Genomic DNA, 54,155 nt, shown 5'->3' with positions numbered 1-54,155 from the left:
GGCGCCGTGGTCACCGCGCCGTCCGTCAGGGTCGCGCCATGCCGGTCGCCGGCGCGGTTGAGCGGCGCGATGACGCCGTTCGCCAGCTTGCCCGCCTCATCGAGGATCGCGCCGACATCCTCGGGCGCCATCTCGTGGCCGCCCTGCGCCAGCACGGCGTCGAGGCCGGCGACGTGGCGCAGGGTGAACGCCATCTCCTCGACCGGCGCGCGATAGCTCATGGGGCTCCTCCGGCGCCGTATGGTTGGCGCTGATTTGACGTCTCGGACCGCAGGCGGCTACGGCCGGCTGCCTCTTACGACCGAAGCCGCGCTGCTGCCACAGCCGCCTTCATTGCGCACAGACAGTTTGGATATGGACGATCCCGGGTCAATCGCCGACAGGCCGACGCTGCGCCTCGCGCCCGACGCCGACGGCATCGGCGAGGCCGCCCGGCTGCTCGGCGCGGGCCGGCTCGTCGCGATCCCGACCGAGACCGTCTACGGGCTTGCCGCCGACGCCTCGGAGCCGAGTGCCGTCGCCGCGATCTACGCGGCCAAGGAGCGCCCGCGCTTCAACCCCCTGATCGCCCATCTGCCCGACGAGGCCGCTGCCCGCCACGAGGGCATTTTCGATGAGACCGCGGCGGCGCTGGCAAAGGCCTTTTGGCCGGGACCGCTGACACTGGTGGTGCCGGCCGCGCCCGGCGGATCGGTCTGCGATCTCGCCCGCGCCGGCCTGCCGAGCGTGGCCTTGCGGGTGCCGGGCCATGCGCTGGCGCGAGAGATCCTGGCCCGCGTCGGCCGGCCGATCGCGGCGCCGTCGGCCAATCGCTCCGGCCGGGTCAGCCCGACCTCGGTCGCGCATGTGCTGGCCGATCTCGACGGGCGTATCGCGGCGGTGCTCGACGGTGGCACTTGCTCTGTCGGTATCGAATCGACGGTGGTGGCCTGCCTCGGTGGCCCGCCGCGCCTGCTCCGGCCGGGTGGGATCACCCGCGCCGAACTGCGGCGGGTTCTCGGTATCGATCCGGCGGTGGGCTCAGGCGACGACAGCCGCCCGATCGGTCCGGGCCTGCTCGCGTCGCATTACGCGCCGCGGGCCGCCGTCCGCCTCGACGTCGAGCGGATTGCGCCCGGCGAGGCCGTTCTGCTGTTCGGGTCGTTCCGGCCGGCCGGACTCGACGAGGCCGGCGTCGTCGAAACCCTGAGCGAGCGCGGCGATGCGACCGAGGCGGCCTCCCGCCTGTTCGAAGCACTGCGCCGACTCGACGCGTCCGGCGCCGGCACGATCGCCGTCGTCGCGATCCCGGCGGACGGGCTCGGCGAGGCGATCAACGACCGCCTGAACCGGGCCGCCGCGCCCCGCTGAACTTTTTCCAACTTTCTTCGGAACCGAGTGTCGGTAAGGCCGTTGTCCAATCACGAAGGCCAGTTCAGCCCCCAATGGCCTTTTTCCTTCCCAGGCTCGCAGCAATGCGAGCCTTTTTTCTTGTCCGAAGCGATTTCAAGCGAAGTGTTTGCGGTTCGCGTGAAGAACTCGCGTTACGACAAGGGTTTAACATAAGCCGCGATCGGCAGGATCGCGGCTTATGTCTAGCTACGCTACGAGCTTCGCGGCGATGCTGGCGACATGCTTGCCCTGGAAGCGGGCGCCGTCGAGTTCGGCCGGGCTCGGCTGGCGGCTTCCGTCGCCGTCCGCGATCGTCGTGGCGCCATAGGGCGAGCCGCCCTTCACCGCGTCGACGCCCATCTGACCCTGGAAGGCGTAGGGCAGGCCGACGATGACCATGCCGTGGTGGAGCAGGACGGTGTGAAAGCTCGTCAGCGTCGTCTCCTGGCCGCCATGCTGCGAGGCCGTGGAGGTGAAGGCTGACCCGACCTTGCCGACGAGAGCGCCCTTGGCCCACAGCCCGCCGGTCTGGTCGATGAAGTTCTTCATCTGGGCGGCCATGTTGCCGTAGCGGGTCGGCGTGCCGAAGATGATCGCGTCGTAATCGGCGAGTTCGTCCGGCTGCGCGATCTGAGCAGGCTGGTCGCGCTTGTAGTGGAACTGCTCGGCGACGGCGTCGGGCACCAGTTCGGGCACGCGTTTGACCGTGACCTCGGCACCGGCCTCGCGGGCACCTTCGGCGGCGGCGTTCGCCAGCTGCTCCACGTGGCCCCAGGACGAATAATAGAGCACCAGCACCTTCGCCATCGCGCGATCTCCTGTCGTGTTTCGAACCGACTCGAGCGCCCGCGATGTGCGGTGCGCCTCCAGTGCCGGACACATCGGCCTTCGCGGCGATTGCGAAAATGCCCTGATCTGCAAGAACGTCTTTGCATGGATGCAAATCAAGTAGTGCTGCTCGCCGCATGACCCTCGCCTGGGACGACTTTCGGCTCGTCAAAGCCATCGCCGACCGCGGCGGCCTGACCCATGCCGCATCGCATCTCGGCATCAACCACTCGACGGCCTTTCGCCGGCTGTCCGGCATCGAGACATCGCTCGACGCGCGCCTGTTCGAGCGCTCGCGCTCCGGCTACGTGCCGACCCCGGCCGGCCTCGCCATGGTCGAGGCGGCCGGTCGGATGGAGACGGATGTCGCGCGCTTCGGCCGGGAAGTCCTGGGCCGGACGCTGACGCCGTCGGGCGAACTCCGCATCACCGCGCCGGTCGGCTTCGTGACCGATCTGCTGATGCCGCTCCTCGCACGGTTTCGGGACTCCTACCCGGACGTCCAGCTCGACGTCGTCATGTCCGAGGAGCCGCTCAACCTGTCGCAACGGGATGCCGACGTGGCGATACGGGCGAGCAACAACCCGCCGGCCAATCTCTTTGGCCGACGCCTGTCGGGTATCGCCTGGGCGATCTACGGGCGGCACGACCGCCTCGATGACGAATCGTACGCGAGGCGTTGGGTGACGCCCGGACCGCACGTCGCGGATGGGCGGTTCGCGCGTTTCCTGCGGATGCGCGCCGGCTCCAACAGGATCGCGTTGCAGGTGAACGCTGTGACCGGCCTTCGAGAGGCGATTCAGGCCGGAATCGGGATCGGACTGCTTCCCTGCTACATCGGCGATGCCGCCCCGGATCTCCGGCGACTCGGCGAACTCGAGCCCGATATCGCCTCGGACCTGTGGCTCCTGACCCATCCGGACCTGCGCCACGCCGTCCGTGTCCGCGCCTTCATGGACTTCATGGCCGACGCGATTGCGCCGCTGCGTCCCGCTTTCGAGGGACGCGCGGCGCATCAGAAAACGTGATCGATTCCAAAGTTGAGAGCAGGCTTCGCGCGAAAAACCGTTGCCACTTTTTCGCAGCCTGCTCTACGCCGAGACCTTGGTGATCTCGACTTCCTGCCCGTTCACCTCGACGGTATCGCCGACATTCTTGCCGGTGATCGCTCGGGCGAGCGGGGCGACGTAGGAGATCGAGCCCTTGGCCGGATCGGCCTCGTCCTCGCCGACGATGTGGAAGGTCTGCGTCTCGTCGTCTTCGCGCACCACCGTCACGGTCGAGCCGAAATGCACGGTGTCGCCCTCGACCCGCTCGATGACCTGCGCCGAGTTCTTACGCGACGACCAGTAGCGCAGGTCGCGCGAGACGCGGGCCGTCTCGGCCTTGTCGTTGTGGTCGAGGCCGGCGTTCTCCGCCTCCAGCCGTGCGACTTCGGCCTCGATCAGGGCGAGGCCTTCCTTGGTGACGAAGTTGGTGTGCGGGGAGATCGGGCGATCGGGAAGATCCTCGAACGCTTCGCCACCTTCTTTTTCGCGAACGAATGCTATGCTCATGCGACGTGCAATGCGCGGACAGGCTGTGCAGTTCCGCTTGGCCGAGCGATGCTCAGCCGATCTCCACCACGGTGCGCCCGCGCGTCTGCCCGGCGAGGATGGTTTCGGCGAGGCCGCCGACGTCCTTCAGGCCGACCGTCGTGGTCATCGACGACAAGGCTTCGAGGTCGAGTTCCTTCGCGAGCCGCGCCCAGGCCTCCCTGCGGGGACCTTGCGGCGTGGTCACGCTGTTGATGCCGAGAAGCGACACGCCGCGCAGGATGAACGGCGCGACCGACGACGGCAGGTCCATGCCGCCGGCATTGCCGCAGGCCGCAATGGCGCCGCCGCCCTTGGTCATCGCGAGCAGGTTGGCGAGCGTCTTCGAGCCGACGGCGTCGATGCCTGCCGCCCAACGTTCCTTGGCGAGGGGCTTCGGATCGCCGGCGAGGTCCGCGCGGTCGACGATCTCCGTGGCGCCGAGCGCCTTCAGGTACTCCGCCTCGCCGTCACGCCCGGTCGAGGCGATGACGTGCCAGCCCCCGCGCTTCAACAGCGAGACGGCGACCGAGCCGACCCCGCCCGAAGCGCCGGTGACGACGGCCGGGCCGGATTCCGGCGTCAGCCCGTGCTTCTCCAGCGCGATCACCGACAGCATGGCGGTATAGCCGGCGGTGCCGATCGCCATGGCCTGGGCCGGCGACAGCCCGTCGGGCAGCGGAACCAGCCAGTCGCCCTTCACGCGCGCGCGCTCGGCAAAGCCGCCGAGATGCGTCTCGCCGACACCCCAGCCGGTGAGTACCACGGTGTCGCCGGCCTTGTAGGCGGCGTTGTCCGAAGTCTCGACGACGCCGCAGAAATCGATGCCGGGGATCATCGGGAAGCGGCGGACCACCGGCATCCGGCCGGTCATGGCGAGCCCGTCCTTGTAGTTCAGGCCCGAATGGGTGACCCGCACGGTGACGTCGCCGTCCATCAGGCCGGACTCGTCGAAATCCTCGAGAGCGAGGCTTTGGCCGCCCTCGCCCTTCTCGACCACCCAGGCCTTGAACGTCGCCATGCCGGTCTCCTCCATCTTCGACGCGATGGGAGGTACGGCGCGCCGGGCCTGAATCAAGTCGGCCCCGGAGGCGCGAGACCTCCGAGGCCGACTTCAGATCATCGTCAAAAGCTCAGTAGCCGTCGTAGACGCTGCCCGAGGAGAAGCCGAGGCCGACGCCGACATCCGCCGAGGACGCGCCGGTGATGCCGACGGCATCCGGGATCGAGCCGATGCCGAAACCGGCCTGCCGGTAACCGCCGCCATAACCGCCGCCGGTCGGCACCCACTGGGAACTCGCCGGCTGCACCAGGACGCGGCGCGAATAGCTCGCATAGACCGGCGGCAGCGTCTCCGGGATCACCTCGGCCGGACGCACCAGGACGCGGCGGCTGCTCACGGCGTAGCGCGGCGGCGTGGTGATCCAGCAGCCGACGAGTTGGCCGTAGGCGTCGTAGCTCGTCTGCCAGTGGCGGCCGCCCGGCGAGACCAGCACGCGCTCCGACACCGTGTCGTAGACCGGCGGCGTGGTGCGGTAGACGGTGCGCGGGGCACGCACGAGGCGCTGCTCGGAGACGGTGTCGAAGATCGGCGGGGTGACGACCCGGCGGTAGCATTCGGCGCCGTAGCAGCCGCCGGCTGCGGCCGGTGTTGCCAGGAGGGTGGCGCCGACGAGAGCACCGGCGAGAGTCGTGACAAGTGTGGCTGTGTGGGTGACCGGCGCGGTCATGACGGCATCCTCGATCTGATACGCTACGCGATACGGGCGCGGCTGGCGTTCAGCGCGCGTTCTCCGACGCGCAGGAAGCGGTCAAGTTGCAGTCACGGCAAGGTCTATCGCCGAAGACGGTAAAATTAACCTATGCACAGGACTACGCAGGTGCCGAGCTGTTGCGTATTCCTTACTGGGTCTTTTGCAATTTTACGGTCGTGGCATCGTTAAGTACCGATCAGTGAGCCATCGGCGGCCCTCGGCCTCAGGTCTGCCCGCGCTTGAGCTGATAAAAAATGTGACGGCCGATGACGTCCATCTTCTTGAGCCGGCGCGACCAGCCCGGCCGGACGTAGTTGGCGTGGTAGTGCGTCGCGCCGCCGACCTCGCTGAGATAGGTCCGGCCCGCGATGACCGCGCTGGCGATGCGGGTGGCGGATTCCCAGGAGCCGGCATCGGTGATGCGCAGGGACTTGCCCTCGCAGGCGAAGGAGAACTGGCAGCCCATGTAGCGGTGCCGGTTCTGGTAGACGACGCCGCAGACGTTGGCCGGGTAGAGGCCGCTCTTCACCCGGTTGAGGATGACCTGCGCCACGGCGGCCTGCCCGTCCTCCGGTTCGCTGCGGGCCTCGAAATACACGGCTTCGGCGAGGCAGCGCTGCTCGCGATCCATGGCGTCCGGCTGGATCAGGTCGGCATAGCGGTGGTCGGCGCCCTCGACCGGAGCCTGCGCGTCCGGTGCGGGCGCGATGTCGCGGTCGAGACGCGGCGAGAAGCCCGGCAGCGCGAGGCTGGCGGCGGCGACCTCGATCGGCACCGCGTCGGCCGGGGCCGGCGTCACCGACGACAGGGCCACCGCTTTCGGCACGGCGGGTGTGGCGCCGTCGGAATTCTCCAGCGCAGAGGCCTCGGCGTCGCGGCTGCCGGGGGTGTCGCCCTCGGCTGCGATGCCGAGCCCGAGATCGGGGACGGGTACGAAGCCGTCCGGCTCCTGGTCCGGGGTCCAGGTCGTGGCGCCGGGGCTGAGCACGCCCGTGACGGAATCTCCGGCATGGGCGAGGAGGCTGGCAGCACCGCGGGGCAGGCGCGCCATGCGTTCGATGAGTTGGCTCTGCCGGACACCGAAACTGTGGTCGGTGCCGGCCGTCGCGGTGAAGGAGATCAGGAGGCCGACGCCCGCAGCCCAGGGGACCACGGCCGTGCCGAGCCAGCCCAGTCCCGATTGGCGTCTACGCCCGCCTCGAACCCGCCTCGTCGCCACGCAACTCTACCCGCGTCAGGATCCAGAGCCCGAGCGCAGGGTCTCAGCAGACCGGGCGATCATTTGGGCCGTGACCCAGATATCGCCGGTTATGGTTGAGGTGAGGTTAAGGCCGAAGGCTGGCCGTCAGAAGCTGCCCGGCCGACCGTGCAGCGTCGCGTATTGCGAGGCCACCACCGGCAGGTAGCCCGTGGTCTTCTGCGCCCCGACGATCATGCGGCCGGCCTCGCGCTCGTTCTGAGCCCAGACCAGCAGGGTGATCACGAAGATCGCAACGGCCGTGACGAGGCTCGCGAGCACCCAGAGAAAGGCGCTCTGCATGGCCCTCCCGATGTCGGGAACGCGCGTATCGATGAGGACGGTGTTGGACGTCGGATCAGACATGGCCAGAGATCCCGCGAGTCCTAGCCGAACCACCGGCAAGCGTGCACGCGTACGGAGGTCCGATAGCAGTTAACGTGCCTGCCAGACAGGGGTTCAACGGCCCCGCACAAAATTTATTGCAACGCTTCCACGGCGGGAATCGTGCCGTCGCCAGCGCGGGCATAACAGCCTCGGAGCGTTGCACAATTCCACGCCGTGCACTGCCTGATGGTCAAGCTTCCTGCGTCCGAAATCGGCAGACGTCAGTCCTGTCGGCCGCCGTCTCCGAGCGCCGCCTGAGCCGCGGCGAGACGGGCGATCGGAACCCGGAACGGCGAGCACGACACGTAGTCGAGGCCGACCTCCTGGCAGAAGGCGATCGAGGCCGGGTCGCCGCCATGTTCGCCGCAGATCCCGAGCTTGATGCCCTTGCGCGTCGCGCGCCCGCGCTCCGCCGAGATCCGCACCAGTTCGCCGACGCCCTCCCGGTCGATCGTCACGAACGGGTCGGCCGGGATGATGCCGGCCTTGGTGTAGGCGCCGAGGAAGGTGCCGGCATCGTCGCGGGAGATGCCGAGCGCCGTCTGGGTCAGGTCGTTGGTGCCGTAGGAGAAGAACTCCGCCGATTCCGCGATCTCGCCGGAGCGGAGGGCGGCGCGCGGCAGCTCGATCATGGTGCCGACCTGATATTCCACGGTCTCGCCGAGCTTCTTCGCTTCGCGGTCGATGGCGGCCTTCACGATGTCGAACTCGGCTTTCGTGAAGACCAGCGGCACCATGATCTCCGGCGTCACCGGCTTGCCGGTGTCCTTGGCCGCCCGCGCCGCAGCGGTCAGGATGGCGCGGGCCTGCATCTCGGCGATCTCGGGGTAGGCGATGGCGAGCCGGCAGCCGCGGAACCCGAGCATCGGGTTCGACTCCTTCAGCTCCTTCAACCGGGCGCGGATCTTCTCCTCCGGCACACCGACCGTCTCGGCGAATTCCTTCACGTCCTCGTCGCCGTGCGGCAGGAACTCGTGCAGCGGCGGGTCGAGCAGGCGGATCGTGACGGGCAGTCCCGACATGATCGTGAACAGCTCGACGAAGTCGTCGGTCTGGTAGGGCTCGATCTTGGCGAGCGCGGCCTTCCGACCCTCGGCGTCATCCGCCAGGATCATCTCGCGCACGGCGACGATGCGGTCGCCCTCGAAGAACATGTGCTCGGTCCGGCACAGGCCGATGCCCTCGGCGCCGAAGTTGCGCGCGGTGCGGGCGTCGGTGGGCGTGTCGGCGTTGGTGCGCACCTTCATGGTGCGGTGCGTGTCGGCCCATTCCATCAGCGCAGCGAATTCGCCCGAGAGTTCGGGCTCCATCATCCGGACCTCGCCCTCGATCACCTGGCCGGTGGAGCCGTCGATGGTCAGCATGTCGCCGGCCTTCAGCGTCTTGCCGCCCACCGTCAGCGTGCCGGCCTTGTAGTCGATGCGGATCGAGCCGACGCCGGAGACGCAGGGCTTGCCCATGCCCCGCGCCACCACCGCAGCATGGCTCGTCATGCCGCCGCGCGTGGTTAGGATGCCCTCGGCCGCGTGCATGCCGTGGATGTCTTCGGGCGACGTCTCGATGCGCACCAGGATGCACTTGCGCTCGGCCTTGCGGGCGGCCTCGGCATCCTCGGAGTTGAACACGATCGCGCCGACCGCCGCGCCGGGCGAGGCCGGCAGGCCGGTGGCGATGACGGTGCGCTCGGCCTCCGGGTCGATCATCGGGTGCAGGAGCTGGTCGAGGCTGCTCGGCTCGATGCGCCGGATCGCCTCCTCCTTGGAGATCAGGCCCTCGCCCGCGAGCTCGACGGCGATGCGCAGGGCCGCCTTGGCCGTGCGCTTGCCGTTGCGGGTCTGCAGCATCCAGAGTTTCCCATTCTCGATGGTGAACTCCATGTCCTGCATGTCGCGGTAGTGCTTCTCGAGGATGCCGTAGATCCGGGTCAGCTCCGCGAAGCTGTCGGGCATCGCCTTCTCCATCGAAGGCTTTTCGGACTTGGCCTCGATCCGGGCCTTCTCGGTGATGTCCTGCGGGGTACGGATGCCGGCGACGACGTCCTCGCCCTGGGCGTTGATCAGGAACTCGCCGTAGAGCGCGCTCTCGCCGGTGGACGGGTTGCGGGTGAAGGCGACGCCGGTGGCGGACGTATCGCCCATGTTGCCGAACACCATGGCCTGGACATTGACCGCCGTGCCCCAGCTCTCGGGGATGGCGTTCAGCTCGCGGTACTTCTTGGCTCGCGGGATCATCCAGGAATCGAACACGGCGCCGATCGCGCCCCAGAGCTGGTCCTCCGCCCCCTGCGGAAAGTCCGACCCATGCTCCTCGCGCACGATTTTCTTGTAGGTTTGGATCAGGGTCTTCCAGTCTTCGGCACCGAGTTCGGTGTCGAGCGAAAACCCCTTCCCGTCCTTGTAGCGGTCCAGCGCCTCCTCGAAGGCATGGTGCTCCACGCCGAGCACGACGTTCGAGTACATCGTGATGAAGCGGCGGTAGGAATCGTAAGCGAACCGCTCGTCGTCGGCATCGCGCGCCAGGGCATCGACCGTCTCGTCGTTGAGGCCGAGATTGAGCACGGTGTCCATCATGCCGGGCATCGAGGCCCGCGCGCCGGAGCGGACCGAGACCAGCAGGGGTTTTTGGGAGTCGCCGAAGCCGCGGCCGGTGATCTGCCCGACCTGCTCCAGGGCGGCCTTCACGGCGTCCTTCAGGTCCGCGGGGTAGGTCTGGTCGTTCTCGTAATAGGCGGTGCAGACCTCGGTGGTGATGGTGAAGCCGGGGGGCACCGGCAGGCCGAGATTCGACATCTCCGCGAGGTTCGCGCCCTTGCCGCCGAGCAGGTTGCGCATCGCCGACTCGCCCTCGGCCTTGCCGTCACCGAAGGAATAGACCCATTTCGTCATCTGTCTCGTCCATCAGATCGTGACGCCGGCCGGCGAATGGCTCGGCCTGCGTACCGCCTCGGGAGGCAGACTTGGCCGTTGCGGGGGTTGGACCACCTCATGATGCAACGCAAGATGAACGCCGTTGCTCCGCTCGGACCGGCGGTTACGAATTCGCCCGAGTGTCAGTACTCACGACAAGTGCTTGAACAGGCCGAGCCCGATCACGCCGGCGGCGATCAGGTAGACCGCGACGATGTAGTTCAGGAGCCGCGGCACCACCAGGATCAGGATGCCGGCCAGGATCGCGATGATCGGTTGGAGATGGGCGACGGTGATGGTCATCGTGGGCTCCGTAAGGCCAAGCTCGGGACTCTCGTGAAAGACGCGCCGGGCCGGTTTCCGGTTCCCGGGCGAGGCAAGGGGGCCGGACAAGGGGGCCGGACAAGGGGCGCAATCAGCCGTCCGTATCCCCGCGAGCGTTACGCTCCGGCGGCATGGCCCAAACTGTCGTGAGGGTGGACGCGGGACGCCGCGGAACCACTCTGTGTTGTGTAGAACTCGGTCCCACGGCGTCCCGCGGCCCGTGGGTGCGGGCCGGCGACGTCACGGTGTCTTCTCACAGGCCCATGACTCGACGCGAGGACGCTCTTGTCATCCTCACGGATCGGCATTTCAGCCTCACCGTGCGGCCTCTCGGCCGGCGGGGCGTCCCGCACCCGCCTCGTAGTGGGCGGGTGGATCGAAGGCTCTCGGTGTGCCGTGAGGGTCCCGGGTCCGGCGATCAGAGTCGCGTACCCGTCCCACAGCACCTTGCGTCACAGGCTCTGCCCGAGGCGGTGGGGCATCCGGACCACCGACGCAGGCACCGTCTCGCATCCCCGCAGCGCTTCGACCCGGTCCGCCGAAGCGCCTCCCTTCGTGGGGGCGAGCCAGGGGAAAGAACCATAGAATAGGAATTTTGTCAAGAACAAAAAGTGATCGAGTGCCGCTCCCGATCACCGCGAGAGGGGGCTATCGGTCCTTTCGGTCGTCACCGCGATTGAAACGCGATCCTGCTCGTTCGACAGTTGTCGATCCGGCTCGAGCCGTAGCGGGTTGGTCATGCCGAAGGGCGAACCGCAGGCCGCGCACCCTTGCGGCGAAGGGCTGCCACTTCGGCGGAGCGCGTTCTAAAACATCCCGTTCGGATTGGCCGAGGTTTCCGGCAAGCGTTGCAGCACGTCCCAGTGCTCGACGATCTTGCCGTCGGGATCGAGCCGGAAGATGTCGATGCCCGCATAGTCGTGGTCGCCCGGCCAATGCTGGAGGCAGTGCAGCACGACCAGATCGTTCTCGGCCACCGCCCGCTTCACCTCGACCCGCTTGCCCGGCCACTCGCGCGCCATGCGCTCGAAGTAGGCGATGAAGCCGTCCTTGCCGGTCGCCACATGCGGGTTGTGCTGGATGTACGTGTCGCCGGCATAGCGCTCGATCGCCTCGCGCGGCCGGCATCCGTTGAACATCAACGCGTAGAAGGCGATTACATTCGCCTTGTTCCGGGCGGGGTCGGTCATGCTGTTCCCCCGAAGGCTCGGGCCGGGTTTCGGTACGGCCATTCCCGGAACGATCGCGCCTCCCGCGGAGCCATCGCGACGACACGGGCGCGGTCCCCTGTGCCTCCGCTATACGCGCGATGCGGGGTGCGAGCGAGAAACCCGGCCTCAGACCCGCGCCTTGCCGCTGCGCTTGATCAAGACCTGCGTCCCCACCGGCACGCGCTCGAACAGGTCGACGATGTCCTCGTTCAGCATGCGTACGCAGCCGGACGACATCTGCTCGCCGATGCTCCAGGGCTCGTTGGTCCCGTGGATGCGGAACAGGATGTCGCGGTTGCCCTGGTAGAGGTAGAGCGCGCGGGCGCCGAGCGGGTTGTCGAGGCCGCCCTTGCGGGTGCGCGGCAGGTCGGGGTTGAGCGAGACCATGGTCGTGGTCGGGCTCCAGTCGGGCCAGACGCCCTTGCGGCCGACGCGGGCCTCGCCCTTCCAGGAGAAGCCGGCCTTGCCCACGCCGATGCCGTATTGGCGGGCCGAGCCGTCCTCCTCCACGAGCTGGAGGTGGCGCTGGTCGATGTCGACGACGATGGTGCCGGGCTTTTCCGCGCCGGTGTAGCGCACGGTCTGGCGGCGGAACTTCGGATCGAGCCGCGACGTATCCACCAGCGGCACGTCGAAGGGCTTGTCCGGCATCGTGCCGGTGTACCAGGCGGATTCGTCGTCGAGCGCCGCCGTCTGCATGCGCGACTGGCAGGCGGCCAGGGGCGCGACGGCGACGAGGGCGAGCAGGATCCGGCTGACGCGCATCGATCGTTCCGTGCCTTGTGCGGTGGCGTTCTTGTGAGCCATCGATACCCGGCATCGCCGCCGGAGGTTGTGTCTTTGGCGTCTCACGGTGCGCGGAAGCGGCCCGGCAAATGCGGCGCGCCCTGCCCTATTTGACCGTCGACCCAGGATGCGAGCCAGGATGCGAGCCACGACGCAGGGAAGGACGACGACAGGCATGGCCGACACACAGACGCTGACCGACGAGGCCGGAGCCGACCTCTCGAAAGACCTCAGCCCGGCGATCCATCTCGATCATTGCGTGATCCACGTCTCGGATTGGGAGCGCGCGACCGCCTTCTACCGCGACGTGCTCGGCGCCGAGGTGGTGCCGTTCCAAAAGGGCGTGGTGTTCCGCTTCGGCGGCATCCAGCTCAACGTGCACGGCCCCGGGCAGATCGGCAGCCCACTGGCCGACAAGCCGGTGCAGCCCGGCGGCAGCGATCTCTGCTTCCGCTGGTCGGGCACGATCGCGGAGGCGATGGCGCATCTCGCCAACCACGGCGTGCCGGTCGAACTCGGGCCGGTGGAGCGCAACGGCGCGGCGGGTGCCGGCACCAGCGTCTACTTCCGCGATCCCGACGGCTCGCTGATGGAGTTCATCACCTACGCGACGACCTGATACCAACGGGCGTTGACTTCGGCTCTTCCGCACTCGGCCGTTGGCAAGCGCGAACGCGCGCCGCTGCCTGTGCGGTAATATCTCGGTGCTGCAACCGAGAGGCCCGTTGCACGGTTGTTCCCGCGATCGAACCCTTGGAGAACGGCCATGGCGCGGATGACGATGGCGGCGGCGGGAGCGGCCCTGGTTCTGATGGCCGGCACGGGCGCCGCGCTGGCCTTCGGTGGTGGCGGAGGCTCGTCGGGCGAGGGCGACGGGCATCTGCGGCAGGAGATGCAGAACCCGGGCTATGTCGAGCCGAGCCGGTATGCCTATCGCGACGGCTACCGCCGCAAAGATCCGGGCGCCGAATACGAGGCCTATCGCCGGGGCTATCCGATCTTCGGCCCCTGGGGCTCGAAATACCGCTATTGAGCATTCGTGCTGCGGGCGAGCTGCTGGTTGGTCTGTTCGAGGCGCAGCGCCAACTCGCGCATGACGGCGATGCCGATTTGCGGAAATTGCGCCAGCAGCTCCAGAAAGACGCCGCGATCGATGCGCAGGACCGTTGCCGCGGTCTCCGCGGTCACGGTGGCCGAGCGCGGCTGGTCGGCCAGGATGCCCATCTCGCCGACGAGGGCGTCGGCGCCGAGCAGCGCGAGGCGGACCGGACCCTGCTGCCCTTCCAGAGAGACGGCGGCCTCACCTTCGAGGATCAGATAGGCCGCGTCGGCCTCGTCGCCCTGCGCGAAGAATGTCTGTCCGGCCTCGAAATGCACGCGCTCGCTGGTGAAGGCGAGGAGCTTGAGCCGCGAGGGCTCGACCTCGCGGAACAGCGGCACCTGCTTGAGGGACGAGACCTCGGTGTCGAGCGTCATGGCCTGCCTCGAAGGTCCCCTGCCGACCGCAGCGCGCGGTGACGATGCCGGAGGCGCGGCGCGTAGCCGCTACCGGAGGGACTGTCAAAGCGCCGACGATCGCGAGGGCGCGCCGGGACATCGGGCCTCGCCCGATCGCGATTGACGAAGTCTCCCTATTTCCGCCCACGCTCGCGGCCCTATTTCGCAAGCTTGGCGACGCGCCAACCGTATGGGCGGTACTGAGTTTCCGCCCCCGGATCCCGATACGGCCAAGGAACCATCGAATTGGCTGCCGGTTGTCCGGTTGTGAAAACTAGGCCGAGGAGGCGCTGATGGCATCCGGTAATTCGACCTCGAAGCGAGGCTTCGCGTCCATGAATCTCGAGCGGCAGCGCGAGATCGCCAGCAAGGGCGGTCGTTCGGTGCCTGCCGAGAAGCGCTCCTTCTCGCAGGATCGCGAACTGGCCTCGACGGCCGGTCGCAAGGGCGGTCAGTCGACCGGCCGCGCCGGCGAGTGATGGCGCTCCGATCCGTGGTTCCGGAGGCAGGATGACGCCTGCCGGCCTCCGGTTCGCGGAACGGAAACGCAGCGCGTAAGCGGCTCGATCAGTCGTGAGCGAGGATTTACGCTTGCGATGCGTCGGCGCGCGCATGTTCGCGCCACAGCAGCACCAGCTGTTCGAGTTCGGCGATCGCGCCGGGGTCGAGGCGGCCGAGCGTCCGGCCGACATAGGCCGTCTGCACCTTGAGGCCCTGTTGGGCCAGGTCCGAGCCTGCTGCCGTGAGATAGAGCGCATGCGAGCGCCTGTCCCCCGGGATGGCGCGCCGCTCCACGAGCCCGGCCTCGACGAGCCTGTCGATGAGCCCGGACACGTTCCCTTTCGTCACGTAGAGCCGGCCAGCCAGCTCCTGCTGAGTCAGGCCTTCGCGCTCGGTCAGGGTCGAGAGCACGTCGAATTGCGGGATCGACAGCCCGAGTGTGCGCAGTTCGGATCCGACGGCCGCCGTCACGCGGCGGTTGAGGCGGATGAAGCGGAACCACAGCCGCATCGGGTCTGCGTCCGCGGCAATGTCGGCCGAAAGGTCCGTGTGGGAAGGCGCGCTCGGCATGATGCCCGGCTATAGCAGAGGCGTGAGGACCGTGGCAGCGTCGCTCCGGTCTCTGGCGTGCCCGTGCACCGGCCTGTAGGCTGGCGGCCGCCGAACCCGGTCCCGGATCCCGAGCTTCACCGCCCATCCATGCGCCGTCTGCCCATCCAGGATCCCGTCACCCATGCCGGCGGCTACGCCAGGACGGTGGCCTTTCTCTCCGTCGTCGTGACCGCCATCGCCGTCGTGATGGTGCGCGGCCAGCGTGCCGAGCCCGGCCCCGCCCTCGCCGTTCTCGGCAGCGGCATCCTGCTCGCCGCGCTCGCCGTCGCGTTTGCCGGCTTCGCCTTCCTGCGCGGCTGGCGCGAGGGGGCGAGGGGAATCGGTGCCGCGATCTTCGGCGTGTTCGTCGCGACTCTGGTGCTGGCCTATCCCGCCTATGCCGCGCTGAAGGGGCTGCGCCTCCCGGCGATCACCGACGTCAGCACCGACCTCGACCAGCCCCCGGCCTTCTCGCGATCGCGCGCCGCCTTCGCCGCCCGCGACGGCCGCTATCCGCCCGATCCCGGTGCCGGGGCCCGCGAGGCGCAGCGCGCCGCCTATTCGCAGATCGCGCCGCTGACCCTCGACGTCGATCCCGACGAGGCCTTCGAGCTGGCGCGCAAGGCGGCGGTCAACCGCAAATGGCAGATCGTCGAAGCGGTCCGGCCGGGCGGCCGCATCGGCAACGGCCGCATCGAGGCCGTGGCGCGCAGCCGCGTCCTGAACCTGCCGGCCGACATCACCGTCCGGGTCAGGCCGCGGGCGGACGGCGCCCGCATCGACGTGCGTTCGGCCACCCGCCTCGGCGCACGCGATCTCGGCGATAACGCCGACCGCATCCGCGCCTATCTCGACGAGGTCGCCAACCTCGCCATCGCTCTGAAGTAGGGTCTTCATACCAACGGGCGTTGACTTCGACTCGTCCGCACTTGGCCGTTGGCAAACATGAACGCGCGCCGCCACTCGTGTGGCGGACGCCTTCGACCGGTCACGATCAAAGGCCGCTAGATGACGCTGCGTTTTGATAGGATCGATCAAAACGCAGAAAACGTGATCGATTCAAAAGTTGAGAGCAGGCTTCGATCGAAAAACCGTTGCCACTTTTTCGCAGCCTGTTCTGGTATCAGACCGGCTCGAAAACCCCGTCGAGCCGGGCCGGGCCGTCGCTGCGCACGAGCCCGCGTTCGACTATGTCCTCCAGATGCGCGAAGACCGAGAGCGCCGCCGCACCGCGGAGCGCCGGGTCGAGGCCCTGATAGACCGCCATGACGATCGCCCGGATGTCGCGGTCGCCAGCCGCGATGCGCGCGCGGATGGCCGCCTCGCGCTGGCGGCGGTGGCCGGCGAGGCCGCGCACGAAGCGGCGCGGATCGCGCACCGGGCCGCCATGGCCCGGCCAGTAGATCGCCTCGGGCCGTTCGCGCAGCCGGTCGAGGGAGGCCATGTAGGCCCGCATCGATCCGTCCGGCGGCGCGACCACGGTGGTCGACCACGCCATGACGTGGTCGCCCGAGAACAGCGCGTTCTCCTCGGGGAAAGCGAAGGCGAGGTGGTTCATGGTGTGGCCGGGCGTGGCCAGCGCCGTGAGCGTCCAGCCCTCGCCCGAGACCGTCTCGCCGTCGGCGAGTTCCCGGTCCGGCCGATGCTCGCGGTCGGCGCTGGCGTCGAGATGCGGAAATTCGCCCTCCGCGAGTTCTCGCGCGGCCTTGTGCGGGCCGCAGCCGAGGATCGGCGCGCCGGTGAGAGCCTGGAGCAGGCGCGCGCCCGGCGAGTGATCGCGATGGGTATGGGTGACCACGATGGCCGTCACCGTCTCGCCGGCCGTCGCTGCCGCGAGCGCGGCGACATGGCCGGCATCCTCCGGACCGGGATCGATGATCGCGACGCGGCCGTGCCCGACGATGTAGCTGCAGGTGCCGCTCGCCGTGAACGGGCCGCCATTGGGGCAGATGCGGCGGCGCACCAGCGGCGTCAGCCGGCGGACCTCGCCGCTCGCCGGCAGTGCCGGGTCGAAAGGCGGCGCGGGCGCGTCGCCGCCGGGTGCGTCAGTCGTCGCCATGGAAGCCGTGGATGTTGGGGTCGATCCGCCGGCCGCCTACGACAGGTCGGGGCGAACCACAAATCCGCCGCCGCCGCCGATCACCGCCGGACAACCCTCCGCTGGCGATCAGTACACGAAGGGCGAGCGGGCCACGACCCGGACGGGCGCGAAGCCCGGCGTCGTCAGGGCCGGTTCGCCCTCCGCCGCCGATCCGTGCCCGGCAGGAGCCGGGTTCGCCTCGGCGAGCCGGATCCGGTCGCTCCCGGCGGCGACCGTACGCATCGTTCGCCGGAAGGCGCGCTCGGCGGCGTCCCGCTCCAGCGCCCCGACACGCAGGTCGACGGAGCGCCGCGCACGGCGGCTCAGGCTCCGGGTGCTGCGGTAATCCTCGAGTTCGACGCTGCCCTGGGCGAGGCGCGTGACCACGGATGCGCTCGTCTTCGTCGCGACGACATCCCCGACCCGCAGCGTCGGATCGTGGTCGATCGCGAGCGGGGCCGCCACGCTTCCGGGTGTCCGGCAATGGCAGTTCTCGACCCGCTTCTGGCGGTAGACGTTCGCCCAGGCTGCGGCGAGATAGGGCTGGCCCTTCAAGCTGACGACCTGATCGAGTTCGGTCTTGCCCCAGGGCATGGTGTAGAGCGCCGTCGGCGCGTCCGGGCAGGCTGCCGCACAGGCGGCCTGATGCAGCGGAACGTCCTTCTCCGAATGCCGGGCGCCGAGGGGGAAGACGTAGCCGTCGCAGGTCCGCACGCACACGCTCTGCGGTCCCTTCGCCGGTTGCAGCGCCAGCACCGGGCTTTTGCGGCGCCCGTGCCGCGAGCGCCGGTCCATATCGACCAGAGGTACAGGCCTCGGGGTGAAGTGCCGCTGGCGTGGCGCGCCGACGTGGCGCGCATCCGGCAACGAGGAATAGCGCCGGGGAGGCCTGCGATCCGCGCGCGGCGGTGCGTATTCGACCTGGCGCGGTGCGCCGAAGATCTGGCCGAAGAAGTCGAACAACCCGCCCCGCTCGGAAGCGTGGACCAGGCCGGTCCCCGCCGCGACGCTGCCGAAGCCGAGGATCAGGCCGGCCAGCGCCATCCGCACGATGCGCCGGCGCGGAGACGCCGGCCGATCGGGCCGGATCGCCGCCAGAAAGCCCGCCTGCGTGCGCCTTCCGAATTCCATCTGGATGAACACTCCCACCCGCCTGCCGGATCGTCGCGGACGACCGTGGGTCGGTCCTGCGGCCTGAATCGCATGTCTTCCCACGGCGGAAAACAGTGTTCGGCGATGGCTTACGTCAGGTTGTCTCGAAACGGCAATTGCGGCTGAAAGCTGAGGTGGTGGAGAAATCCGGCGGCTCGGCGCCACCATCTCCGTACCGTCTCACGGTCACGATGTCGCAGCGGCCCCGGTCACACACGAAAAAGCGCTGCCGGATCCCGACAGCGCTCGATCAGATCATCACCACGAAACGAGGGTGGCGTCCCGCTGGATCCTGTGCCTCAACGGCGGCCCGGAACACGGCCCGATCGGACCCGCACGGGAATGGGCTGAAGCTGCTGCTGCGGCCCGAGCGCGTCGAGCACGCGGCTCAGCCCCTCGACGATCGCATCGGCCAGCTTGCCGGCGGCGGATTTCGCAGAAGCTGTCCTGGTCTGATGCATCACGGCTCTCACTGCAGATCTCTCCCGAGATGGTGACGAACCCGGCGCCGCGCCAGTCGGTTCCGGCTGCGACCGTGTTTCACAAGGCAGGCACAGTAGAGCGGCTGGTGGCGGCGAGATCAAGACGGTTCTGTCGGATCACCGTCCGGCGGCCGAACCCGACACCCAATGAGCGCCGGAATCACACGCGAGCGAGGCGGGATCGGGAAAAACAATCTCTCCGCCGAGCGCGCGCGAGAGGAACCAGACCTGAAACCTTGACGTTATTTCCTTCGAAAGGTCGCGGCCTGTGCCGCACCAAATGTTCTGGAAGGATCCGACACATGCTCGGTTGGGCCGTAACGTTCCTCGTGGTCGCACTCGTGGCAGCCTTGCTCGGCTTCGGCGGTATCGCCGGAACGGCCATGGAAGCCGCCAAGCTCGTCTTCTTCGTCGCAATCGTCCTGTTCGCCATCTCGGCCGTCATCGGCCTGATGCGTGGCCGCTCGCCGACACTCTGACGTCGCCGGACGAGTGAAAGCCGGGCTCTCTCCGCCGGAGAGGGCCCGGGGCCACCCGCCATCAAGCCTCTTCGGCGGCAGAGTTAACAGGGCCATCGTCGAGTTGGGCGATCAGGTCTGCGAAGCGGTTCGGGATGGGTTGCTGGACCACTGAATCGTACATGGCGCGAAGATGCGCGCCGATCCGTTTGCGGGCCTGTTTTCCAAGGTTCTGAGGTGACGGCGGGTCGTGAGCAAGCGGCAGATCGCCTCCCTCGCGAGGGCTTTCGGCCTTCTCGTCATGCATCATCCGGTTCGATCCCCTTGGCGTCGCAACAGCGACGTCGGCCGCGATTGTTTTGCGGCTTGACATGAGTCATGGCTCATCCGGCAACGCCGGGGTCCGGCATCGGTTCCGCTGCAGCGCGGAACGGAGCGCCGCGGCTCGCGTTAGGGCGGAAGCAACACGAAGAGCGACGACGCTCAGGGGAACTCATGTCGACAGCACAACTCGTCGTGCAGCATCTGCCGTATCTGCGCCGCTACGCTCGTGCGCTCACGGGCAGTCAGGTCGCCGGCGATGCCTACGTGGCCGCGACGCTCGAAACGCTGGTGAACGAGCCCGAGACCCTCGGCCGCAGCACCAACGTCAAGGCCGACCTGTTCCGGGTCTTCACCCGAATCTGGAACTCGCTCTCCGTGAACGGCGGCAGCGATCAGGTGCAGCACGACCTGCCGGCGGAGATCCGCCTCGGCCAGATCACCCCGCTGCCCCGCCAAGCTTTCCTGCTGTCCTGCCTGGAGGGCTTTTCGGAGGAGGACGCGGCGATCATCCTCGACGTCGACGTCACCGAGGTGCGCGAACTCGTCGACGAGGCGGGCCGCGAGCTCGCAGCCGACATGGCCACCGACATCCTCATCATCGAGGACGAGCCCCTGATCGCGATGGATCTGGAGGCCCTGGTCGAGGGCCTGGGTCACAACGTGATCGGTGTCGCCCGCACGCGCACCGAGGCGATCAAACTCGCCTCCGAAGGCAAGCGTCCCGGCCTGATCCTGGCCGACATCCAGCTCGCCGACGGCTCGTCGGGCCTCGATGCGGTGAACGACCTGCTGAAGACCTTTGAGGTGCCGGTGATCTTCATCACCGCCTATCCCGAGCGCTTCCTGACCGGCGAGCGTCCGGAGCCGGCCTTCCTCATCGCCAAGCCGTTCCAGCCCGCCAACGTTTCCGCCGTGATCAGTCAGGCGCTGTTCTTCCAGCAGAGCGCCCGCCGCCGCGAGGCGAAGTCGGCCTGATCTTTTCCACCGTCAGCCTGTTGTCAGCAAAAACCCCGCCGGATCGTCCGGCGGGGTTTTTCATTAGGCCATGTGTTTCGTTGGACCATGCGCTCTGCGACGCGCACGAAAAAACGGGCCGGACAATGTCCAGCCCGTCGATAAGGTTCCGGCCGATGCACAAGGGGAATGCGGGGAGGACCAGAGTGGCCGGGTGTTGGGACAACGGTGAGGTACTGAGCCGGTTCCGCTTTTTCCCGGCGACTCGATCGAATTTTTCTGGCGGTGACGTTTTTCGGCAACGCTGAAACCGTCGAAAACCGGCCCAAGCGTGGCCATTGGGATCAAGTCGATACAGGTCGAAAACGAAAGCTTAACGGAAGCGTAACAGTCGAGGAACCGGCGGCCGCAATCGGCGTTGTACCGACAACCTGTCAAGCTCCCTTTGGAGTTCATCGCGATGCTTCGGTCTGGCTTCCTTCTCGGCGTTGGTGGACCGGCAGCGATTTTGACGTTGCTCGTCCTGCCGTCGGTGCGTGCGAGCGCCGACAGACTCGTTCCGGTGCAGAGCGCGGCTTCGCCGACGGTCCAGACCCCCTACCTTCCCGGCGCCCACCCGGCGTCTTTGTCGATCAGTCCGGTCCACGGCGCCCCGGTCCACGTGGCGACGATGCCCCGGTCCGAGAGCCGCTCCGCACCGGCCCTTCCGTCGAGCATCGGTACGACCGCCAGCGAGAAAGAGATGCTGCCGAAGCCGCGCCGCATGACCCGCGAGGGCTGCGAGGCTCCGCTCAGCTCCCTCGTCGGCCCCGAGGCCCGCCGCATGGTCCCCGGCCGCTGCATGGCCTGAGGGCCGCCCTCAGCCAACCGGACTGACCTTCTCCACATCCACCGTCATTCCGCCTGCCGTCATGCGCTCGCGCGAGACGAGGCGGTCGCCCTCGGCGAAGACGCCGAGCGTCACGTCGCGGTCGGGCAGCACCAGCGTCGTCGTCTTGTTGTGATGGACGAGAACGTGGCGCTTGAGCGGCAGTGAGGCCGCGGCCCAGCGCCGTAGCTGTCCGTAATACGGTTCCCGGCGCCAAACGTTCGGTTGGCCGGGATCGACCTGCACGTTCATCGAACGGCTGACCGGATCGAGCGTCAGCACCATCTTGGCGCGGTCGGGCTTCCATTCGGGGCCAAGCCAGCTCTCCGTCATCCAGAGACAATGGAAGCTGCGGCAATGCTGCGGCCGCGTCGCGTGGATGCCGCAGCCCTGGCCAGCCCGGGTATGCCGGCACCATTGGCCGGCGACGCTCTCCACCGCCGGCACATCGTAGACCTTGCAGCACAGGGTGCAGGCGCCGCAGGCGCGGCCCGGGGCCGGCGTGGCGACGATGGCGGCGGGGTCGAGCATCGCGGGTGGCGTTTTGCGGCGGCGAATGGCGGAAGCCAGGGTTACTGAGCGCGCATCCGGCCGTTAGTGTGGCGGCCCGTATCGCCGCCGACGAGACATCAAGCCCATGCTGTCGAACATCGCCGCCCGCGACGTCGAGACCCTCGTCCACCCCTACACCAACCTCGCGACGTTTCGCGAAACCGGCCCGCTGGTGCTGGAGCGCGGCCATGGTGTCTGGGTCTACGACACCGACGGCCGCCCCTACCTCGAAGGCATGGCCGGCCTCTGGTGCACGGCGCTCGGCTACTCGAACGAAGAGCTCGTCGAGGCCGCCACCGAGCAGATGTCGCGCCTGCCCTTCACGCATCTGTTCTCCGGCCGCAGCCACGACCCGGCGATCGAGCTCGCCGAGACGCTGAAGGAGCTGATGCCGGTCCCGACCTCGAAGATCTTCTTCACCTCCTCGGGATCGGAGGCGAACGACACCCAGGTGAAGCTCATCTGGTACATGAACAACGCGCTGGGACGCCCGAGAAAGAAAAAGATTCTGTCCCATCGCAAGGGCTATCACGGCGTCACCGTCGCGACCGCCTCGCTGACCGGGCTCGCCGCCAACCACGCCGACTGGGACCTGCCGATCCCGGGTTTCCACCACGTCGCCTGCCCGCACCACTATCGCGGCGCCGAGGCCGGCGAGACCGAGGAAGCCTTCTCGCAACGCCTTGCCGACGCCCTCGAAGCGCAGATCTTGGCCGAGGACCCGGACACCGTCGCCGCCTTCTTCGCCGAGCCGGTAATGGGCGCGGGTGGCGCGATCCTGCCGCCCGCGGACTATTTCGCGAAGGTGCAGGCGGTGCTCGACCGCTACGACATCCGCTTCGTCGCCGACGAGATCATCTGCGGTTTCGGCCGGACCGGGAACTGGTTCGGAAGCCAGTCCCTCGGCATGCGGCCGGCCACGATCTCCTTCGCCAAGGCGGTGACGTCGGGCTACCTGCCGCTCGGCGGCATCTCCATCGACGAACCGCTCTACCGGGCGATGCTCGACGAGAGCGCCAAGCTCGGCGGCTTCGGCCACGGCACCACCTATTCCGGCCACCCGGTCGCCTGCGCCGTCGCGAACAAGACCATCGAGATCTACAAGCGCGACCGCATCATCGCGCGCGTCGCCGAGAAGGCACCGCACTTCCAGGCAAGGCTCACGGCGCTCGGCGACCATCCGCTGATCGGCGAGGCGCGCGGCATCGGCCTGATCGGCGGCATCGAAATCGTCGCCGACAAGGCCTCGAAGCGCCAATACGACCCGAAGGCTGCTGTGGCTGCGCGCTGCGTGGCCTTCGCCCAGGCAGAAGGGTTGATCGTGCGCTTCCTCACCGGCGACCGTATCGCGGTCTGCCCGCCGCTGATCATCGAGCCCGACGAGATCGACACGCTGTTCGAACGCCTGACCCGGGCGCTGGATCGCACGGCGGCGTGGATCAAGGCGGAGGGGCTGGAGGCGATGCCGGCGGCTTGATACGCCGCACCTTCCCTCATCCTCAGTCAGATCGCCGATGACCGACGAACCCACCCTCCGCACCCTGCTTCCGCTCCTCGAACGCATCGCGACGGCGCTGGAGCGTGCCGTGCCCGCTCCCGCGCCCGTCACCGACATCGGGTCGGCGGATGCCTTCCTGTGGGGACCCGAGCGGCGGCTGATCGCGGTGCCCAAGGTCAACCGCATCGCGATCGGCCTGCTCACCGGCATCGACCGGGTGCGCGACCTGCTCGTCGAGAACACCGAGCGTTTCGCCAAGGGCCTGCCGGCCAACAACGCCCTGCTCTGGGGCGCGCGCGGCATGGGCAAGTCCTCGCTGGTCAAGGCGGCGCAGGCCGAGATCAACGGGCGCCGGGCGGAGGGCGTGCTGCCGATGAAGCTCGTCGAGATCCATCGCGAGGACATCGAGGCCCTGCCCGATCTGATGGCGGTGCTGCGGCCCGATCCGCATCGCTGGCTGGTCTTCTGCGACGACCTCTCGTTCGACGCCGACGACACCTCCTACAAGTCGCTGAAGACGGCGCTCGACGGCGGTATCGAGGGCCGGCCGGAGAACGTGCTGTTCTACGCCACCTCGAACCGCCGCCACCTGCTCGCCCGCGAGATGGTCGAGAACGAGCGCTCCACCGCGATCAATCCCGGCGAGGCGGTGGAGGAGAAGGTCTCGCTATCGGACCGCTTCGGTCTCTGGCTCGGTTTCCACAAATGCAGCCAGGACGAATACCTCGCCATGATTCGCGCCTATGCCGAACGCCATACCCTCGCCGTGGAGCCGGAGCGGCTGCGGGCCGAGGCGCTGGAATGGGCGACGACGCGCGGCTCGCGTTCGGGTCGCACGGCGTTCCAGTTCATCCAGGATCTGGCCGGGCGGCTGGGGCAGCGGCTCGAAAGCTGACACCCCGGCAGCTCATCGGCGCCGACGCGTTGTCGCTGAAACCGTCGCCGCCATGTAGTCTTACGGTTCGATAGTCCACCTGCCTCGGACAGGCAGGCAGTCGATGACGAAGGAACCTTGGCGATGAGCATAATCGACAGCATCAAGGGATCGCTCGGCGGTGCCCTCGGCACGGCGGTGGCTTCGGCCTTGCCGGGCATCGTCGAGAAAGTCTTTCCGGGCGGCCTGCAGGGCCTGCTCAACCAGCTCGCGCAATCGGGCTACGGCAAACAGGTGAATTCCTGGCTCGGCCGCGGCGAGAACCAGCCGATCACCACCGACGACCTGCGCAACGCGCTGAACGACTCGCATACCAAGGAGATCGCCGAGAAACTCGGCATCCCCTATGATCAGGTGCTGGAGACGCTCGCGAAACTGCTGCCGCAGGCCGTCGACCAGCACAGCCCGAACGGACAGTTGCAGGCTCCGCCGGCCGAGGGGGCACAACGGAACTGAGCCGCGGGCCGTCGCCGGCAACCTTTCTCACGTGGTGACTGCGCGTGGCGGTTCTATCGGCGCCGCCGCGTCTTGCATCTCCGATCTTTGTGGCTCGATCCGACTCTCAAGCAGCGGTCTGAAAAGGCACGTCCAGCGACAATCCGCTGCCCTCGACGTGAATCGAGACCGCGAAGCCCAGCTTGGCAACGAGGACCATCAGCTTCTGAACGGAGAAACGGCTGAGTTTCTCGTTCATGAGAGCCGACACGTTCGGCTGGTCGAGGCCCAGCACCTCGCCGGCTTCCTTCTGTGTCAGCTCGCGACGGCGAATTTCTTCGGCAGCAAACCGGATCAGCCGGGATTTTACGACGAGCTCGTCGGGGTCCGGTAATCCGAGCTCATGAAAGGCGCTCTTCGTTTCTGCTCTATCCGACACTACGGCCTCCTTTCGGCTACGTAAGCTGGTCTACGGCACAGATGCGCGATCTCGCTCTTCGGCTTCATGTAGGCGGGATCTGATCACGTCGAGATCGTGCTTCGGTGTCTTGCTGCCTTGCTTCGATTTCTTCTTGAAAGCATGCAGCACGTAGACCGCGTGATCGAGGCGGACCGTATAGACGCAGCGATAGGTGTCACCATCGTGATCTTCGACGATCTCGACCACGCTACCGCCGCCGAAACCTTTGAGGATTTTCGTGCCGGGAGCGCGTGCACCAAATTGAGCGAGATAGAGAGCGTGACCCACATCCTGCCTCGCCAGTTCGGGAAACGCGATCAGATCCTTCCGGCTCGAGCCCACGAATTCCAGCGGTCGAAGCTGTCGATCATCGTCCCCCATCGCGTTTCGTCCGATCACGACACGCCCCTGATATAGCAGCAGTGATATCGTACGAGAAGACGCGCCGTGTTGTGGTTCGCGGACGTCCGATCCGCCGCGTCGGCGCACGGCCGACCTGGTCCAATGCGACCGGGTTCCTTGAGGCGTCCACGAACGAAAAACGGCGGCCCTTTCGGGCCGCCGCGTGTCTCGCTTGAGCCAGCAAATCAATTGCTGGCGAGGTGGGGGATCGGGTCGACCGGGGTCGCGCCCTTGCGGATTTCGAAGTGAAGCTGGGGCGAGGTGACGTTGCCGGTGGCGCCGGACTTGGCGATGGTCTGGCCGCGCTTGACCTTCTCGCCGGGGCGCACGTCGAGCTCGCCGTTATGGGCGTAGGCCGAGACGTAGCCGTTGGTGTGGCGCACCAGGACGAGCTTGCCGTAGCCCTTCACGTCCGAGCCGGCATAGGCGACGGTGCCGTCTTCGGCGGCCTTCACCGGGGTTCCCTCCGGCACGGCGATGTTGATGCCCTCGTTGCCCGAGGAGCCGTAGCCGTTGATGACGCGGCCCTTGGCCGGCCAGCGGAACGACTCGTTCGCGTCGGCCTTGACCGAGGCGGTCGTGGTGGGCTCGACGCTCGCGACCTTCACGGGAGCGGCCTTCTCGGCCTCCTTGGCGACGGGCTTCGTCTCCTTGGCGGCAGCCTGCTTGGTCTCCTTCGCGGAGGCCTTCGCGGAGGCTTCTGCCGCCTTGGCCTCGGCGACCTTCTTCTGAGCGTCGGCCTTGGCCTCCTTGGCAGCCTTCGCCTCGACTTCGCGCTTGGCCTCGGCCTTCTTGTCGGCCTTGAGCTCAGGCTTGGTCTCTGCCTTGGCGTGCTTCTCGTCGGCGGCCTTGGTCGCGTGCTTGGGCGACTTCTTGGCGTCGAGTTCGGCCTGCTTCTTCGCCTCGGCGGCCTTGCGGGCCTCCGCGGCCTTCTTGGCCTCGGCCTGCTTCGAGGCTTCGGCCTCCTTGCGGGTCTCGGCCTCGCGCCGGGCTTCGGCGGCCTTGTCGATCTTCGGGGTGCCGTTCGCGCCCTTGCCGAAGACGAGCTTCGGCTGCGGGGCGACCGGCGAGACGCGGGGCGTCATGGCCTTGCCGGCGGACGGGTTCATGCCGTCGACGGCGCCGGAGAACGGCTCGGAGGCCGCAACGCGGCTCGGCGCGGAGCGCGGCGACATCGTCGCGCCGGGCGCGGCGAGTTCCTGCGACTGGATGCGCGGGGTGCGGATGGCGGGCGCCGCGGCCATGTCGGCCTCGCCGCCGTCGCCGAGGCTCCCCGTCGCCGAGGGCTCGTTCGATGCGAATGGATTGGAGAACGGCGTGCCGAGGCGCGACGCATCCGACGAACAGGCGGCCGCGCCGCCTCCGATCATTCCGATGAGCGCAAGCCGCGACAGCGTCTTCCACCCACGACTAGCCCCTCGAACTCGCATCGACGCACCCGCTTACAGACGCAACTTGATGACGTCATTCAAACGGGATTCAGGTTAAACAACCGTTCCCGTTCACCAAGCTTGTGCCGCATTTGCGAGGGCCGGGAACCAACCGCGACCGTGCCGGTGCCGTCAGAGCACGTGCGCGCGGCCCGGCGTCAACGGAGGCAGGCGGCACCTCATCTCCGCTCGTCTTGCGAGGCCGCCTTCGGCGGCGCGGTCGACGACGGCGAGGTGGGTGCCCTGCCCTGCCGCGACGGCTCCGACCAGCCGTCCGCCCGGCGCGAGCGCCGCGACGAGATGCGGTGGAATCTCCCGGCAGGCGCCGTTGACGAGGATGCGATCGAACCGCCCCTCCCCGATCGCGTCCGCATCGAGCCCGTCGCCGATCTCCACGGTGGCGTCGGCGAGATCGCTGCCGAGGCGGTCGCGGGCCGCGCGGGCGAGCCCGGCATAGCGCTCCAGGCTGCGGACATGGCCGCTGCCGAGATGCACCAGCAGCGCGGTGACGTAGCCCGAGCCGGTGCCGATCTCGAGGACGCGGGCGCCGGCCGGTACGCCGAGCAGTCCGAGCATCGCCGCCACCGTCGTCGGCGCCGTCATGCTCTGTCCGCAGGGGAGCGGCAGGGCGATGTCGCGGCGGGCATGGGCGCAGAGTGCCGGGGGGGCGAAACGCTCGCGCGGCACCCCCTCCATCGCCCGCAGGATGCCCATGTCGCGCACGCCGCGCTCGCGCAGCAGCAGCACGAAGGCGGCGTCGCCGATCGCAGAGGCGTCGTCGCCCTCCCCCGCGATCGTCATGCGGCTCAGTCCTCGAAGGCCTGGGCGAAGCGCGTGAGCGTCGGCTCGTCGGTGAGGTTGAGGCGCAGGGGCGTCACCGAGATGCGGTTCTCGGCGATGGCCTTCAGGTCGGTGCCGTTGCCCGGCTCGAACCGGGCCTTGGCGAAGGCGAGCCAGAAATACGGGTTTCCGCGCCCGTCATGACGCGCATCGATGGCGAGCAGCGCTTGGTTGCGCTGGCCCTGCGCGGCCACCGAGGTGCCCTGCACGTCGCCGGGTTCGCAGTCGGGAAAGTTCACGTTGACGACGATGCCGGGCTCGATCCCGATCTCCAGGATTTTTCGCACGACGCCTGCGCCATGTTCCGCCGCGCACTGGAACTTGATCCCGGCCCGGCCGCCATGGCCATAGGCCTGACTCAGCGCGATCGACTTCACGCCGAGGATCGTCCCCTCCATCGCGGCGGCGATGGTGCCCGAATAGGTCACGTCCTCGGCGACGTTCTGGCCGCGGTTGACGCCCGAGAGCACGAGGTCCGGCTTATGCTCGGCGAGGATGTGGGCGATGCCCATGATCACGCAGTCCGACGGCGTGCCCTTCACCGCAAAACGCTTTTCGGAGATCTGACGCAGCCGCAGCGGGTCGTTCAGCGAGAGCGAGTGCGAGACGCCGGACTGGTCGTATTCCGGCGCGACGACCCAGACGTCGTCGCTGAGCTGGCGGGCGATGCCCTCGAGCGTCTCCAGGCCCGGCGCATGGATGCCGTCGTCGTTGGTGACGAGAATGCGCATCAGGCTTTCGGTCCCTCGATCCGGTTGAGGCCGCCCATATAGGGCTGCAGCACGGACGGAATCGTGACGCTTCCATCCGGGTTCTGGTAGTTTTCCATCACAGCGATCAGCGCCCGGCCGACCGCGACGCCCGAGCCGTTCAACGTGTGCACGAAGGCCGGTTTGCCGTCCTTGGCACGGTACCGCGCGTTCATCCGCCGCGCCTGGAAATCGCCGCAGACCGAGCAGGACGAGATCTCGCGGTACGTCTGCTGGCCCGGCACCCAGACCTCGATGTCGTAGGTCTTTTGGCTGGCGAAACCCATGTCGCCGGTGCAGAGCGTCATGACCCGGTAGGTCAGGTCGAGTTTTTTGAGCACGGCCTCCGCGCAGGCGAGCATGCGCTCATGCTCCTCGGCCGACTTTTCGGGCGCGGTGATCGAGACCAGCTCGACCTTGTTGAACTGGTGCTGCCGCAGCATCCCGCGCGTATCGCGCCCCGCGGCGCCGGCTTCCGCGCGGAAGCAGGGGGTGAGGGCCGTGAAGCGGAGGGGGAGTTCGTCTTCGGCGAGGATTTGTTCGCGCACCAGATTTGTGAGGGGGACTTCGGCGGTGGGAATGAGCCAACGGCGGCTATACTTCAGCACGAGTTCGCGCACGCCTCGCCGCTCGTTTTCTTCGAATGCCTTCGACGCCTCGCTACCATCGTCAACGATCGGATCCGTTGATTCCAGATAATTGAGGGCTTCAGAAACTCCCCTTTCGATTTCCAAAGTGTTCCCGGCAAAGAATTGATCGTCTTCGAACTTCGGCAACTGCGCCGTGCCGAACATCGCCTCGTCCCGCACGAGGATCGGCGGCGCGACTTCCAAATAACCATGCTCGCCCGTGTGCAGGTCGAGCATGAACTGCCCGATCGCCCGCTCCAGCCGCGCGAGTTGTCCCTTCAGCACCACGAAGCGCGAGCCCGACATCCGGGCCGCCGCCTCGAAATCCATCATTCCGGTGGCTTCGCCGAGCTCGAAATGCTCGCGGCCTTCCGTCAGACGCTCGCGCTCGGAATCGAAGCGGCGGTATTCGACGTTGCCGTGCTCGTCGGCGCCGGGCGGCACGTCGGCCTTCGGCCGGTTCGGGATTTTTGCGAGTTCGTCGTCGAGGGTCTTGGCCGCCTGGCCCTGCTCGCCGTCCAACCGCGAAGAGTCTTCCTTGAGCCGGGCGACCTCGGCCATCAGTTCGGCGGCCCGCGCTTCGTCCTTGGCCTTCTTGGCGCCGCCGATCTCCTTGGAGAGCGCGTTGCGCCGCTCCTGGTTGGCCTGTGCCGCCGACACCGCGCTTTTTCGTGCGTCGTCCAGCGCGATCAGCGCTGCGGCCAGCGGCGCGAGGCCGCGACGGGCGAGGTCGAAGTCGAAGGCCTCCGGGTTTTCGCGGATAGCGCGGATGTCGTGCATGAAACGGCTCGGCGGCTGTCGGTCCGGGGCCGCGGAGCGGAGCCCGGAATCCAGAACCGCCGATGCAGGACCGGGCGCCTGCGGCGGTTCTGGATTCCGGGTTCCCGCCCGAGGCGAGCCCCGGAAAGACGGGGTGTGTGATCGCGCCCGCCTTCTGTCAGCAACCCGCCCGCATGTCCACGATCAGGCGCGCGTGCCTACGCGTCGGTTTCCTCGTACATGCGCCGGAGGATGCGCGGATCGATGCCGGCGTCGGCCGAGATCGCATCGAGAATCGCGGCCGGCGGCAACGCTTTGCCGCTCTCGAACCTCGCAAGCTGCTCCTCCGTGATCCCCGCCGCCTGCGCCATCTGTGCGGGCGTCCGCGAACAATGCTCGCGCACGGTCCGAATCGGATTGCGATTGGCCATCAGCCCATCTGAGAACCAGACGGGCAGGAGAAATTCGGTCCCGGCGTCCAAGGCCGCCCGCGCTTCGTCGACGAGCCTGATCGTCATGCGATCCTCGGCATCTTCGTCGCCGAGTTGCGCAAGCAGCACGTCGTACTCACGGCGTGTCAGCACGATGAGTTCTTCGCCCGAGGTGGTCGTCAAAATCTGAGGTTTCACGGCCTGCCTCCATTCAACGGTAAACTTGGCCTCGATGTCCGGCTCCGACGATCGTCAGAGACGTCGTAGTCTCCTCGAAGATCACCCTGTAATCACCGTCGCGTAAACGTAGGGCGTCCTGACCAACCATCCGCTTCACGTCGCCCTGCCCGGTCAGGCCATACAGCAGCAGCTTGCGCGTAAAGCTCTCTTGGACTGCGTCCGGCAACCTCAGGAAGGCCTTTCCGGCTTCCGGCATGTAAATCAGAGTTTTGTTCATACCGGCCGCCCGCCAGAAGCCGCATGGTAGGTCTCCTCCGCAGACGAGGAAAGCCCTACGGCTCCAACCCCGCAGCCACCCGCTTCGCCCGGCGCATCTTCTCCACGCGACCCACCGAGAACACCGAGGCCTCGTAGAGCAGCAGCATGGGCAGCGCGAGCGACAGCTGCGAGATCACGTCGGGCGGCGTCAGAATGGCAGCGGCGACGAAGACGAGGACGATGGCGTAGCGGCGCTTTTCGCGGAGGAACGCCTGGTCGATGATGCCGACCTGGCCGAGCAGCGTCAGGATCACCGGCAGCTGGAAGGCGAGGCCGAAGGCGAAGATCAGGGTCATGATCAGCGAGAGATACTCGTCGACCTTCGGCAAGAGCTTGATCGTCGGCTCACCGGCGACGCCGACCTGCTGCAGCGAGACCGAGAACGAGATCAGCAGCGGCATCGCCAGGAAATAGACGACGAGTGCGCCGAGGATGAAGAACACCGGCGTGGCCACGAGATAGGGCAGGAAGGCCGAGCGCTCGTTGCGGTAGAGGCCGGGGGCCACGAAGGCGTAGATCTGCGTCGCGATCACCGGGAAGGCCAAAAAGGCCGCGCCGAACACGCTGAGCTTGATGTTGGTGAAGAGCTGCTCGAGGAAATGCGTCGCGATCAGTTCGGCATTCGCCGCGCCCACGATCGAGACGTAGGGGTGCAGCAGCACGTTGTAGATGTTGCGCGAGAAGAAGAAGCACCCGAAGAACATCAGGATGAAGGCGATCAGCGACTTGATCAGCCGGGCGCGCAACTCGATCAGGTGGTCGAGCAACGGCGCGCGCGAAGCCTCGATGTCGGCCTCGTCCGTCTCGCTTGTCATGAAGGCTGGCCGTCCGAAGGTTTGGTGTCGTCCGGCTTGTGGTCGTCAGGCTTGGCGAGCGGCCGCATGACGTCGGTCATCTCAGGCTGCACCACGTCCGACAGTTCGGTCGGCCTGGGGACGTCATAGCTGCCGCCCTGCGCGAGCCGCTCCGTGGCCGCGTCGCTTGCGCCGGCGATGGCGGACGGCGCGGTGCTCTGCATCAGGTCCGGCTTGATCAGGTCCGGCTTGGCATCGCTGGCCTTGGCCCGGCCTTCGACGACATTCTTCAGTTCGTTGCGGATGGTGTCGACCGGGTTGAAGCTCGGTTTGAAGCTCTCGGCCTGCCGCTTCACGTCCGCGACGTCGCGCTTGATGTCGTCGAGTTCGGCCTCGCGGATCGCCTCGTTGAACTGATGTTGGAACTCGCCGGCCATGCGGCGCACCTTCGTCGTGATCTGGCCGAGGGTGCGCAGTGCCTTCGGCAGATCCTTCGGCCCGATGACGATCAGGGCGACGCCGCCGATCAGCATCACCTCGCCCCAGCTCATGTCCAGCATGGCGTCTTCGGTCTCGCCTTGCGCGGCTGATCAGGTCGGCAGCGGCTCAGCTCACTCGGCGATCGGTGGCCGGCTGGGCCGGTGCATGGCTCGGCTCGCCCTGGTGCGGAATGGTGCGGACCGGTTCGCTCGGCATCGTCGCCACCGGCGGCTGTTGGGGCTTCGGCGGCGTCTCCTCGTCCTCGGCCATGCCCTTCTTGAAGGCCTTGATGCCCTTGGCGACGTCGCCCATCAGCTCGGACACCTTGCCGCGGCCGAAGAGCAGCATGACGATGACCGCCACGACGACCCAGTGCCAGATACTCAAGCTGCCCATGGCGAAAATCCCGCACCGCGCCGTCTCCGCCGCGATGCTGTCCCTGATCGATCGATTGTCGTGAACGTAAGGATCGGCCGGAGCGAACACAAGTTCGTACCGGCGATCGAAGCCCCGCGAAATCGCGTCGGATCGTCTTGGCTCGGCCTCAGGCCGCCACCGACAGCCCGGCCTCGAAGCGGCTGCGCGCCTCGGCAACGTCGAAGCTCTCTGCGTTCTCCGTGAGCCGGGCCAGGGCGGCCTCGGCCCGGCGCAGGGGCTCGCCATCGAGCACCGGCGCGCCCGCGACCACGCCGCGCATCTGCCGCATCAGCCCGTTGCAGTGGAGCACGACGTCGATCCCGGCGGCGAAGGCCTGCTCGCTGCGCCGACGATAGGCGCCCTTGAGCGCCTTCATCGAGAGGTCGTCGCTCATCAGCAGGCCGTCGAAGCCGATGGCGCCGCGGATGATGTCGTCGATGACGATGCGCGAGAGCGTGGCTGGCCGCTTCGGGTCGAGATGCGGGTAGACCACGTGGGCGCTCATCGCGAGCGGCATGTCGGCGAGCGCCCGGAACGGCCGGAAGTCCGTCGCCTCGAGGCTCGCCCGGTCTGCATCCACTACGGGCAGGTGGAAATGGCTGTCGCTGGTGGCGCGGCCATGCCCGGGGATGTGCTTGATCACCGGCAGCACGCCCCCGGCCATCAGGCCCTCGGCGACCGCGCGGCCGATCTCTGCGACGGAGTCGGCGTCCTGCGCGTAGGCGCGGTCGCCGATGATGTCGTGGGTACCCTCGACCGGCACGTCGAGCATCGGCGCGCAGTCGACGTTGATGCCCACAGCGGCGAGATCATGCGCCATCAGCCGGGCGCCGAGCCAGGCCATGGCCCGGGCCGAGCCGTTCAGCCGGCCGAAGCGGGCGCCGGCCGGATATTTCGGCCAATGGGGCGGCCCCATGCGCTGAACACGGCCGCCTTCCTGGTCGATCAGGATGGGCGCGTCGGCGCGACCCACGGTCTCGCGCAGGGACGCGGTCAGGGCGCGTACCGCGTCGGGCGAGCCGATGTTGCGCTTGAACAGGATGAAGCCCCAGGGCCGGACGTCGCGAAAGAACGCCGCCTCCCCTGCGGTGAGATGCGTGCCGGAACAGCCGAGGATCAGGGCGCGGCAGGTCATGGTTCGCGGGGTGGTCCTGGGATTGAAACGCGGGCTGCGGTATCGAATCGTCGGCGGCAACGCATGAGAATCGGATGCGCCCCGGCCGGCCGCAAGGCGAAAGCGATGCCGAGCCGCCGACGGACCTCAGGCGGCCGGCTGGTGTTGCTTTCGGGAATCACGGGGTCGGGCCGCGTGGACGTCGGCGCGCGACTGCGCCGCCCACGTGACTCCCGGCGGAGTCCGATGGCACCGGCCGTCATTCCGGGCCCGTGAAACGGAACCAGGAACGACGCGAGGCCTGAAGGAGACTGTGCCGATCAGTTCTTCGATACGAAGCACTGGCCGCCTGCACCCTTCAGATCGGTGCAGAGGCTGTTGGCTTCGTTCTTGGCGAGCGGCCCGACCCGGACGCGGTAGATCGACTTGCCGCCGACTTCCGCCTGCTGGATCAGCTCCGGCTTGCCGGAGAGCTGGCTGAACTTGCCCTGCATCTGGCGGAAGGCCGAGCGCGCCTCGGTCTCGCTGGCGCGGACGCCGATCTGCACCGAGAAGCCGCCGACGGGCGCGGTCGCGGAGGCCGTCGCGACGGGCGCCGCGTCGGTGGAGGCGGTGGTCTCGGGGGAGACGGAGGCGACGCGCTGGACCGCCTTGCGCGCTGCCGGAGCCGGAGCGGCCTCGGCAGCGGGGGCCGCGGCCGGCATCGGCGGCGTGGCGCCGGAGGCGTCGGCGGTCTGCACCGGCTTTGCCGGCACCGGGGTCGAGGCCAGCGCCCGCTGCGGACGCCGCGGCGACACGGCCGGGGTCTGCGAGGAGGCGCCCTCGGAACCGTCCGGCATGGACATGGTCGGGATCGGCGAGGCCGGGATCTGTGCGGCGGGATCGGCCGAGGCGACGCGCTGGGGCTGCGACTGCGCCTGGGAGGACGCGGTCACCGGCGTGTCGGGCTTCACGGACACGGTGCGGACGCGGCGTGGCTCGCCGAGCGAATCGGTTAGCATCGCGGTGTTGCCGGGCGTCGTGCCGCCGGTGGCGCCAGCCGAGCGCGCGGCCTGGGCCACGTCGAGGGGCTGTTCCTCGCGGTTCACGACCTTGATCTGGCCGTCCTTGGCGTTGCGCTCGTAGATCTGCTTGTTCTGGTCGGGAATCTCGACGCCGTCGGCGGCCTGGGGCGCGACCTTGAGCGGTGTTTTGTCGGCGAGCACTGTCACCGGGCCGCCGCTGGTGCCGTGGCCGCCCATGGCCTTCCAGCCGAGCGCGCCGGTGACGCAGAGGGCGAGGACGCCGAGACCGGCGCCGACCTGCACCAGCTGCCTGCGAGGGCGCTTGGCGACGACGGCGCGATAGCCCTGGCCGGATTCGTCGAAGGCGGCCGGATCGTGCCGCTCCTGACCTTCGTCCTCGGCATAGGCACCCTGCTCGACGGTGGCGAGGTACTGGTCGAAGGCGTCGGCGGGAGAATGGGCGGGCTGTGCGGCCGCCGCGTGCTGTGCCTGGGGCGCATCGTGGAAGGCCGGCTCGATCCGGCCGGCCTGGGCGGATCCGACCGAGGTGCGTGCGCCGGCCTGTCCGCCCTGCGAGGCGAGGAGGGCGCGGAAGGGGTCGTCCTGGCCGACGATGCGGGCGAGTTCGGCCAGGGGGTCGGCGCGCTGCGGCGCCGGTGCAGCGGCTTCCGGCAGGGAGGCCTGACGCAGATCACGCTCGAAGGCGTCGAAGTCGATCGCCGCACGCGAAGCGTTCGTCGTCATGGTCGATTCCTTTCCAACCCGGCCAGATCACCGCATCTCGTCCGGCGCGGTGACACCCAGAACCGCAAGACCGGAGGCGAGGACGCCGCCGAGAGCCTCCACGAGGGCCAATCGGGCCCGGGTGGACTTTCGGTCGGTTGGATTAACAATCCGTAATTGCGGCAAGTCTTTGCCCTTATTCCAAAAACTGTGGAGAGAGCTGGCCGTTTCGTAGAGATGGAAGGCAATTCGGTGTGGTTCGTGGGCAACGGCCGCCGATTCCAGCACCCGCGGGTACTGCGCGATCAGCCGCATCATCTCGATCTCCCCCGGATCGGTCAGGATCGACAGGTCCGAATCGCGCGCCAGCGACGGCTTCGAGAAATCCTCGCCGGGCATCGCCTCGAGCGCCTGCCGCTTCACGGAAAAGCAGCGGGCATGGCCGTACTGCACGTAGAAGACGGGATTGTCCTTCGAGCGCTCGACGACCTTGGCGAGGTCGAAGTCGAGGGTCGCGTCGTTCTTCCGGTAGAGCATCATGAAGCGGATCGCGTCGCGTCCGACCTCGTCGATGACCTCGCGCAGCGTCACGAACTCGCCGGAGCGCTTCGACATCTTCACCGGCTCGCCCGCGCGCAACAGCCGCACCAGCTGACACAACTTCACGTCGAGCACGGCCCGACCGTCGCTGACGGCCTTCACCGCCGCCTGCATGCGCTTGACGTAGCCGCCGTGGTCGGCGCCGAGCACGTCGATCAGGTCCGAGGCGCCGGCCAGCCACTTTTCGCGGTGATAGGCGATGTCGGAGGCGAAGTAGGTGAAGCCGCCGTCGGATTTGAGCAGCGGCCTGTCGACGTCGTCGCCGAACTGCGTCGCGCGAAACAGCGTCTGCTCGCGATCCTCCCAATCCTCGGGCACCTGTCCCTTCGGCGGCGGCAGCCGGCCCTCGTAGACGAGGCCCTTTTCGCGCAGGACGGCGATCAGCTCGGCGACCTTACCGCCGTCTGCGCCCTGCAGCGTGCGCTCGGAGAAGAACACGTCGTGCCGGATGCCGATGGCGGCGAGATCCGCGCGGATCATCGCCATCATCGCCTGGATGGCGGTTTCGCGGACGATCGGCAGCCACTCGAGCTCGGGCTTGTCGAGGAGGTCGCGGCCGTGCTCGTGGCTGAGCAGGAGGCCGACGGGCTTGAGGTAGTCGCCCGGATACAGGCCCTCGGGGATCGTGCCGATGTCCTCGCCCAGCGCCTCGCGGTAGCGCAGGTAGGCGGAGCGGGCGAGTACGTCGACCTGCGCGCCGGCATCGTTGATGTAGTATTCGCGCGTGACCTCCCGGCCGGCCGCGACGAGCAGGTTCGCCAGGGCATCGCCGAAGACGGCGCCGCGCCCGTGGCCGACATGCATCGGCCCGGTCGGGTTGGCCGAGACGTACTCGATGTTCACAGCCCCGCCCGGCAGCCTGGCGCGGCCGAAGGATTCGTCCGAGAGCGCGGCGCGCACCACGTCCTGGAAGACGTCCGGGACGAGGCGCAGGTTGATGAAGCCTGGGCCGGCGACGCTTGCCTCGACGACCCGTGGATCCTTGCGCAGCTCGACCGCCAGCGCCTCGCCGAGCGCCTTCGGATTGGCCTTGGCCTCCTTCGCCAGCACCAGCGCGGCATTGGTGGCGAGATCGCCGTGCGACGGATCGCGCGGCGGCTCGACCACCACGCGGGAGAGGTCGAGGCCGTCGGGCAGATCGCCGGACCGGACGAGCGATTCGAGGGCCTCGCGCACGCGCGCCTCGAACTGAGCGAAGATGTTCATGAGCCGATGATTGTCCGCTGGCGCGGCCGCATCGCGGCGGCCGCCTGTCTCAGCGCGGCGGCATAGCAACGCGCGCGGGGGGTGTCACGGCGCCACCTCGCGAACGCAGGGTCGTCGTGGTTCGCGATCGGACGATGACCTCGGACCCGCGGCCGGACAGCCCGCCGTCACAGGAAATCCGGTTTCCGTGGCCGCGTCGGCCGGCCGAGCCCGATCCAGCGCAGGGGCCGCGTGAGCCGCCAGCTCACGGAGGCGGCCGTCGAATCGTGGAAGGCGAGGCTCCAGCGGAGCAATTCGTCGTAGCGGCTCCTGGCGCCCTGTCGCTCGCGCTCCGCGTTCGCATGTGCTGCGAGCGCCGCGTCCCGTTCGCCGGCCAGCCGGTCGCGGAGGGCCGAGAGCGAGGCCAGATCCCGGCCGAGCCGGCCATGCTCGCTCTCGATCGCCGCCCGGTCCCGGACGGCCGCATCGCGTTCGCTCCGAAGGGCGTCGGCCTCATGGCGGATTTCCTCGGCCGCGCGCGATGCCGCGTTCGCCTCGTCCCTGAGCCGGTCGCATTCGGCCCGCATCGCGTCGGTTGCCCTGTGCGCGTCCTCGGCGGCGGCGCGCGCCGCATCCCGCTCGATTCCGGATCGATCCCGTTCGCCCTGCAGGCCGTCCGCTTGCCTCCGCGCTTCATCCGCGACCGCCAGCGCCGCGTCCCGCTCGATTGCGGATTGCTCCCGTTCGCCCTGCAGGCCGGCGATCTGCCCACGCGCGTCCTCGACGGCCGCGAGCGCCGCGTCTCTCTCGATTTCGGATCGGTCCCGTTCGTCCTGCAGGCCGGCGATCTGGCCGTGTACGGCCTCGGCGGCGGCGAGCGCCGCGTCCCTGTCGTGCCTCGTCGACAGCAGCACCGAACGCAGGCGCTTGCTGTAGAACTCGTGACGCTCGTGCTCCTCGAAGAGATCGGCCACGATGGTCTCGGTGATCGCGCGTCCGCGCTCGGACGCCATCTTCCCGATGATGGCGTCGCCGACGATCCGGATCTGTTCGAGCATGTCGGCTCGGCAGGGGAAGCTCACCAGCGAGTAGGCGGTCGACGAACGGGCATCCGAGAAATCGACCGGGACGTCCCGTTCCGCGAACGCCCCTTCGATCTCGCCGCGATAGGCCGCGTCGCCGGACAGACGGTTGACGTCGATGACGAGATCGGCCGCGGCGGTCGCGTGCGAATAGAGGTAGATGTGCAGAAACATGAACAGATAGAAGGTGTTCATGTCTGTCGTCGATGGGGTTTCGACGGGATAGATCGAAAGAAGATTCCGGATCATCGGATCGTGTAGGCTGAGACGCGCAGTCTTGGTGATCGTATCCAGAAAATACGCGTTTCCGCAGGTCGCCTGCTCCGTATAGGAGCACCATTGCTGATAGAGGTTGCGGTAGAGCACCACGTGAAGGCCCGGCGCCGCCGCCTTGAGGCCCGCGACCCGGCCCAGGCTGCGGGTTTCCGTCAGAACCGGAACGCGGCCGCGCTGCTCGGCATGGTCGACGAGGGCCCGGACATAGGCGGCCTCCACCTCGGATACCGGACCGCTCGGGCCGGATGGCGGCACGAACCGATCGTAGCTGAGCGACGGATCGAAACCGGCGACGCCGCCCGGATCCTGAATTAGGGATAGGTACTCTAGAAAGTATGGTGCGCCGGGCGGATGCTTGGAGTTCCAGTTTGCCGGTGTAAAAGAGCTTATTCTTTGTTGAGTTAGCGACGCAAGTATTTCATGAAATATTTCGCAATAAGCGATATATTTCTGATTTTTCCGAAAACGCGACCATACATACGTGCTGGACGCCCTGAAGCCAGAATGTATGAATATCATCTTCTGCAACATTCAGTATCATAAAGGCATCAATCTAGAATAGAATACCGCGCTTGATGCTGCGCCCTGGTTGACTGGCTCGCTGCGGCATACACAGAGTATGACTGTTTCTACGCGTTTGAGAAGTTGGAAACGAGTTTTCTATCAGAGAATGAAACTGTAGTGCATCTGCACCGATCAGATGCGTTTTTGACGTCTGTGGATCGTCGGTGTTCGGATGGCAACGGGTGGTTGCTTCGACGAATATCCGGGATTGGATGCGGACGGCGCGGATGGCGGCCGGCGCTGTCCGCGCTTCGCAGGGGATGAGGTCCCGTCTCGGTAGAGTGCCCCATTGAACGCGCGGGATCCTGGCCGCCCAGATGAGGCCGGCTGATCAGTTCTGATCCAGGAGTCCTCGATGAAAGCTATTCTTCTCGCAGGGGCGGCGCTCGCCGCCCTCATCGTCGTGCCGGCGTGCGCCGAGGCGGGCGGGTTCGGTCGAGGCGGCTACGGCCGGGGCGGCTTCGGCGGCCATCACGGCGGCTTCGGTGGCTACCGCGGCGGGTATGGCGGTTATCGCGGAGGCTTCGGCGGCTATCGCCGCGGCGGCTTCGCCGGACGGGGCGGCTTCTATGGCGGGCGCGGCTACGGGCGCGGGCTCGGCTACGGTCTCGCCGGTGCCGGCGTCGGCCTCGGTCTCGGCCTTGCCGCGGGCGCCCTCGGCGGCGGCTACGGCTATGGCGGCGGCTACGAAGGATACGGCTCGTCTTATGGCTACGGCGGCGGGTACGGTGGCTATGCCGCCGCCGGCTATGGCGGCTATCGCAGCTACGTGCCGGCGGTGGGTTATGGCGGGTGCGGCGGCTGCTACAGCTACGTGCCGACCTATTCCTACGCACCCTGCGGCGGTTGCGGCTACTGAAGCCTGCCCGGGGCGGATCCGATCCGCCCCGGCATCCTGTCTCACGGCTCCGCCAGTGGCAGGCCGCGGTCCGACGGGCGCCAGTACAGGCTCGGCGTCGTCGCGAAGAACTTTCCGTGTTCGAGCACCGCGTAGGTGTCCGTCATGCCGGCGATGTAGTCGGCGACGCGCCGGGCCAGCCGCCCCTCCCCCGCGCCGTCGAGGCCTGCCTGCCATTCCGCCGGCATCCGGCGCGGATCGGCGACGAATGCGGCAAACAGGTCGGCGACGATGATGTCGGCCTTCTCCCGCACCGCCATGACGTCGGGATTGCGGTACATCCGCGCGAACAGGAACGCCTTGATCTCGGCATCCGCCGCCGCGATCTTTTCGGAGAAGGCGACCACCGGCGCGTCTGCCGCGCGGATGTCCGCGACGCTTCGCGGATTCAGCGCGGCCAGCCGCCGCTCGCTTTCGACGATCAGGTCCTCGACGAAGCGGGTGATCACCCGCCGCGCCAACTCGTGAATGGTTCGCGAGGCTTCGAGGTTCGGGTAGCGATCCGCGATCTCGTCGAGCAACCCGCGCAAAAAGGGCACGGTCTCCAGGTCGGCGAGCTCGAACAGGCCGGCGCGCAGGCCGTCGTCGAGATCGTGTGAATCGTAGGCGATGTCGTCGGCCAGCGCCGCCGCCTGCGCCTCCGGCCCGGCGAAGCGGGCGAGTTCGAGGTCGTTCAGCGCATTGTATTCGAGGATCGCCGCCGGGATGCCGGCATGGCGGTAGCGCGCAGTCGGGGCACCCGCCCCGTCGAGCAGCGGGCCGTTGTGCTTGACCAGCCCCTCCAGCGTCTCCCAGGTGAGGTTGAGGCCGTCGAACTCGGCATAGCGCCGCTCCAGCCGGGTGACGATGCGCAGCGCCTGGGCGTTGTGGTCGAAGCCGCCATGCTCGGCCATGCAGGCATGCAGCGCGTCCTCGCCGGTATGGCCGAAGCAGGTGTGGCCGAGGTCGTGCGAGAGCGCGAGCGCCTCCGCCAGATCCTCGTCGAGGCCGAGCGCACGGGCCAGCGCCCGGGCGATCTGGCTGACCTCCAGCGTATGCGTCAGGCGCGTACGATAATGGTCGCCCTCGTGATGCACGAAGACCTGCGTCTTGTGCTTCAGGCGCCGGAAGGCCGTGGAGTGGACGATGCGGTCGCGGTCGCGCTGGAAGTCGCTGCGGGTCGGCGAGGACGGCTCTGCGATCAGCCGACCCCGCGTCGCCGCCGGATCGGTGGCATAGGCCGCCCGCCAGCGATCGCCCGCACGCCGCGTCGTCGATGTGTCCTGCGCCACGTCTCGCACTGCTCCTCACCCGCACCGCGTTGCGGTGCGTCGGCCTACCTCATATCTTGTCTGCAGGTCCCGTTCCGGCAATCGCGCGTCGCGCGTGCGGTCACGAGGAAGGAGACCGCACCGTGAAGCCGAGCTCGACCATGGCCGACATCCAACTGACCGCCCGCGCCGCCAAGCGCATCAAGGAGATCATGAGCGCCGAGCCCCCCGGCAGCTCGCTGCGCATCAGCGTCAACGGCGGCGGCTGCTCGGGCTTCTCCTACGCCTTCGATATCGAGCAGACCCGCACCGAGGAGGATCTCGTGATCGAGAAGGACGGCGCCACGGTGCTGCTCGACCCGGTCTCGATCGAGTACATGGGCGGTTCGGTGATCGATTTCGCCAACGACCTGATCGGCCAGTCCTTCAAGATCGAGAACCCGCAGGCGACCTCGTCCTGCGGATGCGGAACGTCCTTCTCGCTCTGAACGCCCGACGCCGGGTTCCGACGAAATCCCGGCATCGTCGCGGGTGCTCTGCCGTGGCTTGGGCGCAATTGCCTGCTCTTGCATTCTGCGGCAGTGCAAGGCGCCCGTGCGAGCGGGCCGCATGCTCCCTGCACCACGATCCCCGCGTTCAGCTTCCCGGACAAGGCCATGATCCCATCCACCGGCCGTAACGGCCTCCGGCGGGCGGTGCTCGCGTCGCTCGGATGCCTCGCCGTGCTGTCCGCGCTGCCGGCGGCGGCTCCGGTCCGGGCCCAGGAGGCGGCCTCAGCGGTACAGGACGTCGCCCTGCAGGACGTCGTCCTGACGATCGGCGGAACGCGCTTCACCGCGCCGAAATTGACGGCGAGCGGCACGCGCCTGTCGAAGGACGACTTCCTCGCGATCTTCAAGGCTGACGGCAAGGAGCCGTGGCCGGCCCGCCTCGCGCGGCTCGATGCGGGCAGCCTCGCCATCCCCGAACTGCGCGTCGAGCAGGCGGTCGGCGGCACCCGGCAGGCCGTTGTCTATCGCGACGTCGTCGCCCGCGGCGTGCATGGCGGGCGCATCGCCGAGCTGACCTCGGCCGGCGCCGCGATCACCGTCGCCGGCGCGTCGGACGGCAAGTCGGCCGGCGGCGACGGCTCCTACGGGAAATTCAGGGCGGAAGACGTCGACCTTGCGGCGATGGCGCGCCTCTCCGGCGAGCCCGGCGACGGCAAGGGCCCACTTCAGCGCCTCTACGCGGCTTTTTCGCTCGAAACCATCGCCTTCACCGACGAGAACGGCACGCGGGTGAGCCTCGCCCGGCTGGCCGGACGCGATTTCGCCGGCCGCCAGGTCCCGGGGACCTGGAACGGCGCGCTCGACGCCTTCAAGGCGCTGGACTTCGACGGCGAGGATGCGGCCGGTCGCGCCAAGGCGGCCGGCAACGCCGCGGACCTGATCGAGGCCGTCTCCATCGGCAGCCTGGAGGCCACCGGCCTGCGCGTGCAGGACACCAAGGGCGACAAGCCCGTCGACCTCGCCATCGGCCGCCTCGCCTACGCGGCGGCCGGCAGCGATGCCGGACTCTCGCTCAGCGACATCAGCTTCGCCGGCACCGGCACCCGCTCGACGATCGCGAAGTTTTCGCTCAGCGGCACCTCCCTGGAGCCGACCGTCGCCACGCTGCGGCGGCTCGCCAAGCCGAACGAGGCCGTGTCGGAAGCGGACATGCGCCGCCTGACGCCGCTGATCGGCACCGTGACGCTCTCGGGGCTCAGCCTCGACGTTCCGACCGAGGCCGAGCCTGCCGCCAAGGAGAGGTCCGCCGGCGGCAGGCGCGCGCCGCCGGCTCCCTCCTCCGACCCCCTCGCCAAGACAGCTCCGGCCTCCGCGGCGGCTCCGCTTCACGTCGGCCTGCGCGACGCAACCATGACCTTCGGGCCGCCGCGGGACGGCGTGCCGACGGCGAGCCGCCTGTCGCTCTCGGGCCTGACCATGCCGTCCTCGGCCGTCGCCGGCCTGCCCGGCCTCGGCTCGCTCGGCCTCTACGGCTACCGCGACATCGACCTGGACGTCGTTGCCGATTCCGCCTGGAACGAGGGCGCCAAGGAACTCGCCCTGCGCGAGGTTTCGGTCTCGGGCAAGGACATGGGGACGCTGCACCTCAACGCGACGCTCGGCGGCATCGGAGCCGATATCTTCGATCCCGATGCCGCCGCGTCGGGGCTCGCCATGCTCTCGGCCACCGCCAAGACGGTCGACCTGAAACTCGAAAACGGCGGGCTCTACGAGCGCTTCATCGACGCCCAGTCGAAGTCGCTGAGCCTCAAGCCGGACGAGCTGCGCAAGGAATACGTCACCGCCTGCCTCGTCGGCATCCCGGTGATTCTCGGCAATTCGCCCGCCGCCAAGACCATAGGCGCGGCCATGGGCAAGTTCGCCGCCAAGCCGGGCACGCTCTCGATCAGCGCCAGGGCGAAGGCCGCGACCGGCCTCGGCATCGCCGATTTCAGCACCGCGGGCAGTCCCGGCGCCGTGCTCGACAAGCTCGAGGTGAACGCCAAGGCGGAGTGAGCGGCGTTCTTGTTACGTGGGCGATACCGGCCCGGTGCTCTCGAACTCGGCGAGATCGCCGACCAGATCGGTGATCGAGATCTCGATGCGCCGGCCGTTCTTGAGGCGCAAGGTCGCGTCGGGCACGAGCCAGACCGGCTTCAGGCTGGCGTGGTTGCCGGCCAGCGTGCCGGACGCGACGATGCTGCCCTCGCGGCGTTCGATCACCACGCGGTAGCGCACGCGAACCGCCTCGACGCCTTCGGTGGAGACGTGGCCGCGCCCGGTCAGGGTCTGCAGGACTTCGTTCGGTTCGAACATGGATGGCGGGCGGCGATCGGGATTATTCGGCAACAACTTTGCCGCTTAATCCCGATCTAGGGTAGTCCCGTCCCGAACACCATGCTCATCGGCCCACAGGCCGCCGTGTTTTCTCGCGCAGGGCGAGAGGTTCCCGGCTCAGGGCAACTCACGCACGATGACGCGGCCGCCCTCGGTGGAGAGCGCGAGCCGGCCCGTCTTGAGCGCGAGCGCTTTCTCGCCGAACAGGGTGCGGCGCCAGCCCTGCAGCACCGGCACGTCCGCCTGGTCGTCGTCGGCGATGGCTTCGAGCTCGTCCACGGTGGCGATGATCTTCGGGGCGATGCCCTCGGCCTCGGCCACGGCCTTGAGCAGAACCTTCAGCAACTCGACCACGGCGGCGTTGCCGCCGCGCGAGCGCCCGCGCTCGGGGAGCTTGATGTCGGCGGTGTCGCGCAAGAAACCGCGCTCGACCGCGGCCAGGATGTCGGTGCCGGTGCGCGAGCGCTCGAAGCCCGTCGGGATCGTGCGAAGCCGGCCCAGCGCCTCGACGCTGCGCGGGGCCGAGGAGGCGATGTCGATCACCGCCTCGTCCTTGAGGATCCGGCCGCGCGGCACGTTGCGGGTCTGCGCCTCCTTCTCGCGCCAGGCCGCGACCTCCATCAGCACGGCGACCTCGCGCGGCTTGCGCATCCGCCCCGAGAGCCGGCGCCAGGCCTGGGCCGGGTCGGCCCGGTAGGTCTCCGGCGAGGTCAGAACGCCCATTTCGTCGTCGAGCCAGGCGCCGCGATCGGTCTCGACGAGCTGGGCGACGAGCAGTTCGTAGACCTTGACGAGATGCGTCACGTCGGAGAGCGCGTAGCTCAGCTGCGCCTCGGAGAGCGGCCGGCGCGACCAGTCGGTGAAGCGCGAGGACTTGTCGATCTTCGCCTTGGCGAGGTCGTTGACGAGCTGCTCGTAGGACACCGAGTCGCCGTAGCCGCAGACCATGGCCGCGACCTGCGTGTCGAAGAACGGATGCGGCAGCAGCTCGCCCATCATCCAGACGATCTCGAGATCCTGGCGGGCCGAGTGGAACACCTTCACCACGCCCTCGTCCGCCATCAGGTCGACGAACGGCTTGAGGTCGAGATCCTTGGCCAGCGGGTCGACCAGCGCCGCGAACCCGTCCGGCGCCGCCATCTGGATCAGGCAGAGCTTCGGATAATAGGTCGTCTCGCGCATGAACTCCGTGTCGACGGTGACGAAGGGCTGCGCGGCGAAGCGGGCACAGGCGTCGGCAAGGTCCGACGTGGTCGAGATCAGGTCCATGCCTTCGGCTATATCGGAGGTTGACGCGCCTTGCGAGGCGAAGGGCGGCATTCCGCCGTGGACGTTTGCCGGAGCGAAACGCCCTCCCCCGAAGCCCGCGCCTTGACTTGCCCGGTCTCGCGTGAATGGTGCCGGCCTCAATCCCATAGAGCCGGCCATGCATCGTTACCGTTCCCACACCTGCGGGGCGCTTCGCCCGTCCGACGTCGGCACGAGCGTCCGCCTGTCCGGCTGGTGCCACCGCATCCGCGACCATGGCGGCGTGCTGTTCGTCGACCTGCGCGACCATTACGGCCTGACGCAGTGTGTGGTCGATTCCGATTCGAAGGCCTTCAAGGCGGTCGACGCCGCCCGCTCGGAATGGGTGATCCGCATCGACGGCCGCGTGCGCACCCGCCCCGCCGGTACCGAGAATTCCGAGCTGCCGACCGGCACGATCGAGGTCTATATCGACGAGGTCGAGGTGCTCGGCCCCGCCGCCGAGCTTCCGCTGCCGGTCTTCGGCGATCAGGAGTACCCGGAGGAGACGCGGCTCGCCTACCGATACCTCGATCTGCGTCGCGAAAAGCTGCACGCCAACATCATGAAGCGTGGGGCGATCATCGACAGCCTGCGCCGTCGCATGCGCGAGGGCGGCTTCTTCGAGTTCCAGACGCCGATCCTCACGGCCTCCTCGCCGGAAGGCGCGCGCGACTTCCTGGTGCCCTCGCGCCTGCATCCCGGCAAGTTCTATGCGCTGCCGCAGGCGCCGCAGCAGTTCAAGCAGCTGACGATGATCGCGGGCTTCGACCGCTATTTCCAGATTGCGCCCTGTTTTCGCGACGAGGATCCGCGGGCGGACCGCCTGCCGGGCGAGTTCTACCAGCTCGACGTCGAGATGAGCTTCGTCACGGAGGAGGACGTCTACGCCGCGATGGAGCCTGTCGTCCGCGACATGTTCGTGGAGTTCGCCGACGGCAAGCCGGTCACCGAGGTGTTCCCGCGCATTCCCTATGCCGAGGCGATGCTCAAATACGGCTCGGACAAGCCGGATCTGCGCAACCCCTTGATCATCGCCGACGTCAGCGACGAATTCGCCCGCGACGAGGTCGAGTTCAAGGCGTTCAAGGGCGTCATCAAGTCCGGCGGCGTGGTGCGGGCGATCCCGGCGACGGGGGCGGCGGGCCAGCCGCGCTCGTTCTTCGACAAGCTGAACGACTGGGCCCGCTCCGAGGGCGCGCCCGGCCTCGGCTACATCGTGTTCGAGGACGAGGGCGGCGAGCTCACCGGCAAGGGCCCGATCGCAAAGTTCATTCCCGCCGCCGTCCAGAAGGCCATCGCCGAGAAGACGGGCGCCAAGGCCGGCGATGCCGTCTTCTTCGCGGCCGGCACCGAGGGCAAGGCGGCGGCGCTCGCCGGCAAGGCCCGTATCCGCATCGGCGACGAACTCGGCCTCGTCGACCGCGAGCGCTTCGCGTTCTGCTGGATCACCGACTTCCCGATGTACGAGTGGAACGAGGACGAGAAGAAGGTCGACTTCTCGCACAACCCCTTCTCGGGGCCGAATGTCAGCCACGAAGACTTCCTGGCGCTCGACCCGGCCGACACCGAGAGCGTGCTGAAGCTCAAGGCCGTGCAGTACGACATGGTCTGCAACGGCTACGAGGTCGCCTCCGGCTCGGTGCGCAACCATCGCCCCGATGCCATGGTGAAGGCCTTCGAGATCGCTGGGTATGGCGAGGCCGAGGTCCATGCCCGCTTCGGCGGCATGTACCGCGCCTTCCAATACGGCGCACCGCCCCATGGCGGCATGGCCGCCGGCATCGACCGGCTGGTGATGCTGCTCGTCGGCGCGATCAACCTGCGCGAGGTGACGCTGTTTCCGATGAACCAGCGCGCCGAGGACCTGCTCCTCGGGGCGCCCTCGGAGGCGACGCCGAAGCAGCTGCGCGAGCTGCACGTTCGGTTGAACCTGCCCGAGAAGAAGGCCTGATCCAGACCGCCCCGTGCAAAGCCTCGTCGCCATCGTCGTCGCGCACGACAGCGCCGAGGTTCTGCCGGACTGTCTGGCGGCTTTGGCCCGCGAGGGCGTGCCGGCGATCGTCGTGGACAATGCCAGCCGCGATGCCTCCGTGCGGATCGCGCGCGCGGCCGGGGCTCGGGTTGTCGAAAACCCACGCAACGAAGGCTACGGCCGCGCCAACACTCTCGGCGTGCGGGCGGCGGAGGGCGCGACCCACGTCCTGATCCTCAACCCCGACCTGGTCCTGCAACCCGGTGCGGCTGCCGCCCTGCTGGCAGCTTCGAAAAAATGGCCGGATGCGGGGCTGCTCGCGCCGCGCATCGTCGAGCCGGACGGGCGCTTCTTCTACCAGCCGCGCTCGCTGCTCGCGCCGTATCTCACCAATCCGCGCGGCGTGCGCAGCCTGCCCGAGGGCGACGCCTGTGCGCCGTTCCTCTCCGGCGCCTGCCTCATGGCCGAGCGAAAGCTCTTCCTCGACCTCGGCGGTTTCGACCCAAAAATCTTCCTGTTCTACGAAGATGACGACCTCTGCCGCCGCGTCGCTGACGCCGGCCGTGCGCTGGTCCACGTGCACGAGGCCGTGGCGCTGCACGGGCGCGGGCGCTCCTCGGCGCCGGAGCGGGGCCGGGTGTTTCGCACGCGCTGGCATCAGGCCTGGTCGCGCGCCTATGTCAGCCGAAAATACGGCCTGCCTGATCCCAGCCTCGGCATGCTCGCGGTGAACGCACCGAAAGCCCTGCTCTCCGCCCTCGTCTTCCGCCGCTCGGGCGTGGAACGCTACGGTGGCTCGGCGGCCGGCGCTTTTGCCGCTTGGCGCGGTCGTGCTGCCCTGTCCCGTGAAAACCTCGAAAAGGCCGGCGGATGAGCGCGCCGACCATCGCCGAGGCGATCGCCCGCCCGCACAACGCCTTCTCGGCCATGCGGCTCGCCCTGGCGCTGGCCGTGGTCGTCTCGCACGCCTTCAGCGTGGCGACCGGCGACCCCGCCGCCGAGCCGCTGGCCCGCGCCACCGGCTTCGCCCTGGGCGAGCACGCGGTGAACGGCTTCTTCGCCGTGTCCGGCTTCCTCGTGACCATGAGCATGGACCGGCGCGGGGCGCGCGACTACGTCATCGCCCGCGCCCTGCGCATCCTGCCGGGCTTGGTCGCCGCCACGCTGCTGGTCTCGCTGGTGCTCGGCGCGGCGCTGACCCGGCTGCCGCTGGCAGAATACTATGCCGCGCCGGAGCTGCGCCGCTTCATCCTCGGCACGCTGACGACCTTCAAGAGCAATGCCGCCCTGCCGGGCCTGTTCGAGGCCAATCCCTATCGCAGTCCCCTCGGCACGGTCTGGACCCTGAAATACGAGACCCTGTGCTACTTCGGCGTCCTCGTCTCCGGCGTTCTGGGACTCCTGCGGGTCCGCTGGCTGTCGCTGGCCCTGGTCGCCGGGTTGGCCGTCGCCCTCGTCGCGGCCCAGATCGCGCATCCCGACCTGCCCAAGGGCACCGAGACGGCATTCCGTCTGCCGATGATCTTCGCGGGCGGCGGCGCGCTCTATCTCTGGCGCGACCGGGTGCGGCTTTCGCCCTGGTGGCTCCTCGCCCTCCCCGCCGCCCTGCTCCTGCAGGGCACGCCGCTCTACCGGAGCGCGCTCTTCCTCACAGAGGCCTATGCGGCGATCGGAATCGCGCTGCTGCCGGCGCTGGGCCGGCCGCGCCTCGATCCGCCGGCCGACCTGTCCTACGGCGTCTACCTCTACGGCTGGCCGATCCAGCAGGTGCTGCACGCGTTCTGGCCGCAGGGCTCGGGCTGGGCGCTGCTCGGTCCCTCGATCATCCTGGCGCTCGGCGTCGCCGCCCTGTCCTGGTACGCCATCGAGAAGCCGGCGCTCGGCCTGAAGGCGCGCGCACTCGGCCGGCGCACGCTCGGCACCATCGAGCCGGCGGGACCGTGACGGCCCTGGCGCCGACGGCCGCCATCGCCCTCGCGGTGCGCCTGCTCGAAGAGGCGGGGTTTGCGGTCTCCGCTCGCAATGAACGCGGCGACAGCGTCTATTGCCGGAGCGGGGCCGACGCACTGGCGATCAGGATATCGAACCACGCCCGGACGCCGAAGCAGCGCCAAAAACACCCGGATGTGGCGACGAGCCTCGTCTTCCGTGCACCGAAGACGCCCGAGCAGGTCGCGGTGATGGTGGAGGCGGCGCAGCGCGCGTGCCGCGCGGCGGGTGGCCGCCCGAGCTGCCCCGTTACGTCGAGCGCCGGCGGCTGATATCTAGGCATTTATTGACATATTTAGGTATATTTGCTAGCTGCGATCGGACTTGCTCGCCTATGAAGGGCTGGATCCGATGTCGCTGTCTTCCGGTCACCGCCGCGATCTGAACGAAATCCGCGCGAGCCTCGCCGGGCTGACCGTCGAGACCAAGCTGCTCCGGATCGGGTGGCTGCTCTCGCAGAAATACGACCCCGATCAGCCGCGCGAACCGGCCGGCCAGCTCGGCGGCGGGCGCTGGACGTCCGGCGACCCGACCGCCGCCGGGCCGCTCGCCGCAGGCGACGATCCCGAGACCACCGGATCGATCGGCGGCGGCTCCGCTCCATCGACGACGCAGGAGGAGGTCGTGACGGCGGACGGTTCGCGCGTCCTCTCGATCCGCATCCGCAGCAACCCGCACGCCGAGTGGGACGAGCAGCACACGGTCACGGCGCCGGATGGCACGCGCACGGTCTTCGAGACGTCCGGTCTGACGCAGACGATTCGGGATGGCGGGAGCGGGGAGATTTTGAGCCGCAGCAGGCTGACGACCAGCGGAGCCGAGCCGGAGGCATTCTTCCAGTCGGCGCGGGCGCCTCAGCGTCTTCCGCGCGAACTCAAGCGCCTTAGCGATCGGATCCTGCAAGCTGCGATTTCGCTTTTCACGACGGAAGCGATTCGAAGGAACAGAGACGGCACGGCGATCTTCGCCGCACCGGCGAGCGAGTACATCCCTGGCGATGCGTTCAACGACCGTGCGATGTGGGTCGGTGCGGTCAGTCAGAGGGAGCTGGACCGACTCTGCCCGCGCAATGCGGAAATCCAGGCGCTGGCGAAATCAACCGCAGCAGAAGTCCGTGCATTAGGAGGGTATGGTACTGAGCAAAATTTTGGGAATATAGTTCATAGGATTATCGCACATAAGATCAAAAGCATGAAAGACCCTGGTTTGATTGCTGAGGTTTCTTATGCCGCAGAGACAGGTATAGGTGTCCACTACAGTAGCGGGCAATCTATACGACTGGATGTCTTGGAGCCCGTGCGTCCATCGACCGTCTGCGTATATGATCACAAGATGGGGAAGGCCATTCTCAGGGCCGTCCGCGCGGTGGATATTATTACTGCAATACAGAAACATTATCCTGGTATGAGAAATTACATTATGATTGAGGTACTCGAAAAATGACGACTCGGCACCAAATCGAAAAAATCTACAAGCCAATAATTGAATCAGAAAAGAATATAATCAGAATAAGTTCTGGTCTGATCTGCAGGAAGCCGGTTCGACATTTCGTTCTTGGCATATTTATAGAAAGGACTTCTGATAAAGATCGTTGCGATCCATGGTTGACAGTAATGGCTCTTTTTCTTCCAAAAATAAATCCTGATTTTGCTTTCGGAACATATATCGAACATCTGCAAAGGCCGGAGACATCTTCGCAGGAATCGTGGCTATGGTCCGATCCCGCAATGATCGCCGATGCAATCGCGGTGATCGAAACGGAGGTGCTGCCGAAGTTGGAGGTCTACGGGACGCCCGAAGGCTATGTGACCCTCCCCCCAAGAGAGCATACAATTCATTACGAACCCCTAGAGGATCGCATGCTCGCCCTTATCGCGGCGGGCGATCTCGATGCCGCGCGGACGATTTGGCACGAGAAGGAACCCAAATACCGCGGCAAGACCTACCACCCGGATTCGCTTCCGCATCGCTGGCAGATGCAACTCACCGTCGTGGCGGAACCCCTTCTGGCCGGCGACCGCCGGGCGCTCGCCCGGATCCTGCACGGGTGGGAGGCGGCCAATGTCCGCGGCACCAAGATCGAGCCCTACTGGGAACCGACGCCGTTTCCCCTCGAAGCCGGCCTCGGCTAACCTGGAACCTGCGTGCCGCCCTCGACCGAATCCTTACGGCTCACCCTCTCGCGCTTCCGCGGATACGGCGTCTCGCCCCGCTCCAACATCGCCACGAAGCCCGCGATACGCCGGGCGCGCGTCTCCGGCTTCTTCGCCTCCTGAACCCGGTAGAGGATCGCGTAGCGGTTCGTGCGGTCGAGGGTCGCGAAGGCCTGCTTCGCCTCCGGGGATGCGTCGAGCGCAGCGATGAGGTCCTCGGGCACCTCGGCCCGGCTCGCCGGCGCGTAGGCCGCCTCCCAGCGGCCGTCAGCCTGGGCCGCCGCGATCTCGGCGAGACCGGTCTCGCGCATCCGGCCGGCGGCGATCAGCGCCTGCGCCGCCGCGCGGTTGACCTCCGACCATGTCGAGCGCGGACGGCGCGGGGTGAAGCGGACCAGCCAGGACTGCTCGTCGTAGGGCGCGGCCTGCCCGTCGATCCAGCCGTGGCAGAGCGCACCTTCGATCGCTTCGAGCCGCGTCACGCTGGCGACGCCGGAGCCCTTTTTCGCGATCCGGAGCCAAAGCCCCGGCGCGGTGCGCGGTATGGTGGCGAGCCACGCCTCCCACTCACGCGGCGAGGCGAAGGCGCGGATCGGGAGCCCGGCCCTCTCCTCCCGCACCGGCGGAGGCCTAACCGGCGTCGCGAAGATACGGCTCGACCGGACCCTTCAGCTTCACCGTCATCGGGTTGCCGGCGCGGTCGAGCGTCTTGCCGGCCGAGAGGCGGACCCAGCCCTCGCTGACGCAGTATTCCTCGACATTGGTCTTATCGACGCCCTTGAAGCGGATGCCGATGCCGCGCTCCAGCAGCGCCTCGTCGTAATACGGGCTGTTCGGGTTGACCGAGAGGCGGTCGGGAAGGGCGGGGGCGGCTTCGGGCGTGTCGGTCATGGTCGAGCTCGGGTCGGTCTGAATCGCATCGGGGTAAGGGATTCACCCCGCCGCCGCAACGCCGCGCGCCTCGGCCGCCGCAGCGATCACCGCGTCGGCCTGACCGCTGGAGAGCAGCGGCACCAGCCGGCTCACGGTCGCGTGCGGCAGGTCCCACCACGCGGCCGCGACGAGCCGGGCCGCCGTCGCCTCGTCGAAGCGCCGCCGCACGATCTTCGCGGGGTTGCCGGCGACGACCGCGTAGGGCGGCACGTCGCGGGTCACCACGGCGCGGGCCGCGACCACGGCGCCGTGCCCCACGCTGACGCCGGACAGGATCATGCAGCCCGAGCCGAGCCAGACGTCGCTGCCGATCGTCACGTCGCCGCGCGAGGCGTGGTAATCCTGCGGCGCCTCCGAATCGGGCCAGAGCCCCGCCATCGCGGCGAAGGGGTAGGTCGAGACCCAGTCGAGCCGGTGGTCGCCGCCGAGCAGGATCTCGACCTTGTCGGCGATGGAGCAGTAGCGCCCGATCGTCAGCCGGCGGCCGGATTCGGGGAACCGGACCTTCGGAAAGCCGTAGGAATAGGCCCCTATCGAGAAATTCCAGCGCCGCGCTAGCTTCGCCATATGGAGGCGCGTCTCGTTGTGCGGGTTGCGCCCCCGCCTCAGCCGTTGCAACAGATTATTCAAAGGCGCGGTCCGGTGAGAATCACGCGTATTCCAGGAGAGGAAGCGAAGGTCATGGCCGACAACATGTCCGAGGACCTCAAGGCTGGAGCGCTCGTCTACCACCGCCTGCCCAAGCCCGGAAAGCTGGAGATCCAGGCGACCAAGCCGCTCGGCAACCAGCGCGACCTGGCGCTGGCCTATTCGCCCGGCGTCGCGGCGGCCTGCGAGGCCATCGCCGCCGACCCGCAGGAAGCGGCGACGCTGACGATCCGCCAGAACCTCGTCGCCGTGCTGACCAACGGCACCGCGGTGCTCGGCCTCGGAAATATCGGCCCGCTGGCCTCGAAGCCCGTGATGGAGGGCAAGGCGGTCCTCTTCAAGAAATTCGCCGGCATCGACGTGTTCGACATCGAGGTCGACCAGAACGACGTCGACAAGCTCGTCGACGTGGTCTGCTCGCTGGAGCCGACCTTCGGCGGCATCAACCTCGAGGACATCAAGGCGCCGGAGTGCTTCGAGGTCGAGGAGCGCTGCCGGGCGCGGATGAACATCCCGGTCTTCCACGACGACCAGCACGGCACCGCGATCATCGTCGCCGCGGCCGTGCTCAACGGGCTCGAACTCGCCGGCAAGACCCTCTCCGACGTCCGCATCGTGACCTCGGGTGCCGGCGCGGCGGCTCTCGCCTGCCTCAACCTCCTCGTTTCGCTCGGCGCGCGGGTCGAGAACATCACGGTCACCGACATCAAGGGCGTGGTCCATACCGGCCGCACCGAGCTGATGGACCGCTGGAAGGACGTCTACGCCAAGGACACCGAGGCGCGGACGCTCAGTGAGGTCATCCCCGGCGCCGACGTGTTCATTGGCCTCTCGGCCGGCGGCGTCCTGAAGCCCGAATACCTGGAGAAGATGGCCGAGAAGCCGCTGATCATGGCGCTGGCCAACCCCTATCCCGAGATCATGCCCGACCTCGCCCAGGAGAAGCGGCCGGACGCGATGATCTGCACCGGGCGCTCGGACTTCCCCAACCAGGTCAACAACGTCCTCTGCTTC

General features: G+C 67.9%; 60 protein-coding genes and 1 pseudogene (2 of these 61 running past the window's edge). 22 read left to right on the top strand and 39 right to left on the bottom strand.

Annotation, left to right across the window (positions count from 1 at the left end):
• Positions 1–221: the start of an acyl-CoA dehydrogenase gene (locus MFF07_RS11015; protein ID WP_147819400.1), read on the bottom strand. 1,540 nt of this gene lie to the left of the window's left edge; only the first 221 of its 1,761 coding nucleotides appear in the window; the start codon lies at positions 219–221; the stop codon falls past the left edge of the window.
• Positions 222–354: 133 nt separating this feature from the next.
• Here MFF07_RS11015 and MFF07_RS11010 point away from each other — a divergent pair, with 133 nt between their 5' ends.
• Positions 355–1,350, top strand: a complete 996-nt coding sequence (locus MFF07_RS11010) for an L-threonylcarbamoyladenylate synthase (protein WP_238231899.1) — start codon at positions 355–357, stop codon at positions 1,348–1,350.
• Between the two features lie 228 nt (positions 1,351–1,578).
• Here MFF07_RS11010 and wrbA read toward each other — a convergent pair whose 3' ends face one another.
• Complete coding sequence (gene wrbA, locus MFF07_RS11005) at positions 1,579–2,178, bottom strand: NAD(P)H:quinone oxidoreductase (RefSeq protein ID WP_238231897.1); 600 nt, start codon at positions 2,176–2,178, stop codon at positions 1,579–1,581.
• Between the two features lie 158 nt (positions 2,179–2,336).
• Between wrbA and MFF07_RS11000 the strand changes: the two genes are divergently transcribed.
• Entirely contained in the window at positions 2,337–3,227 is an 891-nt protein-coding gene (locus MFF07_RS11000; RefSeq protein ID WP_147817698.1) for a LysR family transcriptional regulator, read from the top strand.
• Positions 3,228–3,290: 63 nt separating this feature from the next.
• Here MFF07_RS11000 and greA read toward each other — a convergent pair whose 3' ends face one another.
• The 9 genes from greA to MFF07_RS10955 form a co-directional block, all read right to left on the bottom strand.
• Entirely contained in the window at positions 3,291–3,755 is a 465-nt protein-coding gene (greA, locus tag MFF07_RS10995; protein WP_147817699.1) for a transcription elongation factor GreA, read from the bottom strand.
• A 52-nt stretch (positions 3,756–3,807) separates the two neighbouring features.
• Positions 3,808–4,794 (bottom strand): acrylyl-CoA reductase (NADPH), encoded by a 987-nt coding sequence (gene acuI / locus MFF07_RS10990; protein WP_238231895.1) that lies wholly within the window; start codon positions 4,792–4,794, stop codon positions 3,808–3,810.
• Positions 4,795–4,906: 112 nt separating this feature from the next.
• On the bottom strand, positions 4,907–5,503 hold the full coding sequence (locus MFF07_RS10985) for a hypothetical protein (protein WP_147817701.1): 597 nt from the start codon (positions 5,501–5,503) through the stop codon (positions 4,907–4,909).
• A gap of 247 nt (positions 5,504–5,750) precedes the next feature.
• Positions 5,751–6,746 (bottom strand): cell wall hydrolase, encoded by a 996-nt coding sequence (locus MFF07_RS10980; protein ID WP_147817702.1) that lies wholly within the window; start codon positions 6,744–6,746, stop codon positions 5,751–5,753.
• 126 nt (positions 6,747–6,872) lie between these two features.
• A complete protein-coding gene (locus MFF07_RS10975) occupies positions 6,873–7,130 on the bottom strand; it encodes a hypothetical protein (RefSeq protein ID WP_147817703.1) in 258 nt (85 codons plus the stop codon).
• 242 nt (positions 7,131–7,372) lie between these two features.
• A complete protein-coding gene (gene ppdK, locus MFF07_RS10970) occupies positions 7,373–10,036 on the bottom strand; it encodes a pyruvate, phosphate dikinase (RefSeq protein ID WP_147817704.1) in 2,664 nt (887 codons plus the stop codon).
• Positions 10,037–10,207: 171 nt separating this feature from the next.
• Positions 10,208–10,360, bottom strand: a complete 153-nt coding sequence (locus MFF07_RS10965; RefSeq protein ID WP_147817705.1) for a DUF3096 domain-containing protein — start codon at positions 10,358–10,360, stop codon at positions 10,208–10,210.
• Between the two features lie 827 nt (positions 10,361–11,187).
• On the bottom strand, positions 11,188–11,571 hold the full coding sequence (locus MFF07_RS10960) for a nuclear transport factor 2 family protein (RefSeq protein ID WP_147817706.1): 384 nt from the start codon (positions 11,569–11,571) through the stop codon (positions 11,188–11,190).
• A 147-nt stretch (positions 11,572–11,718) separates the two neighbouring features.
• Entirely contained in the window at positions 11,719–12,357 is a 639-nt protein-coding gene (locus tag MFF07_RS10955) for a L,D-transpeptidase (RefSeq protein ID WP_373322310.1), read from the bottom strand.
• Between the two features lie 196 nt (positions 12,358–12,553).
• Here MFF07_RS10955 and MFF07_RS10950 point away from each other — a divergent pair, with 196 nt between their 5' ends.
• Together MFF07_RS10950 and MFF07_RS10945 are read left to right on the top strand one after the other, a co-directional pair.
• Positions 12,554–12,997 carry a VOC family protein gene (locus tag MFF07_RS10950; protein WP_147817708.1) on the top strand — a complete coding sequence of 148 codons (444 nt, stop codon included), beginning with the start codon at positions 12,554–12,556 and terminating at the stop codon, positions 12,995–12,997.
• Positions 12,998–13,144: 147 nt separating this feature from the next.
• Positions 13,145–13,411, top strand: coding sequence for a hypothetical protein (locus tag MFF07_RS10945; RefSeq protein WP_147817709.1), 267 nt, complete (start codon positions 13,145–13,147; stop codon positions 13,409–13,411).
• On the opposite strand, the gene MFF07_RS10940 is transcribed toward MFF07_RS10945, so the two are convergent.
• Entirely contained in the window at positions 13,405–13,854 is a 450-nt protein-coding gene (locus MFF07_RS10940) for a cyclic nucleotide-binding domain-containing protein (protein ID WP_238231894.1), read from the bottom strand. The two genes, MFF07_RS10945 and MFF07_RS10940, sit on opposite strands and share 7 nt — an antisense overlap.
• 314 nt (positions 13,855–14,168) lie before the next feature.
• Between MFF07_RS10940 and MFF07_RS10935 the strand changes: the two genes are divergently transcribed.
• Positions 14,169–14,354, top strand: coding sequence for a con-10 family general stress protein (locus MFF07_RS10935; protein ID WP_147078329.1), 186 nt, complete (start codon positions 14,169–14,171; stop codon positions 14,352–14,354).
• Between the two features lie 106 nt (positions 14,355–14,460).
• Here MFF07_RS10935 and MFF07_RS10930 read toward each other — a convergent pair whose 3' ends face one another.
• Positions 14,461–14,886 (bottom strand): MarR family winged helix-turn-helix transcriptional regulator, encoded by a 426-nt coding sequence (locus MFF07_RS10930; RefSeq protein WP_238231892.1) that lies wholly within the window; start codon positions 14,884–14,886, stop codon positions 14,461–14,463.
• Between the two features lie 189 nt (positions 14,887–15,075).
• On the opposite strand from MFF07_RS10930, the gene MFF07_RS10925 reads away from it, so the two are divergent.
• Complete coding sequence (locus MFF07_RS10925) at positions 15,076–15,855, top strand: DUF1499 domain-containing protein (protein WP_147817712.1); 780 nt, start codon at positions 15,076–15,078, stop codon at positions 15,853–15,855.
• Between the two features lie 235 nt (positions 15,856–16,090).
• On the opposite strand, the gene MFF07_RS10920 is transcribed toward MFF07_RS10925, so the two are convergent.
• The 3 genes from MFF07_RS10920 to MFF07_RS10910 all read right to left on the bottom strand — a co-directional run bounded on the left by MFF07_RS10920 (position 16,091) and on the right by MFF07_RS10910 (position 18,660).
• Positions 16,091–17,026, bottom strand: a complete 936-nt coding sequence (locus tag MFF07_RS10920; protein ID WP_147817713.1) for an MBL fold metallo-hydrolase — start codon at positions 17,024–17,026, stop codon at positions 16,091–16,093.
• Between the two features lie 108 nt (positions 17,027–17,134).
• Positions 17,135–18,178 (bottom strand): DUF2865 domain-containing protein, encoded by a 1,044-nt coding sequence (locus MFF07_RS10915; RefSeq protein WP_238231890.1) that lies wholly within the window; start codon positions 18,176–18,178, stop codon positions 17,135–17,137.
• 320 nt (positions 18,179–18,498) lie between these two features.
• A complete protein-coding gene (locus MFF07_RS10910; protein WP_187272551.1) occupies positions 18,499–18,660 on the bottom strand; it encodes a hypothetical protein in 162 nt (53 codons plus the stop codon).
• A gap of 323 nt (positions 18,661–18,983) precedes the next feature.
• Between MFF07_RS10910 and MFF07_RS10905 the strand changes: the two genes are divergently transcribed.
• Positions 18,984–19,160 carry a DUF1328 domain-containing protein gene (locus MFF07_RS10905; protein ID WP_003599466.1) on the top strand — a complete coding sequence of 59 codons (177 nt, stop codon included), beginning with the start codon at positions 18,984–18,986 and terminating at the stop codon, positions 19,158–19,160.
• A gap of 61 nt (positions 19,161–19,221) precedes the next feature.
• Here the strand turns inward: MFF07_RS10905 and MFF07_RS10900 are convergent, their stop codons facing one another.
• Positions 19,222–19,512, bottom strand: a complete 291-nt coding sequence (locus MFF07_RS10900; protein ID WP_306424635.1) for a NepR family anti-sigma factor — start codon at positions 19,510–19,512, stop codon at positions 19,222–19,224.
• Positions 19,513–19,634: 122 nt separating this feature from the next.
• Between MFF07_RS10900 and MFF07_RS10895 the strand changes: the two genes are divergently transcribed.
• A complete protein-coding gene (locus MFF07_RS10895) occupies positions 19,635–20,438 on the top strand; it encodes a response regulator (protein WP_147817715.1) in 804 nt (267 codons plus the stop codon).
• A gap of 487 nt (positions 20,439–20,925) precedes the next feature.
• A complete protein-coding gene (locus MFF07_RS10890; protein ID WP_238231888.1) occupies positions 20,926–21,267 on the top strand; it encodes a hypothetical protein in 342 nt (113 codons plus the stop codon).
• 9 nt (positions 21,268–21,276) lie between these two features.
• Here MFF07_RS10890 and MFF07_RS10885 read toward each other — a convergent pair whose 3' ends face one another.
• A complete protein-coding gene (locus MFF07_RS10885) occupies positions 21,277–21,816 on the bottom strand; it encodes a hypothetical protein (RefSeq protein ID WP_147817717.1) in 540 nt (179 codons plus the stop codon).
• A 106-nt stretch (positions 21,817–21,922) separates the two neighbouring features.
• Between MFF07_RS10885 and MFF07_RS10880 the strand changes: the two genes are divergently transcribed.
• The 3 genes and pseudogenes from MFF07_RS10880 to MFF07_RS10870 all read left to right on the top strand — a co-directional run.
• Positions 21,923–23,314 (top strand): aminotransferase, encoded by a 1,392-nt coding sequence (locus tag MFF07_RS10880; protein WP_147817718.1) that lies wholly within the window; start codon positions 21,923–21,925, stop codon positions 23,312–23,314.
• Between the two features lie 37 nt (positions 23,315–23,351).
• The gene (locus tag MFF07_RS10875) at positions 23,352–24,230 is read left to right on the top strand and encodes an ATP-binding protein (protein ID WP_147817719.1); all 879 of its coding nucleotides are present in this window, start codon (positions 23,352–23,354) and stop codon (positions 24,228–24,230) included.
• Positions 24,231–24,320: 90 nt separating this feature from the next.
• A pseudogene (locus MFF07_RS10870) lies at positions 24,321–24,725 on the top strand (YidB family protein); the annotation flags it as partial.
• Between the two features lie 106 nt (positions 24,726–24,831).
• On the opposite strand, the gene MFF07_RS10865 reads toward MFF07_RS10870, so the two are convergent.
• The 15 genes from MFF07_RS10865 to MFF07_RS10795 form a co-directional block, all read right to left on the bottom strand.
• Positions 24,832–25,143, bottom strand: a complete 312-nt coding sequence (locus MFF07_RS10865; RefSeq protein WP_147817721.1) for a helix-turn-helix transcriptional regulator — start codon at positions 25,141–25,143, stop codon at positions 24,832–24,834.
• Between the two features lie 30 nt (positions 25,144–25,173).
• Positions 25,174–25,545, bottom strand: a complete 372-nt coding sequence (locus MFF07_RS10860) for a type II toxin-antitoxin system RelE/ParE family toxin (RefSeq protein ID WP_147817722.1) — start codon at positions 25,543–25,545, stop codon at positions 25,174–25,176.
• 206 nt (positions 25,546–25,751) lie between these two features.
• Complete coding sequence (locus MFF07_RS10855) at positions 25,752–26,996, bottom strand: M23 family metallopeptidase (protein ID WP_147817723.1); 1,245 nt, start codon at positions 26,994–26,996, stop codon at positions 25,752–25,754.
• Between the two features lie 132 nt (positions 26,997–27,128).
• The gene (locus MFF07_RS10850; protein WP_147817724.1) at positions 27,129–27,797 is read right to left on the bottom strand and encodes a protein-L-isoaspartate O-methyltransferase family protein; all 669 of its coding nucleotides are present in this window, start codon (positions 27,795–27,797) and stop codon (positions 27,129–27,131) included.
• A 5-nt stretch (positions 27,798–27,802) separates the two neighbouring features.
• The gene (gene surE, locus MFF07_RS10845) at positions 27,803–28,567 is read right to left on the bottom strand and encodes a 5'/3'-nucleotidase SurE (protein WP_147817725.1); all 765 of its coding nucleotides are present in this window, start codon (positions 28,565–28,567) and stop codon (positions 27,803–27,805) included.
• Positions 28,567–29,994, bottom strand: coding sequence for a serine--tRNA ligase (gene serS / locus MFF07_RS10840; RefSeq protein WP_147817726.1), 1,428 nt, complete (start codon positions 29,992–29,994; stop codon positions 28,567–28,569). The genes surE and serS overlap by 1 nt, the downstream gene beginning before the upstream one ends.
• Before the next feature lie 197 nt (positions 29,995–30,191).
• A complete protein-coding gene (locus MFF07_RS10835; RefSeq protein WP_238231886.1) occupies positions 30,192–30,602 on the bottom strand; it encodes a helix-turn-helix domain-containing protein in 411 nt (136 codons plus the stop codon).
• A gap of 13 nt (positions 30,603–30,615) precedes the next feature.
• On the bottom strand, positions 30,616–30,861 hold the full coding sequence (locus tag MFF07_RS10830) for a type II toxin-antitoxin system RelE family toxin (RefSeq protein ID WP_238231884.1): 246 nt from the start codon (positions 30,859–30,861) through the stop codon (positions 30,616–30,618).
• Between the two features lie 55 nt (positions 30,862–30,916).
• The gene (gene tatC / locus MFF07_RS10825; protein WP_147817728.1) at positions 30,917–31,717 is read right to left on the bottom strand and encodes a twin-arginine translocase subunit TatC; all 801 of its coding nucleotides are present in this window, start codon (positions 31,715–31,717) and stop codon (positions 30,917–30,919) included.
• A complete protein-coding gene (gene tatB / locus MFF07_RS10820; protein WP_238231882.1) occupies positions 31,714–32,256 on the bottom strand; it encodes a Sec-independent protein translocase protein TatB in 543 nt (180 codons plus the stop codon). Before tatB ends, tatC begins: the two co-directional genes overlap by 4 nt.
• Positions 32,257–32,302: 46 nt before the next feature.
• A complete protein-coding gene (locus MFF07_RS10815) occupies positions 32,303–32,572 on the bottom strand; it encodes a twin-arginine translocase TatA/TatE family subunit (protein ID WP_147817730.1) in 270 nt (89 codons plus the stop codon).
• A gap of 148 nt (positions 32,573–32,720) precedes the next feature.
• Positions 32,721–33,728 carry a beta-N-acetylhexosaminidase gene (nagZ, locus tag MFF07_RS10810; RefSeq protein WP_147817731.1) on the bottom strand — a complete coding sequence of 336 codons (1,008 nt, stop codon included), beginning with the start codon at positions 33,726–33,728 and terminating at the stop codon, positions 32,721–32,723.
• Between the two features lie 299 nt (positions 33,729–34,027).
• Entirely contained in the window at positions 34,028–35,455 is a 1,428-nt protein-coding gene (locus MFF07_RS10805; protein ID WP_238231880.1) for an SPOR domain-containing protein, read from the bottom strand.
• 27 nt (positions 35,456–35,482) lie between these two features.
• Positions 35,483–37,240: an arginine--tRNA ligase gene (gene argS / locus MFF07_RS10800; RefSeq protein ID WP_147818482.1), complete on the bottom strand. Its 1,758-nt coding sequence runs from the start codon at positions 37,238–37,240 to the stop codon at positions 35,483–35,485.
• Positions 37,241–37,407: 167 nt separating this feature from the next.
• The gene (locus MFF07_RS10795) at positions 37,408–38,832 is read right to left on the bottom strand and encodes a hypothetical protein (protein ID WP_147818483.1); all 1,425 of its coding nucleotides are present in this window, start codon (positions 38,830–38,832) and stop codon (positions 37,408–37,410) included.
• Positions 38,833–39,496: 664 nt separating this feature from the next.
• Between MFF07_RS10795 and MFF07_RS10790 the strand changes: the two genes are divergently transcribed.
• Complete coding sequence (locus MFF07_RS10790; RefSeq protein ID WP_147818484.1) at positions 39,497–40,000, top strand: hypothetical protein; 504 nt, start codon at positions 39,497–39,499, stop codon at positions 39,998–40,000.
• A gap of 41 nt (positions 40,001–40,041) precedes the next feature.
• Here MFF07_RS10790 and MFF07_RS10785 read toward each other — a convergent pair whose 3' ends face one another.
• A complete protein-coding gene (locus MFF07_RS10785; RefSeq protein ID WP_147818485.1) occupies positions 40,042–41,310 on the bottom strand; it encodes a deoxyguanosinetriphosphate triphosphohydrolase in 1,269 nt (422 codons plus the stop codon).
• A 140-nt stretch (positions 41,311–41,450) separates the two neighbouring features.
• Between MFF07_RS10785 and erpA the strand changes: the two genes are divergently transcribed.
• Together erpA and MFF07_RS10775 are read left to right on the top strand one after the other, a co-directional pair.
• Entirely contained in the window at positions 41,451–41,777 is a 327-nt protein-coding gene (erpA, locus tag MFF07_RS10780; protein WP_147818499.1) for an iron-sulfur cluster insertion protein ErpA, read from the top strand.
• A gap of 168 nt (positions 41,778–41,945) precedes the next feature.
• On the top strand, positions 41,946–43,835 hold the full coding sequence (locus tag MFF07_RS10775; protein WP_147818486.1) for an aq_1923 C-terminal domain: 1,890 nt from the start codon (positions 41,946–41,948) through the stop codon (positions 43,833–43,835).
• Between the two features lie 12 nt (positions 43,836–43,847).
• On the opposite strand, the gene MFF07_RS10770 is transcribed toward MFF07_RS10775, so the two are convergent.
• Complete coding sequence (locus MFF07_RS10770; RefSeq protein WP_147818487.1) at positions 43,848–44,135, bottom strand: hypothetical protein; 288 nt, start codon at positions 44,133–44,135, stop codon at positions 43,848–43,850.
• A gap of 138 nt (positions 44,136–44,273) precedes the next feature.
• A complete protein-coding gene (gene rnd, locus MFF07_RS10765; RefSeq protein ID WP_147818488.1) occupies positions 44,274–45,425 on the bottom strand; it encodes a ribonuclease D in 1,152 nt (383 codons plus the stop codon).
• 157 nt (positions 45,426–45,582) lie between these two features.
• Here rnd and aspS point away from each other — a divergent pair, with 157 nt between their 5' ends.
• The 6 genes from aspS to MFF07_RS10735 all read left to right on the top strand — a co-directional run bounded on the left by aspS (position 45,583) and on the right by MFF07_RS10735 (position 51,539).
• Entirely contained in the window at positions 45,583–47,397 is a 1,815-nt protein-coding gene (aspS, locus tag MFF07_RS10760; protein ID WP_147818489.1) for an aspartate--tRNA ligase, read from the top strand.
• A gap of 13 nt (positions 47,398–47,410) precedes the next feature.
• A complete protein-coding gene (locus MFF07_RS10755; protein ID WP_147818490.1) occupies positions 47,411–48,292 on the top strand; it encodes a glycosyltransferase family 2 protein in 882 nt (293 codons plus the stop codon).
• Positions 48,289–49,362: an acyltransferase family protein gene (locus MFF07_RS10750; RefSeq protein WP_147818491.1), complete on the top strand. Its 1,074-nt coding sequence runs from the start codon at positions 48,289–48,291 to the stop codon at positions 49,360–49,362. Before MFF07_RS10755 ends, MFF07_RS10750 begins: the two co-directional genes overlap by 4 nt.
• Positions 49,359–49,679 carry a hypothetical protein gene (locus tag MFF07_RS10745; protein ID WP_147818492.1) on the top strand — a complete coding sequence of 107 codons (321 nt, stop codon included), beginning with the start codon at positions 49,359–49,361 and terminating at the stop codon, positions 49,677–49,679. The genes MFF07_RS10750 and MFF07_RS10745 overlap by 4 nt, the downstream gene beginning before the upstream one ends.
• A 52-nt stretch (positions 49,680–49,731) precedes the next feature.
• Positions 49,732–50,850, top strand: coding sequence for a hypothetical protein (locus tag MFF07_RS10740; RefSeq protein ID WP_147818493.1), 1,119 nt, complete (start codon positions 49,732–49,734; stop codon positions 50,848–50,850).
• Positions 50,851–51,134: 284 nt separating this feature from the next.
• A complete protein-coding gene (locus MFF07_RS10735) occupies positions 51,135–51,539 on the top strand; it encodes a hypothetical protein (RefSeq protein WP_147818494.1) in 405 nt (134 codons plus the stop codon).
• Here the strand turns inward: MFF07_RS10735 and MFF07_RS10730 are convergent.
• The 3 genes from MFF07_RS10730 to MFF07_RS10720 are packed head-to-tail and all read right to left on the bottom strand — an operon-like array spanning position 51,536 to position 53,111.
• Positions 51,536–52,180 (bottom strand): YdeI/OmpD-associated family protein, encoded by a 645-nt coding sequence (locus tag MFF07_RS10730; protein ID WP_147818495.1) that lies wholly within the window; start codon positions 52,178–52,180, stop codon positions 51,536–51,538. The two genes, MFF07_RS10735 and MFF07_RS10730, sit on opposite strands and share 4 nt — an antisense overlap.
• Before the next feature lie 10 nt (positions 52,181–52,190).
• Positions 52,191–52,451: a DUF3297 family protein gene (locus MFF07_RS10725; protein WP_147818496.1), complete on the bottom strand. Its 261-nt coding sequence runs from the start codon at positions 52,449–52,451 to the stop codon at positions 52,191–52,193.
• 42 nt (positions 52,452–52,493) lie between these two features.
• Entirely contained in the window at positions 52,494–53,111 is a 618-nt protein-coding gene (locus MFF07_RS10720) for a CatB-related O-acetyltransferase (RefSeq protein ID WP_147818500.1), read from the bottom strand.
• 63 nt (positions 53,112–53,174) lie between these two features.
• Here MFF07_RS10720 and MFF07_RS10715 point away from each other — a divergent pair, with 63 nt between their 5' ends.
• Positions 53,175–54,155, top strand: the beginning of a protein-coding gene (locus tag MFF07_RS10715; RefSeq protein WP_147818497.1) for an NADP-dependent malic enzyme. It continues 1,353 nt past the right edge of the window; only the first 981 of its 2,334 coding nucleotides appear in the window; the start codon lies at positions 53,175–53,177; its stop codon lies off the right edge, out of view.

Source organism: Methylobacterium thuringiense (assembly GCF_022179645.1).
GTDB classification, from domain to species: domain Bacteria; phylum Pseudomonadota; class Alphaproteobacteria; order Rhizobiales; family Beijerinckiaceae; genus Methylobacterium; species Methylobacterium thuringiense.
This window is presented reverse-complemented; position numbering and strand designations above follow the sequence as displayed.

What these genes read in the sequence shown, in the direction of transcription:
- MFF07_RS10860 (WP_147817722.1), bottom strand. Translation starts at nt 25,545, where the DNA reads ATGGGGGACGATGATCGACAGCTTCGACCGCTGGAATTCGTGGGCTCG.
- MFF07_RS10885 (WP_147817717.1), bottom strand. Translation starts at nt 21,816, where the DNA reads ATGCTCGACCCCGCCGCCATCGTCGCCACGCCGGCCCCGGGCCGCGCC.
- greA (WP_147817699.1), bottom strand. Translation starts at nt 3,755, where the DNA reads ATGAGCATAGCATTCGTTCGCGAAAAAGAAGGTGGCGAAGCGTTCGAG.
- MFF07_RS10920 (WP_147817713.1), bottom strand. Translation starts at nt 17,026, where the DNA reads ATGGCGACGACTGACGCACCCGGCGGCGACGCGCCCGCGCCGCCTTTC.
- serS (WP_147817726.1), bottom strand. Translation starts at nt 29,994, where the DNA reads ATGCACGACATCCGCGCTATCCGCGAAAACCCGGAGGCCTTCGACTTC.
- MFF07_RS10750 (WP_147818491.1), top strand. Translation starts at nt 48,289, where the DNA reads ATGAGCGCGCCGACCATCGCCGAGGCGATCGCCCGCCCGCACAACGCC.
- ppdK (WP_147817704.1), bottom strand. Translation starts at nt 10,036, where the DNA reads ATGACGAAATGGGTCTATTCCTTCGGTGACGGCAAGGCCGAGGGCGAG.
- MFF07_RS10725 (WP_147818496.1), bottom strand. Translation starts at nt 52,451, where the DNA reads ATGACCGACACGCCCGAAGCCGCCCCCGCCCTTCCCGACCGCCTCTCG.
- MFF07_RS10735 (WP_147818494.1), top strand. Translation starts at nt 51,135, where the DNA reads ATGATCGCCGATGCAATCGCGGTGATCGAAACGGAGGTGCTGCCGAAG.
- MFF07_RS10850 (WP_147817724.1), bottom strand. Translation starts at nt 27,797, where the DNA reads ATGACGATCGCGGGGGAGGGCGACGACGCCTCTGCGATCGGCGACGCC.
- aspS (WP_147818489.1), top strand. Translation starts at nt 45,583, where the DNA reads ATGCATCGTTACCGTTCCCACACCTGCGGGGCGCTTCGCCCGTCCGAC.
- erpA (WP_147818499.1), top strand. Translation starts at nt 41,451, where the DNA reads ATGGCCGACATCCAACTGACCGCCCGCGCCGCCAAGCGCATCAAGGAG.
- MFF07_RS10770 (WP_147818487.1), bottom strand. Translation starts at nt 44,135, where the DNA reads ATGTTCGAACCGAACGAAGTCCTGCAGACCCTGACCGGGCGCGGCCAC.
- nagZ (WP_147817731.1), bottom strand. Translation starts at nt 33,728, where the DNA reads ATGACCTGCCGCGCCCTGATCCTCGGCTGTTCCGGCACGCATCTCACC.
- MFF07_RS10830 (WP_238231884.1), bottom strand. Translation starts at nt 30,861, where the DNA reads ATGAACAAAACTCTGATTTACATGCCGGAAGCCGGAAAGGCCTTCCTG.
- MFF07_RS10875 (WP_147817719.1), top strand. Translation starts at nt 23,352, where the DNA reads ATGACCGACGAACCCACCCTCCGCACCCTGCTTCCGCTCCTCGAACGC.
- MFF07_RS10855 (WP_147817723.1), bottom strand. Translation starts at nt 26,996, where the DNA reads ATGCGAGTTCGAGGGGCTAGTCGTGGGTGGAAGACGCTGTCGCGGCTT.
- MFF07_RS10965 (WP_147817705.1), bottom strand. Translation starts at nt 10,360, where the DNA reads ATGACCATCACCGTCGCCCATCTCCAACCGATCATCGCGATCCTGGCC.
- acuI (WP_238231895.1), bottom strand. Translation starts at nt 4,794, where the DNA reads ATGGCGACGTTCAAGGCCTGGGTGGTCGAGAAGGGCGAGGGCGGCCAA.
- MFF07_RS10930 (WP_238231892.1), bottom strand. Translation starts at nt 14,886, where the DNA reads ATGCGGCTGTGGTTCCGCTTCATCCGCCTCAACCGCCGCGTGACGGCG.
- MFF07_RS10790 (WP_147818484.1), top strand. Translation starts at nt 39,497, where the DNA reads ATGAAAGCTATTCTTCTCGCAGGGGCGGCGCTCGCCGCCCTCATCGTC.
- rnd (WP_147818488.1), bottom strand. Translation starts at nt 45,425, where the DNA reads ATGGACCTGATCTCGACCACGTCGGACCTTGCCGACGCCTGTGCCCGC.
- MFF07_RS10895 (WP_147817715.1), top strand. Translation starts at nt 19,635, where the DNA reads ATGTCGACAGCACAACTCGTCGTGCAGCATCTGCCGTATCTGCGCCGC.
- surE (WP_147817725.1), bottom strand. Translation starts at nt 28,567, where the DNA reads ATGCGCATTCTCGTCACCAACGACGACGGCATCCATGCGCCGGGCCTG.
- MFF07_RS10910 (WP_187272551.1), bottom strand. Translation starts at nt 18,660, where the DNA reads ATGCATCAGACCAGGACAGCTTCTGCGAAATCCGCCGCCGGCAAGCTG.
- MFF07_RS10950 (WP_147817708.1), top strand. Translation starts at nt 12,554, where the DNA reads ATGGCCGACACACAGACGCTGACCGACGAGGCCGGAGCCGACCTCTCG.
- MFF07_RS10935 (WP_147078329.1), top strand. Translation starts at nt 14,169, where the DNA reads ATGGCATCCGGTAATTCGACCTCGAAGCGAGGCTTCGCGTCCATGAAT.
- tatC (WP_147817728.1), bottom strand. Translation starts at nt 31,717, where the DNA reads ATGACAAGCGAGACGGACGAGGCCGACATCGAGGCTTCGCGCGCGCCG.
- MFF07_RS10945 (WP_147817709.1), top strand. Translation starts at nt 13,145, where the DNA reads ATGGCGCGGATGACGATGGCGGCGGCGGGAGCGGCCCTGGTTCTGATG.
- MFF07_RS11000 (WP_147817698.1), top strand. Translation starts at nt 2,337, where the DNA reads ATGACCCTCGCCTGGGACGACTTTCGGCTCGTCAAAGCCATCGCCGAC.
- MFF07_RS10880 (WP_147817718.1), top strand. Translation starts at nt 21,923, where the DNA reads ATGCTGTCGAACATCGCCGCCCGCGACGTCGAGACCCTCGTCCACCCC.
- MFF07_RS10805 (WP_238231880.1), bottom strand. Translation starts at nt 35,455, where the DNA reads ATGACGACGAACGCTTCGCGTGCGGCGATCGACTTCGACGCCTTCGAG.
- MFF07_RS10975 (WP_147817703.1), bottom strand. Translation starts at nt 7,130, where the DNA reads ATGTCTGATCCGACGTCCAACACCGTCCTCATCGATACGCGCGTTCCC.
- argS (WP_147818482.1), bottom strand. Translation starts at nt 37,240, where the DNA reads ATGAACATCTTCGCTCAGTTCGAGGCGCGCGTGCGCGAGGCCCTCGAA.
- MFF07_RS11010 (WP_238231899.1), top strand. Translation starts at nt 355, where the DNA reads ATGGACGATCCCGGGTCAATCGCCGACAGGCCGACGCTGCGCCTCGCG.
- wrbA (WP_238231897.1), bottom strand. Translation starts at nt 2,178, where the DNA reads ATGGCGAAGGTGCTGGTGCTCTATTATTCGTCCTGGGGCCACGTGGAG.
- MFF07_RS10815 (WP_147817730.1), bottom strand. Translation starts at nt 32,572, where the DNA reads ATGGGCAGCTTGAGTATCTGGCACTGGGTCGTCGTGGCGGTCATCGTC.
- MFF07_RS10775 (WP_147818486.1), top strand. Translation starts at nt 41,946, where the DNA reads ATGATCCCATCCACCGGCCGTAACGGCCTCCGGCGGGCGGTGCTCGCG.
- MFF07_RS10955 (WP_373322310.1), bottom strand. Translation starts at nt 12,357, where the DNA reads ATGCGCGTCAGCCGGATCCTGCTCGCCCTCGTCGCCGTCGCGCCCCTG.
- MFF07_RS10915 (WP_238231890.1), bottom strand. Translation starts at nt 18,178, where the DNA reads ATGGAATTCGGAAGGCGCACGCAGGCGGGCTTTCTGGCGGCGATCCGG.
- MFF07_RS10940 (WP_238231894.1), bottom strand. Translation starts at nt 13,854, where the DNA reads ATGACGCTCGACACCGAGGTCTCGTCCCTCAAGCAGGTGCCGCTGTTC.
- MFF07_RS10900 (WP_306424635.1), bottom strand. Translation starts at nt 19,512, where the DNA reads ATGTCAAGCCGCAAAACAATCGCGGCCGACGTCGCTGTTGCGACGCCA.
- MFF07_RS10925 (WP_147817712.1), top strand. Translation starts at nt 15,076, where the DNA reads ATGCGCCGTCTGCCCATCCAGGATCCCGTCACCCATGCCGGCGGCTAC.
- MFF07_RS10905 (WP_003599466.1), top strand. Translation starts at nt 18,984, where the DNA reads ATGCTCGGTTGGGCCGTAACGTTCCTCGTGGTCGCACTCGTGGCAGCC.
- MFF07_RS10960 (WP_147817706.1), bottom strand. Translation starts at nt 11,571, where the DNA reads ATGACCGACCCCGCCCGGAACAAGGCGAATGTAATCGCCTTCTACGCG.
- MFF07_RS10985 (WP_147817701.1), bottom strand. Translation starts at nt 5,503, where the DNA reads ATGACCGCGCCGGTCACCCACACAGCCACACTTGTCACGACTCTCGCC.
- tatB (WP_238231882.1), bottom strand. Translation starts at nt 32,256, where the DNA reads ATGCTGGACATGAGCTGGGGCGAGGTGATGCTGATCGGCGGCGTCGCC.